General features: G+C 70.8%; 54 protein-coding genes, 1 other RNA gene and 2 pseudogenes (1 of these 57 only partly in view). 17 read left to right on the top strand and 40 right to left on the bottom strand.

All coding sequences use genetic code 11. The features are described from left to right. A pseudogene (locus tag ACZ6O5_RS20120) lies at positions 1–207 on the top strand (type I glutamate--ammonia ligase); the annotation flags it as partial. A 76-nt stretch (positions 208–283) separates the two neighbouring features. Here ACZ6O5_RS20120 and mptB (ACZ6O5_RS20125) read toward each other — a convergent pair. Next, positions 284–1747 (bottom strand): polyprenol phosphomannose-dependent alpha 1,6 mannosyltransferase MptB, encoded by a 1464-nt coding sequence (gene mptB, locus ACZ6O5_RS20125; protein WP_465979094.1) that lies wholly within the window; start codon positions 1745–1747, stop codon positions 284–286. Between the two features lie 11 nt (positions 1748–1758). Continuing rightward, complete coding sequence (gene mptB / locus ACZ6O5_RS20130; protein WP_465979096.1) at positions 1759–3162, bottom strand: polyprenol phosphomannose-dependent alpha 1,6 mannosyltransferase MptB; 1404 nt, start codon at positions 3160–3162, stop codon at positions 1759–1761. A gap of 45 nt (positions 3163–3207) precedes the next feature. Here mptB (ACZ6O5_RS20130) and ACZ6O5_RS20135 point away from each other — a divergent pair, with 45 nt between their 5' ends. After that, positions 3208–4767, top strand: a complete 1560-nt coding sequence (locus tag ACZ6O5_RS20135) for a hypothetical protein (RefSeq protein WP_465979098.1) — start codon at positions 3208–3210, stop codon at positions 4765–4767. 450 nt (positions 4768–5217) lie between these two features. Here ACZ6O5_RS20135 and ACZ6O5_RS20140 read toward each other — a convergent pair whose 3' ends face one another. Further along, positions 5218–8250, bottom strand: a complete 3033-nt coding sequence (locus ACZ6O5_RS20140; protein ID WP_465979100.1) for a bifunctional [glutamine synthetase] adenylyltransferase/[glutamine synthetase]-adenylyl-L-tyrosine phosphorylase — start codon at positions 8248–8250, stop codon at positions 5218–5220. 1 nt (position 8251) lies between these two features. Continuing rightward, on the bottom strand, positions 8252–9019 hold the full coding sequence (locus tag ACZ6O5_RS20145) for a type 1 glutamine amidotransferase (protein WP_465979102.1): 768 nt from the start codon (positions 9017–9019) through the stop codon (positions 8252–8254). A 66-nt stretch (positions 9020–9085) separates the two neighbouring features. Here ACZ6O5_RS20145 and ACZ6O5_RS20150 point away from each other — a divergent pair, with 66 nt between their 5' ends. Next, complete coding sequence (locus ACZ6O5_RS20150) at positions 9086–10015, top strand: S66 peptidase family protein (protein ID WP_465979104.1); 930 nt, start codon at positions 9086–9088, stop codon at positions 10013–10015. Positions 10016–10029: 14 nt separating this feature from the next. Here the strand turns inward: ACZ6O5_RS20150 and ACZ6O5_RS20155 are convergent, their stop codons facing one another. Then, positions 10030–10920: a Vgb family protein gene (locus ACZ6O5_RS20155; protein WP_465979106.1), complete on the bottom strand. Its 891-nt coding sequence runs from the start codon at positions 10918–10920 to the stop codon at positions 10030–10032. A 182-nt stretch (positions 10921–11102) separates the two neighbouring features. Between ACZ6O5_RS20155 and ACZ6O5_RS20160 the strand changes: the two genes are divergently transcribed. After that, the gene (locus ACZ6O5_RS20160; protein ID WP_465979108.1) at positions 11103–11543 is read left to right on the top strand and encodes a hypothetical protein; all 441 of its coding nucleotides are present in this window, start codon (positions 11103–11105) and stop codon (positions 11541–11543) included. Positions 11544–11639: 96 nt separating this feature from the next. Here ACZ6O5_RS20160 and ACZ6O5_RS20165 read toward each other — a convergent pair whose 3' ends face one another. The 6 genes from ACZ6O5_RS20165 to glnA form a co-directional block, all read right to left on the bottom strand. After that, on the bottom strand, positions 11640–14660 hold the full coding sequence (locus tag ACZ6O5_RS20165; RefSeq protein ID WP_465979110.1) for a carbohydrate binding domain-containing protein: 3021 nt from the start codon (positions 14658–14660) through the stop codon (positions 11640–11642). Between the two features lie 226 nt (positions 14661–14886). Further along, complete coding sequence (locus ACZ6O5_RS20170) at positions 14887–15258, bottom strand: VOC family protein (RefSeq protein ID WP_465979112.1); 372 nt, start codon at positions 15256–15258, stop codon at positions 14887–14889. Between the two features lie 94 nt (positions 15259–15352). Then, positions 15353–18700: an NACHT domain-containing protein gene (locus tag ACZ6O5_RS20175; protein ID WP_465979114.1), complete on the bottom strand. Its 3348-nt coding sequence runs from the start codon at positions 18698–18700 to the stop codon at positions 15353–15355. Between the two features lie 68 nt (positions 18701–18768). Continuing rightward, positions 18769–19461 carry a helix-turn-helix transcriptional regulator gene (locus tag ACZ6O5_RS20180; protein WP_465979116.1) on the bottom strand — a complete coding sequence of 231 codons (693 nt, stop codon included), beginning with the start codon at positions 19459–19461 and terminating at the stop codon, positions 18769–18771. Between the two features lie 34 nt (positions 19462–19495). Next, positions 19496–19921 (bottom strand): DUF350 domain-containing protein, encoded by a 426-nt coding sequence (locus ACZ6O5_RS20185; protein WP_107161579.1) that lies wholly within the window; start codon positions 19919–19921, stop codon positions 19496–19498. Between the two features lie 82 nt (positions 19922–20003). Beyond that, positions 20004–21353 carry a type I glutamate--ammonia ligase gene (glnA, locus tag ACZ6O5_RS20190; RefSeq protein ID WP_107161577.1) on the bottom strand — a complete coding sequence of 450 codons (1350 nt, stop codon included), beginning with the start codon at positions 21351–21353 and terminating at the stop codon, positions 20004–20006. Positions 21354–21550: 197 nt separating this feature from the next. Here glnA and ACZ6O5_RS20195 point away from each other — a divergent pair, with 197 nt between their 5' ends. Together ACZ6O5_RS20195 and panB are read left to right on the top strand one after the other, a co-directional pair. Next, complete coding sequence (locus tag ACZ6O5_RS20195) at positions 21551–23311, top strand: NAD+ synthase (RefSeq protein ID WP_465979118.1); 1761 nt, start codon at positions 21551–21553, stop codon at positions 23309–23311. 115 nt (positions 23312–23426) lie between these two features. Beyond that, positions 23427–24272, top strand: coding sequence for a 3-methyl-2-oxobutanoate hydroxymethyltransferase (panB, locus tag ACZ6O5_RS20200; RefSeq protein WP_465979120.1), 846 nt, complete (start codon positions 23427–23429; stop codon positions 24270–24272). Positions 24273–24350: 78 nt separating this feature from the next. On the opposite strand, the gene npdG is transcribed toward panB, so the two are convergent. The 6 genes from npdG to ACZ6O5_RS20230 form a co-directional block, all read right to left on the bottom strand. Then, the gene (gene npdG / locus ACZ6O5_RS20205) at positions 24351–25049 is read right to left on the bottom strand and encodes an NADPH-dependent F420 reductase (protein ID WP_431935050.1); all 699 of its coding nucleotides are present in this window, start codon (positions 25047–25049) and stop codon (positions 24351–24353) included. A 245-nt stretch (positions 25050–25294) separates the two neighbouring features. After that, the gene (locus tag ACZ6O5_RS20210) at positions 25295–26731 is read right to left on the bottom strand and encodes an RNB domain-containing ribonuclease (protein ID WP_425787650.1); all 1437 of its coding nucleotides are present in this window, start codon (positions 26729–26731) and stop codon (positions 25295–25297) included. Between the two features lie 88 nt (positions 26732–26819). Further along, positions 26820–27500: a histone gene (locus tag ACZ6O5_RS20215; protein ID WP_465979122.1), complete on the bottom strand. Its 681-nt coding sequence runs from the start codon at positions 27498–27500 to the stop codon at positions 26820–26822. A gap of 77 nt (positions 27501–27577) precedes the next feature. Next, on the bottom strand, positions 27578–27781 hold the full coding sequence (locus ACZ6O5_RS20220; RefSeq protein WP_107161651.1) for a hypothetical protein: 204 nt from the start codon (positions 27779–27781) through the stop codon (positions 27578–27580). Positions 27782–27916: 135 nt separating this feature from the next. After that, positions 27917–28882 (bottom strand): hypothetical protein, encoded by a 966-nt coding sequence (locus ACZ6O5_RS20225; protein ID WP_465979124.1) that lies wholly within the window; start codon positions 28880–28882, stop codon positions 27917–27919. After that, the gene (locus ACZ6O5_RS20230; protein ID WP_465979126.1) at positions 28879–29211 is read right to left on the bottom strand and encodes a PadR family transcriptional regulator; all 333 of its coding nucleotides are present in this window, start codon (positions 29209–29211) and stop codon (positions 28879–28881) included. The genes ACZ6O5_RS20225 and ACZ6O5_RS20230 overlap by 4 nt, the downstream gene beginning before the upstream one ends. A 282-nt stretch (positions 29212–29493) precedes the next feature. Between ACZ6O5_RS20230 and ACZ6O5_RS20235 the strand changes: the two genes are divergently transcribed. Both ACZ6O5_RS20235 and ACZ6O5_RS20240 read left to right on the top strand, forming a co-directional pair. Further along, positions 29494–29865 (top strand): hypothetical protein, encoded by a 372-nt coding sequence (locus tag ACZ6O5_RS20235; protein WP_107161564.1) that lies wholly within the window; start codon positions 29494–29496, stop codon positions 29863–29865. Between the two features lie 5 nt (positions 29866–29870). Continuing rightward, positions 29871–30347 carry a roadblock/LC7 domain-containing protein gene (locus ACZ6O5_RS20240; protein ID WP_465979128.1) on the top strand — a complete coding sequence of 159 codons (477 nt, stop codon included), beginning with the start codon at positions 29871–29873 and terminating at the stop codon, positions 30345–30347. A gap of 63 nt (positions 30348–30410) precedes the next feature. Here ACZ6O5_RS20240 and ACZ6O5_RS20245 read toward each other — a convergent pair whose 3' ends face one another. Together ACZ6O5_RS20245 and ACZ6O5_RS20250 are read right to left on the bottom strand one after the other, a co-directional pair. After that, positions 30411–31037 (bottom strand): hypothetical protein, encoded by a 627-nt coding sequence (locus ACZ6O5_RS20245; protein ID WP_465979130.1) that lies wholly within the window; start codon positions 31035–31037, stop codon positions 30411–30413. A 142-nt stretch (positions 31038–31179) separates the two neighbouring features. Further along, positions 31180–32136, bottom strand: coding sequence for a threonine/serine dehydratase (locus ACZ6O5_RS20250; protein ID WP_465979132.1), 957 nt, complete (start codon positions 32134–32136; stop codon positions 31180–31182). A gap of 361 nt (positions 32137–32497) precedes the next feature. Between ACZ6O5_RS20250 and ACZ6O5_RS20255 the strand changes: the two genes are divergently transcribed. The 3 genes from ACZ6O5_RS20255 (at position 32498) to ACZ6O5_RS20265 (ending at position 34963) form a co-directional block, all read left to right on the top strand. Further along, a complete protein-coding gene (locus ACZ6O5_RS20255) occupies positions 32498–33766 on the top strand; it encodes a LysR family transcriptional regulator (RefSeq protein WP_465979134.1) in 1269 nt (422 codons plus the stop codon). Positions 33767–33980: 214 nt separating this feature from the next. Next, entirely contained in the window at positions 33981–34538 is a 558-nt protein-coding gene (locus tag ACZ6O5_RS20260; protein WP_465979136.1) for a hypothetical protein, read from the top strand. Positions 34539–34642: 104 nt separating this feature from the next. Next, positions 34643–34963, top strand: coding sequence for a hypothetical protein (locus tag ACZ6O5_RS20265; protein ID WP_465979138.1), 321 nt, complete (start codon positions 34643–34645; stop codon positions 34961–34963). An 84-nt stretch (positions 34964–35047) separates the two neighbouring features. Here ACZ6O5_RS20265 and ACZ6O5_RS20270 read toward each other — a convergent pair whose 3' ends face one another. The 4 genes from ACZ6O5_RS20270 to ACZ6O5_RS20285 all read right to left on the bottom strand — a co-directional run bounded on the left by ACZ6O5_RS20270 (position 35048) and on the right by ACZ6O5_RS20285 (position 38373). Further along, complete coding sequence (locus ACZ6O5_RS20270; RefSeq protein WP_465979140.1) at positions 35048–36463, bottom strand: caspase, EACC1-associated type; 1416 nt, start codon at positions 36461–36463, stop codon at positions 35048–35050. After that, positions 36460–36837: an effector-associated constant component EACC1 gene (locus ACZ6O5_RS20275; RefSeq protein ID WP_465979142.1), complete on the bottom strand. Its 378-nt coding sequence runs from the start codon at positions 36835–36837 to the stop codon at positions 36460–36462. Before ACZ6O5_RS20275 ends, ACZ6O5_RS20270 begins: the two co-directional genes overlap by 4 nt. 317 nt (positions 36838–37154) lie before the next feature. After that, the gene (locus ACZ6O5_RS20280) at positions 37155–37493 is read right to left on the bottom strand and encodes an immunity 51 family protein (RefSeq protein WP_465979144.1); all 339 of its coding nucleotides are present in this window, start codon (positions 37491–37493) and stop codon (positions 37155–37157) included. A gap of 79 nt (positions 37494–37572) precedes the next feature. After that, complete coding sequence (locus ACZ6O5_RS20285) at positions 37573–38373, bottom strand: maleylpyruvate isomerase N-terminal domain-containing protein (protein ID WP_465979146.1); 801 nt, start codon at positions 38371–38373, stop codon at positions 37573–37575. A gap of 40 nt (positions 38374–38413) precedes the next feature. On the opposite strand from ACZ6O5_RS20285, the pseudogene ACZ6O5_RS20290 reads away from it, so the two are divergent. Beyond that, positions 38414–38597, top strand: a pseudogene (locus tag ACZ6O5_RS20290) (GntR family transcriptional regulator); the annotation flags it as partial. A gap of 233 nt (positions 38598–38830) precedes the next feature. Here ACZ6O5_RS20290 and ACZ6O5_RS20295 read toward each other — a convergent pair. Further along, positions 38831–39283 carry a tautomerase family protein gene (locus ACZ6O5_RS20295; RefSeq protein ID WP_465979148.1) on the bottom strand — a complete coding sequence of 151 codons (453 nt, stop codon included), beginning with the start codon at positions 39281–39283 and terminating at the stop codon, positions 38831–38833. Positions 39284–39297: 14 nt separating this feature from the next. Here ACZ6O5_RS20295 and ACZ6O5_RS20300 point away from each other — a divergent pair, with 14 nt between their 5' ends. Then, entirely contained in the window at positions 39298–39687 is a 390-nt protein-coding gene (locus tag ACZ6O5_RS20300) for an HAD hydrolase-like protein (RefSeq protein ID WP_465979150.1), read from the top strand. Positions 39688–39783: 96 nt separating this feature from the next. Here ACZ6O5_RS20300 and ACZ6O5_RS20305 read toward each other — a convergent pair whose 3' ends face one another. The 11 genes from ACZ6O5_RS20305 to ACZ6O5_RS20355 all read right to left on the bottom strand — a co-directional run bounded on the left by ACZ6O5_RS20305 (position 39784) and on the right by ACZ6O5_RS20355 (position 49453). Continuing rightward, positions 39784–39933 (bottom strand): helix-turn-helix transcriptional regulator, encoded by a 150-nt coding sequence (locus ACZ6O5_RS20305; RefSeq protein WP_465979152.1) that lies wholly within the window; start codon positions 39931–39933, stop codon positions 39784–39786. A 448-nt stretch (positions 39934–40381) separates the two neighbouring features. Further along, a complete protein-coding gene (locus ACZ6O5_RS20310) occupies positions 40382–41761 on the bottom strand; it encodes a DUF6414 family protein (RefSeq protein WP_465979154.1) in 1380 nt (459 codons plus the stop codon). Then, complete coding sequence (locus tag ACZ6O5_RS20315) at positions 41742–42971, bottom strand: AAA family ATPase (protein ID WP_465979155.1); 1230 nt, start codon at positions 42969–42971, stop codon at positions 41742–41744. The genes ACZ6O5_RS20310 and ACZ6O5_RS20315 overlap by 20 nt, the downstream gene beginning before the upstream one ends. A gap of 76 nt (positions 42972–43047) precedes the next feature. Then, positions 43048–44250 carry a tyrosine-type recombinase/integrase gene (locus ACZ6O5_RS20320; protein WP_465979157.1) on the bottom strand — a complete coding sequence of 401 codons (1203 nt, stop codon included), beginning with the start codon at positions 44248–44250 and terminating at the stop codon, positions 43048–43050. Beyond that, a complete protein-coding gene (locus tag ACZ6O5_RS20325) occupies positions 44250–44432 on the bottom strand; it encodes a helix-turn-helix transcriptional regulator (protein ID WP_465979159.1) in 183 nt (60 codons plus the stop codon). Before ACZ6O5_RS20325 ends, ACZ6O5_RS20320 begins: the two co-directional genes overlap by 1 nt. Further along, positions 44432–46186, bottom strand: a complete 1755-nt coding sequence (locus ACZ6O5_RS20330; protein WP_465979161.1) for a replication initiator — start codon at positions 46184–46186, stop codon at positions 44432–44434. The genes ACZ6O5_RS20325 and ACZ6O5_RS20330 overlap by 1 nt, the downstream gene beginning before the upstream one ends. After that, positions 46183–46713, bottom strand: coding sequence for a DUF2637 domain-containing protein (locus tag ACZ6O5_RS20335; RefSeq protein ID WP_465979163.1), 531 nt, complete (start codon positions 46711–46713; stop codon positions 46183–46185). Before ACZ6O5_RS20335 ends, ACZ6O5_RS20330 begins: the two co-directional genes overlap by 4 nt. After that, complete coding sequence (locus ACZ6O5_RS20340) at positions 46710–46901, bottom strand: hypothetical protein (protein WP_465979165.1); 192 nt, start codon at positions 46899–46901, stop codon at positions 46710–46712. The genes ACZ6O5_RS20335 and ACZ6O5_RS20340 overlap by 4 nt, the downstream gene beginning before the upstream one ends. A gap of 5 nt (positions 46902–46906) precedes the next feature. Next, positions 46907–47161, bottom strand: a complete 255-nt coding sequence (locus ACZ6O5_RS20345) for a hypothetical protein (protein WP_069088957.1) — start codon at positions 47159–47161, stop codon at positions 46907–46909. Continuing rightward, positions 47158–48696: an FtsK/SpoIIIE domain-containing protein gene (locus ACZ6O5_RS20350; RefSeq protein ID WP_465979568.1), complete on the bottom strand. Its 1539-nt coding sequence runs from the start codon at positions 48694–48696 to the stop codon at positions 47158–47160. The genes ACZ6O5_RS20345 and ACZ6O5_RS20350 overlap by 4 nt, the downstream gene beginning before the upstream one ends. 355 nt (positions 48697–49051) lie before the next feature. Then, entirely contained in the window at positions 49052–49453 is a 402-nt protein-coding gene (locus tag ACZ6O5_RS20355) for a transcriptional regulator (RefSeq protein WP_465979167.1), read from the bottom strand. Positions 49454–49589: 136 nt separating this feature from the next. Between ACZ6O5_RS20355 and ACZ6O5_RS20360 the strand changes: the two genes are divergently transcribed. Then, positions 49590–50432 (top strand): GntR family transcriptional regulator, encoded by an 843-nt coding sequence (locus ACZ6O5_RS20360; RefSeq protein ID WP_174526940.1) that lies wholly within the window; start codon positions 49590–49592, stop codon positions 50430–50432. Beyond that, a complete protein-coding gene (locus ACZ6O5_RS20365) occupies positions 50429–51118 on the top strand; it encodes an HAD family hydrolase (RefSeq protein ID WP_465979169.1) in 690 nt (229 codons plus the stop codon). Before ACZ6O5_RS20360 ends, ACZ6O5_RS20365 begins: the two co-directional genes overlap by 4 nt. 94 nt (positions 51119–51212) lie before the next feature. On the opposite strand, the gene ACZ6O5_RS20370 is transcribed toward ACZ6O5_RS20365, so the two are convergent. Then, positions 51213–51407 (bottom strand): helix-turn-helix transcriptional regulator, encoded by a 195-nt coding sequence (locus ACZ6O5_RS20370; protein ID WP_028189453.1) that lies wholly within the window; start codon positions 51405–51407, stop codon positions 51213–51215. A gap of 570 nt (positions 51408–51977) precedes the next feature. On the opposite strand from ACZ6O5_RS20370, the gene ACZ6O5_RS20375 reads away from it, so the two are divergent. Then, positions 51978–52220, top strand: a complete 243-nt coding sequence (locus ACZ6O5_RS20375) for a hypothetical protein (RefSeq protein WP_465979172.1) — start codon at positions 51978–51980, stop codon at positions 52218–52220. A gap of 209 nt (positions 52221–52429) precedes the next feature. Here the strand turns inward: ACZ6O5_RS20375 and ACZ6O5_RS20380 are convergent, their stop codons facing one another. Continuing rightward, positions 52430–53686, bottom strand: coding sequence for a pentapeptide repeat-containing protein (locus ACZ6O5_RS20380; RefSeq protein ID WP_465979174.1), 1257 nt, complete (start codon positions 53684–53686; stop codon positions 52430–52432). A 540-nt stretch (positions 53687–54226) separates the two neighbouring features. Then, on the bottom strand, positions 54227–54901 hold the full coding sequence (locus tag ACZ6O5_RS20385) for an HAD family hydrolase (protein ID WP_465979176.1): 675 nt from the start codon (positions 54899–54901) through the stop codon (positions 54227–54229). A 368-nt stretch (positions 54902–55269) separates the two neighbouring features. Between ACZ6O5_RS20385 and ACZ6O5_RS20390 the strand changes: the two genes are divergently transcribed. After that, positions 55270–55461: a hypothetical protein gene (locus ACZ6O5_RS20390; protein WP_465979178.1), complete on the top strand. Its 192-nt coding sequence runs from the start codon at positions 55270–55272 to the stop codon at positions 55459–55461. Between the two features lie 393 nt (positions 55462–55854). Here the strand turns inward: ACZ6O5_RS20390 and rnpB are convergent. Together rnpB and ACZ6O5_RS20400 are read right to left on the bottom strand one after the other, a co-directional pair. Beyond that, an RNA gene (rnpB, locus tag ACZ6O5_RS20395) (RNase P RNA component class A) lies at positions 55855–56263 on the bottom strand. A 67-nt stretch (positions 56264–56330) separates the two neighbouring features. Next, positions 56331–56478, bottom strand: partial view of a serine hydrolase domain-containing protein gene (locus tag ACZ6O5_RS20400; RefSeq protein WP_465979180.1) — the 3' portion only. 827 nt of this gene lie beyond the right edge of the window; 148 of the gene's 975 nt are visible here — the last part of the coding sequence; its start codon lies beyond the right edge, outside the window; it ends in the stop codon at positions 56331–56333.

The raw sequence follows: 56478 nt of genomic DNA on the forward strand, positions 1-56478 counted from the left end.
GAGGAGTGGGGCGACGTCAAGCAGGTCCCCGGCTCGCTGTCGGCCGTGCTCGACTCGCTGGAGGCCGACCACGACTACCTGCTCGACGGCGGCGTGTTCACGCCGGACCTGATCTCCACCTGGGTCAACTGGAAGCGGGCCAACGAGGTCGACCCGGTGCGCCTGCGCCCGACCCCGCACGAGTTCGCGATGTACTTCGACTGCTGAACACACTCCCGTCAGCACCAGCCGGGCCGGCTCCGCCTTCCGCGGGGCCGGCCCGGCCGTTCCGCTGCCGGGTGTCTCAGCGCGGCAGGTGCCGGCGGCGCAGGCCGGCCCGGACACCGGCCACCACGACGGCCACCACCAGCGCCGTCATCAGCACCGCGCCGGGTGCCTTGGTGAACCGGGCCAGGTTCGTGCCGTCGGGCAGCGTGAGCACCGAGGCCACCGCGCAGGGCGCCACGAACCAGACGGTCCGGGCCGGCGACACCACCGCCACCGCGAGCAGGGCCAGCGGCCAGACCGCGTACCAGGGGTGGAAGACCGGGGCGAGCAGCACGGTGGCGGCCAATGCCAGCCCGGCCCCGAACAACGCCACCCGCTGCCGATCCGCGCCCGACCGGCGCAGCGCCCTCCACACCCACCACCAGAGCGCCACCAGCAGCACGGCCAGCAGCACCAGCCCGACCACCCGGGTCACCGGCACGGCGTGCGGGTCACGCCCGGCCCACTCGCCGGCGTAGTCGATCACGAAACCGACAGCGGTCGGCGGCGAGGTCCACTGCTGCGAGTCGCCGCTGCGGCCGAGCCCGTCCACCCAGCCCAACCCGAGGCCGGTGGCGAGCGAGAGGACCAGCAGCGTGCCGAGCACCGCCGCGGCCAGCCGGCCACCGTCGCGCAACAGCGCCCGCCAGGTGTGCCGGCCGGACACCGCGGCGAGCGCCGCGAACGGCAGCACCACCACGGCGACCGCCTTCACCGCGACCGCCAGGCCCAACAACACGCCGGCCACCAGCAGTGCGCGCGGCGTGCCCGGCCGGCGGACGAGCGCCAGCAGCCCGAGCAGGAGCAGCCCGAGCGCGAGCGCGTCGTTGTGGGCACCGGCCACCAGGTGCACCCCGACCAGCGGGCAGGCCAGCACCAGCCAGGCCGCGCGGCGGGCCGGCACCCCGGCGGCCCGGGCCAGGCCGGGCAGGGCGGCGGCGACCAGCAGCACCCCGGCCACCGCGACCAGCCGCAGCAGCACGATCGCCCCGACCAGGCCACCGCCGGCGAGCACCGCCAACCCGGCCAACAACACGAAGAACGGCCCGTACGGCGCGGGCGTGTCCCGCCAGATCGGCGACACCGAACCGGTCCACGGGCAGCCGGCCGCCGCCACCCCCACCCGGTACGGGCTGACCCCCTGCGTCCAGGTCCAGCCCTGGCAGGCGTACGAGTAGACGTCGCGGCTGCCCAGCGGCGGCGCGGCCAGCAGCGGCAGCGACCAGAGCCCGGCCGTCAGGTACGCCCACCGCCCCGACGGGGCGCCCCAGCGCAGCGACCACCAGGCGCCGACCAACAACACGGTCCCCACCAGCCAGCAGGCGAGCGTCACCGGCCCGTGCGGGGCCTGCCAGAGACCGGCGAGCGTGGTACGCGGCGGCGCGTCGGGCAGCGCCCCGCCCAGCCAGCCGGCGGCGGTGAGCAGGACCGCGCCGACGAGTCCGGCGTACCGGGCGAGCGCGGCGGCCACCGGCCGCACCGGCGCGTCGGGCTCGCTCACCGGCACACTCCTCACTCCACCGGAACCGGCTGCCGCCCCTTCCGAGCCGACCGTACCAACCACACCACCAGCACTATCACGAACAGCGTCATCAGCGGCGCACCCGGCATCTTGGTGTACCGGGGTAAACCGGTCCCGTCCGCCAGCACCAGGAACGACGACACCACTGTGACGATCGAGAACCAGCGCGTGCGGCGCGCGGTGGCGGCGAGCACGGCCAGCGGCCAGAGCCAGTACCAGGGGTGGAACAGCGGGGCGAGCGCGACGGTGGCGACCAGCGCCAGCGCCGCGTACCAGAACGGCTCGCCCCGGCGCCACGCCCGGAACCAGAGCCACACCAGCAGTGCGACCAGCACCACCATGCCGATCGCCCGGGTCACCGGCAGCGCGTCGACGTGCACGCCGAACGGCGCCAGCAGGTAGCCGACGGTCTGCCCGACCGCGGTCGGCGGCGAGGTCCAGGCCACCACCAGCCCGCCCTGCTCCAGGCCGCTGATGAAGCCGAGCCCGAGACCGGCCACGAGCGTCGCGCCGGCCAGCGCGGCCAGCGCGCCGCCGACCACCCACCCGCCGTCGCGGACCAGCGTCCGGATCCGGTACGGCCCGACGACCGCGGCGAGCGCCGCGAACGGCACCACCACCAGCGCGGTGACCTTGATGCCGGCGGCCAGGCCGAGCAGCAACCCACCGGCGAGCAACGGCCCGGGGCGGCCCGGCCGGCTCGCCACCACGGCCAGCCCGGCGACGAGCAGGCCGACCATCATCGCGTCGTTGTGCGCCCCGGAAGCCAGGTGCACCGGTACCAGCGGGCTGGCCAGCGCCAGCCAGAGCGCCTGCTTCGGCGGCACCCCGCAGCGGCGGGCCAGCGCCGGCAGCGCCCAGGCGGTCAGTGCCACCCCGGCCACGGCGAGCACCCGGAACAGCGCGACGGCCCCCCACAGCGACCCGGTGGCCTTGACCACCGCGCCGGCGATCAGCACGAACAGCGGCCCGTACGGCGCCGGCGTGTCCCGCCAGATGAACGAGATGGTGTCCAGCCACGGGCAGGGCAGCGCCGACACGCCCTGCTCGTACGGGTTGATCCCGGCCGAGAAGCTGGCACCCTGGCAGGCGTACGCGTAGACGTCCCGGCTGCCCAGCGGTGGGGCGACAAGCATCGGCAGCATCCAGAGCGCGACGGTCACCAACGCCCACCTGGCCGAGGGCACCCGGTTCCGCAACGACCACCACGCCCAGGCCAGCAGCGCGGTGCCGGCCAGCCACAGTCCGATGATCAGCGGCCCGTCCGGGCCCTGCCAGATGCTGACCGGGGTGGGGCGCAGCTCGCCGTCGGGCAGGGCGCCGCCGACGTACGCGGCCACGGCGAGCAGCACCGAGCCCGCCAGGCCGGTCCAGCGCGAGAGGTGGTGAGACACCCTCGTAATGCTGCCAGTACGGTGGTTCGCGATCAGGAGGTGGGCATGCGGGGCGGTCGGGTGGTGGCGGTGTCCGCCGCGTCGGCGCTCGTCCTCGCCGTGCTCCTCCTCGTCCTGCCGGCCACCGGCTCGGACCTGTCCGCCCAGGTGGCGCGCGCCGGCTTCTTCGCCGCGCACGGGCCGGCCCTGGTCGACCTGCGCTGGTACGGCGGCGTCCACCCGTGGGGCTACAGCCTCGTCTCGCCGCCGCTGATGGCGCTGCTCGGGGTGCGCCCCACCGGCGCGCTCACGCTGCTCGCCTCGGCCACCGCGTTCGCCGCCCTGCTGGTCCGGCTCCGGGTGCCCCGCCCGCTGCTCGGCAGCCTGGTCGGGGTCGTCACGATCGCCGGCAACCTGGTCTCCGGCCGGGTCACCTACGCGCTCGGCGTCACGTTCGGGCTGGCCGCGCTGCTCGCCCTGACGCTGCCCGCCAAGGTGACCGGTCGGGTCAACCGGGTACGCGCCGCGACGGTCGCCGTCGCCGCGCTGCTCGCCTCCGCGGCCAGCCCGGTGGCCGGGCTGTTCGTCGGGCTCGCCGGCGTCGCGCTGCTGCTCACCCGCCGGTACGCCGACGGCCTGCTGCTCGCCGTGCCGGCCGCCGGGCCGCTCGCGGTGACCGGACTGCTGTTCGGGGAGGGCGGCTGGATGAACATCAGCCGGGCGGACACGCTCCACGCGGTGGTGACCAGCCTGCTGGTCGCGGCGCTGGTGGCGTACCGGCCGGTGCGGGTGGGCGCGCTGCTCTCCGCGGCCGGGGTGCTGGCGGCCGCGCTGCTGCCCACCCCGGTCGGGCTGAACGCCACCCGCCTGGTGGTGATGTTCGCGCTGCCGGTGCTGGCCGCCGCCGCGTCCCTGCCGCGCGGGCTGCCCCGGGCCGCCAGGGCGGTCGGGTTGGCCGCGCTGCTGGCGGTGGTCTGCTGGTGGCAGCCGCCGGTGGTCACCGCCGACCTGCGCAGTGCCGACGACCCGACGGCTGATCCGGCGTACTTCGCGCCGCTGCGGGCGGAGCTGGCCCGGCGCGGGCTCACCGGGCGGGTGGAGGTGCCGCCGACCCGCAACTACTGGGAGGCCGCCCGCCTCGGCGGGGTGCCGCTGGCCCGGGGCTGGCTGCGGCAGGCCGACATCGACCGCAACCCGCTGTTCTTCACCACCGTGCCGGGCGCTGCCGGCACCGGCGTCCCGCTGACCGCCGACAGCTACCGGGCCTGGCTGGCCGACAACGCGGTGCAGTACGTCGCCGTGCCGGACGCGGAACTGTCCTGGGTGGGGCGGCCGGAGGCGGAGCTGGTGGCCGCCGGGCAGCCGTACCTGACCGAGGTCTGGTCGGACCGGCACTGGCGGCTGTACGCGGTCGCCGACCCCACGCCGCTGGTCGGCGCGCCCGGTGGACTGGTCCGGCAGGACGGCGCCTCGGTCACGTTCCGGGCCCCCGTCGCCGGTCCGGTGCCGGTCCGGGTCCGCCACGACCGCTGGCTGTCCGTCACCGGTGGCGCCACCCTCTCCCCCGACGGCGACTGGCTCACCGTCACGGTGCCCCGCCCCGGCACCTACACGCTCACCGGCTGACCGCCCGCAGCCGCAAGCTGCTCGGGGCGGCCCCGCCGCTCAAGTCGACGACCCGCACGGCGGGCCGGTCACCTCTCGCACGCTTTCGAGCTGATAGCAGGAACGACTCACGCGCCGCCCGGCCGCCCGCCGCCGCATCGTCGCCCGGCCGCACCGCCACCCGCCGTCACCTCGGCGCCACCACCGCCCAGGGTCGCACCGCCGCCCTCTCGCACCGCCGCGCCGCCGCCGCGCCTGTGCGCGAGGCGGGCCGTCGCGGGCCCGATTCCAAACCGTCCGAGACGCTCCATGGCACAGCCGGGCCGGGTGGTCCGGTGAGCGTCCCGAACCGACCACGGCACCATCCCGGTGGGCCGAGTCGTTCCTGCTATCAGCTCGAAAGGGGGAACAGCAGGACCAGGAGGCCCGGCCCGCTCGTCATCACGTACGCGGCCCTCCGCTCCCGCCGGGCTAGAGGGGAGCTTCGAGGATGCGCTGGACGACGGTGCGCGAGTGGCGGCCGGTGCGCAGGTACTCGTCGAGGAACTCGCCCGGGTCCTCGTGGCCGAGCAGGCGCACCACGCCGGCCAGCTCCACCCCGTGCCGGGGCAGTTGGTCACCGGCCCGGCCGCGTACCAGCATCAGCGCGTCGCGGACCTGCGCGGCGAGCGTCCAGCCGGCGGCCAGCTCGGCCGCGTCGTCCGGGTCGAGCAGGCCGGCCTCGCGGGCCGCGGCGAGGGCGTCGAGCGTACGGGTGCCGCGCAGCGCGGGCAGCCGGCCGGCGTGCCGGAGCTGGAGCAGTTGCACGGCCCACTCGACGTCGGCGAGCCCGCCCCGGCCCAGCTTGGTGTGGGTGGCCGGGTCGGCGCCGCGGGGCAGCCGCTCGGTCTCCACCCGCGCCTTGATCCGCCGGATCTCCACCACCTGCTCGCGGCTCAGCCCGTCGGCCGGGTAGCGCACCGGCTCGACCATCGCCTCGAACTCGGCGCCCAGGTCGGCGTCGCCGCAGACGAACCGCGCCCGCAGCAGCGCCTGCGCCTCCCACACCTTCGACCAGCGCGCGTAGTACTGCGCGTACGCGGCCAGGCTGCGGACCAGCGGACCCTGCCGGCCCTCCGGCCGCAGGTCGGCGTCGACGCCGAGCGGCGGGTCGGGCGCCGGCGCGGAGAGCAGCCGGCGCAGCTCCTCGGCGATCGCGTGCGCGGCGGCGCTGGCGGCCCCGGCCGCGCTCTCGTCCGCCCCGGGCGGCGGGTCGTAGACGAACAGCACGTCGGCGTCGGAGAGGTAGTTGGACTCGTACCCGCCGAGCCGGCCCATGCCGATCACGGCGAAGCGCAGGCCCGGCGGCCCGGGTTGGGCGACCCGGGCGGCGCGCAGCGCGGCGGCCAGCGTGGCGTCGGTGACGTGGGAGAGCGCGGTACCGACCGCGCTGACGTCCACCACCGTGGGACGGCGTGCCCCGCCGCCCGGCGGGCGTGGGGTGAGCGGGGCGAGCGACCCGGCCCGGCTGAGCACGTCGGCGGCGGCGATCCGGACCAGCTCGCGGCGGCGCAGCGCACGGACCGCCCGGGTGGCCTCGACCGGGTCGTCGTGCCGGGCTGCCGCCGCCACGAAGCCCTCGACGAGCGTCTCCCGGGGACGCGGGGTCAACTCGCTGTCCTCGGCCAGCAGCCGCAGCGCCTCCGGCTCCCGGGCTAGCAGGTCGGCCGCGTACCGGGAGGAGGAGAGCACCCGGGCCAGCCGGCGGGCGACCGGGCCGGAGTCGCGCAGCAGGCGGAGATACCACGGGGTGCTGCCGAGCTTGTCGGACACCTGCCGGTAGTTGAGCAGGCCACGGTCCGGCTCCGGGGCGTCGGCGAACTCGTCGAGCAGCACCGGCAGCAGCGTGCGCTGGATCGCGGCGGTGCGGCTGACGCCGCCGGTGAGCGCCTGGAGGTGCCGCAGCGCACCGGCCGGGTCGGCGAAGCCGAGCACCTCCAGCCGGTGCCGGGCCGCCTCCGGGGTGAGCCGCAGCCCTTCGGCCGGCACCCGGGCCACCGACTCCAGCAGCGGCCGGTAGAGCAGTTTCGCGTGCAGTCGGCGTACCTCGGTGGCGTGGGTGACCCACTCGGCGCGGAACTCCTCGACGGCGCTGCGGCCCGGGGTGGCCGCGTAGCCGAGCGCGGCGGCGAGCCAGCGCAGCGCGGCCGGCTCGGTCGGCACGGTGTGCGTGCGGCGCAGGCCCTGGAGCTGGAGCCGGTGCTCGACGGCGCGCAGGAAGCGGTAGCCGCGCAGCAGCGCCTCGCCGTCGGCGCGGCCGACGTAGCCGCCGGCGACCAGGGCGCGCAGCGCCGGCAGGGTGCCCGGCACGCGCAGCGACTCGTCGCCGCGGCCGTGCACGAGCTGGAGCAGTTGGACGGCGAACTCGATGTCGCGCAGCCCGCCCGGACCGCGCTTGATCTCGCGTTCCAGCTCCTTCGGCGGCACGTTGTCGAGGATCTTGCGGCGCATGGACCGGACGTCGGAGACCGCCTCCGGCCGCTCCGCCGCGGTCCAGACCAGCGGGGCGAGCGCCGCGGTCCACTCCCGGGCCAGCGCCAGGTCACCGGCCGCCGGGCGGGCCTTGAGCAGCGCCTGGAACTCCCAGGTGCGGGCCCAGCGCTTGTAGTAGGCCAGGTGGCTGGCGAGCGTGCGGACCAGCGGACCCCGGTTGCCCTCCGGGCGCAGCGCGGCGTCGACCGGCCACGCGACCAGCCCGCAGATCCCGATCAGCCGGGTGGCGACCTGGGTGGCGGCGATCAGGTCGTCGTCACCGGCGGCGACGAAGATGACGTCGACGTCGGAGACGTAGTTCAGCTCGTCGCCACCGCACTTGCCCATCGCGACCACCGCGAGCCGGGGCGGGGCGGTGCCCTCGGGCAGCTCGTCGACCGCGATGTCGTAGGCGGTGGCCAGTGTGGCGTCGGCCAGGCCGGACAGCGCGGCCATGGTCTGCTCCAGGCCGCGCCCGCCGGTCAGGTCGGCCGCCGCGATCCGCAGCAGCGCCAACCGGTACGCCTGCCGCAGCAGCGGGACCGCGCCGGTGAGCGTGGTCAGCTTGGCGGCGGCGGTCAGGTCGAGCCGGCCGTCGGCGGTCGGGGCGAGCCCGTCCGGCTCGGTGGCCAGCACCGCCCACTGCCCGGGGTTGGCGACCAGGTGGTCGCCGAGCGCCGACGAGGCGCCGAGCACGGCGACCAGCCGGCGGCGCAGGCCGGGGTCGGCGGCGAGCGCGTCGCGGACGGCGACCTCGTCGCCGTGCTGCCGTTCCGCCTCGACGAGCCGGTGGAGCTGGCGCAGCGCCAGGTCCGGGTCGGCGGCCCGGGAGAGCGCGGTGAGCAGCTCGACGGCCTGGTCGTCGGTGGGTTCCTGGGTGTCCGGCCGCCACAGGCCGAGCCCGTCCGGGCCGAGCAGGTCGACGGCGCGTGGACCGGTGTCGCTCTCGGCGAAGCCGTAGCGGGCCAGGCGCCCGCGGGCCGGCCGGGTCACCTCACGCCCCGAGCAGCGGCAGGCTGCGGCGCGGGCTGTCGTCGCCGAGCTCGCCGAGCGCGAGCGCGGCGAACCGGACCGCGAACGGCTGCCAGGCCTCCTCGACGTCGGCCATCGCCCGGTCGCACGCGGCCACCACCAGCTCCGGGTCGTACCCCAGCTCGGCGAGCGTGGCCGAGTCGCGCGACCACTCGGCGATCATCGCGGTGTCGCACTCGATGTGGAACTGCAACCCCCAGGCCCGGTCGCCGAGGCGGAACGCCTGGTGCGGGTAGCGGGTGGACGCGGCGAGCAGCGTCGCGCCGTGCGGCAGCTCGGTGATCTCGTCGGCGTGCCACTGGAGCACGTCGGGCATCAGCGGCACGAAGCGGAACAGCGGGTCGGTCTCGGCGGCGTCGCGCCGGCCGACCACGGTGGGGCCGACCTCCGGCCCGGACGGGCTGCGCTCCACCCGACCGGCGTGCGCGGTGGCGAGCAGTTGCGCGCCCAGGCAGATCGCCAGCGTGGGCAGCCGGTGGCGGACCGCCTTGCGCAGCAGCCCCTCCAGCGCCGGGAACCAGGGCGCGCCCGGGCTGTCGTCGGCCAGCGGATAGGCCTGCTGGTCGCCGCCGAGCACCACCAGGGCGGCGTACCCGTCGAGGTCGGCGGGGAGCGGGTCGCCCGCGTGCGGGCGCAGGACGCGCAACTCCAGACCCCCCTCGGTGAGCCACTCCCCCAGTCGGCGGAGGTCGTCGGTCGGGTCGTTCTCGATCACCAGCGCGGTCGCCACGACGTCGAGGCTAGCCGGTACGCCCGACACCGGACGGTCCGGCTCGGCCGCACTAGGCTCGCGATCGTGCCCACCGACGACTGCCTGCGCCCACCGGTCCTGCGTCCCGGCGACGCGGTGATGCTGGTGTCGCCGTCCGGCCCGACCCGGCCCGAACGCGTGGCCCGCGGCGTCGAGCTGCTCACCGGCTGGGGGCTGCGGCCGGTGCCCGCGCCGAACGCGTACGCCCGGCGGGGTTACCTGGCCGGGGACGACGCGCTGCGGGCCGCGGACCTGAACGCCGCGTTCGCCGACCCGGAGATCCGTGGCGTGCTCTGCACCCGGGGCGGGTACGGCGCGCAGCGGGTGGTGGACCTGGTCGACATGGCGGCGGTACGCCGCGACCCGAAGGTGGTGGCCGGCTTCTCCGACATCACCGCGTTGCAGTTCGCGCTCTGGCGGGGCGCCCGGCTGGCCGGGGTGCACGGTCCGGGCGCCGCCTGGCGGGACGAGCGCACCCCGATCCGCTCGGCGGAGTCGCTGCACGCCGCGCTGATGACCACCGAACCGGTGACGGTGGCGGCGGTCGAGGCGGAGGAGACGTACCCGGTGCGGGTGCCCGGGCGGGCCGAGGGCCGGCTGCTGGGCGGCAACCTGTGCCTGCTCACCGCGTCGATCGGCACGCCGGACATGCCGGACCTGACCGGCGCGATCCTGCTGGTCGAGGAGGTGCAGGAGCCGCCGTACAAGATCGACCGGATGCTGACCCACCTGCGCCGCTGCGGCGCCCTGGCCGGGCTCGCCGGCGTGGCGGTCGGCCAGTTCACCGAGTGCGCGGACGGCTGGGACACCACGGTGGTCGACGTGCTCACCGACCGGCTGGGCGACCTGGGTGTCCCGGTCCTCGGCGGCCTCCCGATCGGCCACGGCCCCGGCCAGCTCACCGTCCCGGTCGGCACCCGCGCCGTCCTGGACACCAGCACCGACACCCTCACGGTCACCCCCGCCGTCCGCTGACCCCCTTCACCTCGTCAGGCCGACGGGGTCAGGTGGGCGACCGCGCCGGTTTCCAGGGCGACCCAGACCGAGCCGTCGGGGGTGACCGTGAGGCCGTGTGGCTCGGAGTTCGGGGTGGGCAGGTCGTGGTGGGTGAACGTGCCGGCGGGCGCGAGGTGGCCGAGGCGGTTCGCGGCCCACTCGGTGAACCAGCAGCCGCCGGCCGGGTCGGCGACGATCGCGTGCGGCCGGGCCGCCCGGTCCGGCAGCGGAAACTCGTCGATCCGCCCGTCCGGCGTGATCCGACCGAGCTGCCCGGCGAGGATCTCGACGAACCAGAGCGCGCCGTCGCCGCCCCGGGTGATGCCGACCGGCCCGGCCGCGTCGGTGGGCAGCGGATGCACCGCCACCGACCCGTCCAGGTCGACGCGGGCGATGGCGTTCGCCTGGTTGAGCGTCAGCCAGAGCGCCTCGTCCGGCCCGACGGCCAGCATTGACGGGAAGCCCTGGGCGACCGGCAGCGGGAACGTGCTGACCTCCCCGTCGGCGGTGACCCGGCCGACCGTGTCGTCGCCCATGCCGGCGTACCAGAGCGCGCCGTCCGGCCCGGTGACCAGGCCGCACGGGGCACAGCCCGAGGGCAGCGCGACCGAGCTGCCCCTGCCGTCGACGGTGAGCCGACCGAGCCGGTGGTCGCCGGAGCGGGTGTACCAGAGCGCGCCGTCCGGGCCGGTGGTGATGATCAGCGGCCGGCTCTCCGGCGGGTCCGTGCGGTAGGTCCGCACCGCGCCGTCCGGGCCGAGCCGGGCGACGCCGCCGGAGCCGGCCAGCGTCAGCCAGAGCGCGCCGTCCGGCCCGACCGTGATCGCGTACGGGCCGGAGCCCGGCCCGGTGAGCGCGACCTCGCGGATGACGGACTGTGTCATGAGGGGTGCCCTTCCGTCGGGATTTTCGCCAAGCGTCGCGGCCGTCCCGGTGGGACGGCAACCGCATTTGTCCGGATCCTCGCCCGATTCCCAGCTCGCTGACAGGGTCGCCACGGGTTGCCCCCAGCTCCGACCGTCACTGTCGGTGACGTCATCGCACCACCACCGAGAAGGAGAACCGCATGATCCGCACGACGAGGAAGCGCCTGCTGGTCGGTCTCGCCGCCGCCGGCGTGCTCACCGTCGGGATCGCCGCCCCGACGGTGGCGCTCGCCGACGACAACAAACCGAGCGCCAGCACGAGCAGCGACCAGGGCGGCGACCGCCAGCAGCGGCACGCCGACCGGCAGGCCGAGTTCGCCGAGGCGCTCGCCAAGGAGCTGGGTGTCCCGGCCGACAAGGTCACCGCGGCGCTGGAGAAGCTGCGCGAGCAGCGGCAGGCGGACCGGCCGGAGCGGCCGACGCCGCCGTCGGCGCAGGACCGCCAGGCCGCCCTGAAGGAGCGGCTCGACCAGGCCGTCGAGGACGGCAAGCTGACCCGGGAGCAGGCCGACGCGGTGCTCAAGGCCGCCGAGGCGGGCGTCTTCCCCGGCCCCGGCGGCATGGCCCACCACCCCCGCTGAGAAAGGCGGGGCCCCCTGTTAACGCATTTCGCATAGCAGGGGGCCCCGCTTAACATTCGACGCCGGGCCGGCAACCACGCCGCACGCCGCCCGACCTCAGCGCAGGTACGGCCCGTCCGCGCCGATCTTGCCGGGCGCCGGGTTGCCGGGCAGGTCGAGCACGTAGACCCGCAGGTTGCCCTTGCCGCTGACCGAGGCGGTCAGCGTGCCGTCGGTGACCGTCCGCACGTCGCCGCTGACCGCGTCCACGTACCTGCCGTTCGGCACGCCCCGGAACGTGGCCGAGCCGGAGACGGTGACCAGCGCGAAGCTGTCCACCGCGCCCTGCGTGAACCGCCGCTTGTACGCCATCGCGCCGCTCACGCCCTCGGTCGAGTACTGCCCCTTCTGCAACGCCGGCACGGCCCGCCGGATCAGGTTGAGCCGCTGCACGTGCTTGACCAGCGGCTGGGCGAGCGTGGTGGCCACCGCCCCGCTGGCCGACCCGACCACCCCGAAGTCGGCGGCGGTGACGCTGCCGGTCAGGTGGTCGCCGTAGTAGGCGCGACCGGTGCTGGCCAGCGGGCAGGTCGCCCCGCAGTCGATCCGGGCGCCCTTCTGGAACTCGATCTCCGAGCCGTAGTAGAGCGTCGGGATGCCGCGGAACGTCCACATCAGGCTCATGTTCTCCGCCCAGGCGTCGGTGCCGCCGGTGTAGCGGGTCGCGGACTTGTTCGGCCCGTAGTCGTGGCTGTCGACGTAGACGACGTTGTAGGTGGCGTCGTTGTAGCTGTCGTCGGAGTCCTTCCCGTTGCCGAACGCGTTGCCGGCGTCGGAGAAGTTCATGTGCATCCGCATGTCGATCACGTTCATGCCGGAGAACTTCGAGTGGTCCGGCGCGTGGTACGCGTTGCCGCGCAGGAACGCGTTGTCGGTGGTGGGCTGCCCGGACGGGCCGAGGAGCTGCTCGTAGTCGTACTGCTCGATCGCGGCCCGCACGTCGTCCGGGCTGTACTCCTTGCGCTCCTGCCAGGTGAAGAACTGCGCGGAGTGGTTGACCGAGCCACGGTTCCACTTGTCGTTGACGAACGCGGCGACCTCGCCGAAGACGTAGAAGTCCTTGCCCTTCTCGCCGAACTTCGACACCGCGTGCTGCTGGATGGCGGGCAGGAAGCGCCGGTTCCAGGTGACCCGGGGGATGTGCACGGCGGTGTCGATCCGGAAGCCGTCCACCCCCATGTCGATGTACCTGTTGTACGCGTTGATCAGGTATTCCTGCACGGCCGCGTTCTCGGTGTTGAAGTCCGCCAGGTCCTCGTGCAGCCAGCAGCTCCGCGCGTCCTCGCCCTCCCAGTTGCCGATCCAGCACTGGTGGTACCTGTCGGCGGGGAACAGCTTGCTGGTCGGGGTGGGCCACTGGCACTGGTAGAGCGGGTAGCCCTCGGCGCTGCGCCCGCCGGTCGGCGTACCCCAGTTCAGGCACTGGTTGCCGGCCGGCGCGGCGGACGACCACACGTCGCCGTTGTACGGCCGGCCCTTGGCCTTGGCGTTCTGCGCCGGGGTGAGCGCCGGGTCGTTGCCGGTCGCCTCGACCATCGGGTCGTACTCGCGGCCGGCCTGCTGCTGGTCGTAGTACCACTTCCACTGGTCGTCGCGGGTGCCGTAGACGGTGGGCGTGAACAGGCCCTTGGCGCCCCACCGGGAGCTGTGGTTGTAGACCACGTCCTGGAAGATCTTGATGCCCTTGGCGTGCGCCGCGTTGATCAGGTCCTGGTAGGACGCCCCGGCGCTCTCCAACCGCGGGTCGACGCGGTAGAAGTCCCAGCCGTGGTAGCCGTGGAAGTCGTAGTCGGAGCGGTTGAGCACCACCGGTGTGATCCAGATGGCCGAGAAGCCGAGCGCCTTGACGTAGTCGAGCTTGTCGACCAGCCCCTTGAAGTCGCCCCGGAACATCGGGTCGTTGTTCGCCGCGTTGCCGGAGGCCACGTGCTGGCTGCCGCCCCGGTTGTTGGCCGGGTCGCCGTCGGCGAACCGGGCGGTCATCACGAAGTAGATGCTGTCCTCGCGCGGGTCGCCGCCGAGCGGGGCGCCGCCGGCCGGCGCGCTGCCGGTGGTCGCGGACGCCGGCGCGCTCGCCGCCGACCGGTTGCCGGCCGCGTCGAGCGCCCGCACCGTCCAGGTGTACGCCATGCCGGGCCGCAGGTCGTACGCCACGTACCGGGTGGTGGTGCTGGTGACCGTGACGGTGCCCGCGCCCCCGGTGCGGGTCAGCTCGTACCCGGTGACGGCCCGGTCGTCGGTGGCCGCCGTCCAGGTCAGGGTGACCGCCAGCCCGTCGGCGACGGCGGTCAGACCGCCCGGCGTGGACGGCGGCGTGGTGTCCGGAGTGACCGGAGCGCAGGGGTCGGCGGCGGAGGCGGTGACCCGGCCGTTGTCGACGACGCTGCGTCCGGTGCCGAGGGTGTAGTCCGCGCCGCCGTTGTTGTCCCAGGTGCCGGCCGTGTTGTTGAACGCGGCGGTCAGCCCGGTGGCGGTGCCGAGGTCCACGATGCGGCGGGCCCAGCCGGCGCAGCGCGTCTCCATGGCGACGCCCGGCGCGGTGGTCCAGGTGCCGCCGGTGGGCCGGTAGTGCAGGTTCGCGGCGGTCCAGCCGCGCGGCGTGAGGTGGTACCAGACCTCGGCGGTGTTCCCGCCGCCGCTGCTGCTGGTCGGCGACGGCGACGGGGTGCCGGACGGTGACGGGGTGGCCGTGGCGCACGGGTCGCCGGCGCCGATCCGCCCGGCGGCGACGGTCACGGTGCCGGCGCCGAGGCGGTAGTTGGCGCCGTTGTTGTTGTCCCAGACGCCACTGCCGTTGGTGAAGACGACCTGGGCGCCGGTGGCCGCACCCAGGTCGACGACCTTGCGACGCCAGCCGGCACAGGCGGTGTCCATCGGCACGCCGGGCACCGGCGTCCAGGCCTGCCCGTCCACGCCGTAGTGGATGTTCACCGCGGCGCCCCAGGCGGTTGGTGGCTGGTAGTAGACGGTGACGGTGTTGGCCGCCGCGGCGGCGGTGAACGGCAGCAGCGCGGCGAGCACGCCGGTGGCGAGCGCGAGCGCTCCCCACCGGCGGCGGGTGGTGGTCCTGCCTCTCATGGCGGCTCTCCTGACACCCCGGCCCAACTCAGCGGACGCAAGGGGATGAAGGCGTTGCAAGAACTTGCGACGCGTGGTGCCAGGAAGTTACCAGCTTCGATCAGATGAAACCAGATGTTCATTAGCGCCGATGCGTGCAACCTCTTGCACCGAGCGCCCGTCTCTTGCGGCAGCGTTGGGTGCAGTTGTGGTCGCCTGGACAACCACAACCGCACCCAGACCGCGCTCAGCCTCCGGTCGGCGGCGTGAAGACGCCGAGCAGGTTGCCGGACGGGTCGCGCAGCCGCGCGTGCACCAGGCCGCTCGGCGCGGTCACCGGTGCCGCCAGCACCGTGCCGCCGGCCGCCTCCGCCCGCCGGCACGCCTCCGCCACATCCGTCACCTGGGCGTAGAAGATCGCGTAGTTGTCGGCGGCGGCGTCGGTGCCCCGAATCGCGCCGCCGATCCCCCGCTCGCCGCCGGCCGCCGTCTGCCGGTACGAGTTACCCGGGCCGCCCTGCTCCTCGAAGCTCCAGCCGAACAGGTCGGCGTAGAACCGCTGCGCCTTGTCCGGCCGGTCGGAGCCGATCTCGAACCAGGTCACCGGCGTGCTGGACATGCTGCCTCCTGTCGTCGCGTCGGCCGGTCGGCCGACGTCGTCAGGAACCAGCGTCAGGGGTGCCCCCGACAGCGTCCTGTCGGAGTTTCGCGGATCAGTTCGCCGCCGCATCGCCGGGCAGCACCAGCCCGGGAGAGGAGGGTGCGGGTGGAGCGGGTGCCAGCACCAGCGGCTGGATCCGGACGACCAGATCGGGACGACGCTTCTTGAGCAGCAGCGTCAGCCGTTCCGCCTCTTCCGGGCTGATGTGGTACTGGTCGGCCCCAAGTTCGGAGAGCCGCACGAGTGCCTCCACCGCCAACTCCTCGGTGCGCGACCCCCAGGCACTCTGATCCGCGTGTACCGCCTTGCGCACCAGCTGACCGACCTCACGGGTCGTGGGATCGTTCTCACCGATCACCGCCAGGCAGCAACGCAGGTAGGCGAACCCGGATTCGTCGCCGCGGTCAGCCACGAAGTTGAGCAACCCGAGCAGCTCGACCGCGACCGGACGAGGGACGGCGCGATCGGTGGCGAGCCGGTCGAGCAGCAGCACCGCGAGGTTCTCCAGGTACCCTTCGGCCACGCCGCGCATTTCGACGAGCAGCGTCGCGAGCACTCGGTAGTCATCGACCCGATCGGCCGGGTCGATCCGACCCGAACCAAGCGACATGGCGATCAACACCTGCGCGACCGACTGCAACGGCCCGGCGGCATCGACGGCGAGCATGCCGAGCGCCGGCGGGCAGAGACTCAACACCGGCTCCAGCGCATGCTGCACCGCATCGCCCGTCACAGCACACTCGAAGTTCGACATCCGGCGCATGATCGCGGGCTGCGGCTCCACCCGCAACCAGCCGTAGCCTGGTGACGGTTCCGGCCCGTACGTCCACGCCAGGTCGATGTCCGGGGGCTGCCATGGCGCGTCGACCAGTCCCAACCGGATCTCCCGTCGCCCGCCGTCCACGATCCGCTCCAAGGCGATCGCGTTCACCAAGCTGCGGTACTCCCCTTCGGCGAGCTGCGAGCGCCAGAGCAGGGCCTGACGGCTCCACGAGCCACGCACGTCGTCCGCTCCGGGAAAGAGCCGCCCGCCGGTCAACTCCCCCGCTACGCTGAGTCCCAGTACGAGGAGATTCGCGCTGTAGACGGCGTGTCGTTCGGGGACCGACAGCACACGCGGCCGATACGAGTTCGGTTCCGGTCGTGACCGCGCATGGTGTACATGCTCAAAGAGGCGCAACACCACGTCCATGATCTGGTCCCTGTCCTCTTCCGCGCAGGACCGCAGGGCCTCGGTGAGGAAGCCGACGATCGGTGCCCGCTCGGTCAGCGTCGCGCACGAGAGCAGCGCGTGCAGCTCGTCGTCAATCGATGCCGTGCGCAGCATGCTCGCCGCCTCCCGCGCCGCCAGGTCGCGCAGCACAAGCGTTATCGTGCGCGCGACCAGGAACTCACCGAAGGTGGCATGCAGGAATTCGTAGGTGTCCGCCCGCCGTTCCCCCCGAGCCACCTGTGCCCGGTGCACGAAGAAGAACCGCCCAAGCACGATCTCGGCGGCCCGTAACGGCTCCCGAAAGCTGCCGTCGGGCCGGAGCTGCGGCGACTCTCCCGCAAGGAAGGGCAGCCCGGCCAGATCCGTCTCCAGTTCGTCCTCGGTGACCCACTGGACCCCCCGATTGAACATAGCGAAGGCCACCACGGCCAACCGACGCAGCTCTCCCTCGGTGGCCCGCGCCAGCTCCCGCTCCGACAGCCCCTTCCGATGCTTCTCCACCTCCCGGCGGGCGAAGCTGCGCAACAACCGCTCGTACAGCTCGCCCCGACCGAGCGTGCCGGCCGAATGTAGGTCGTTGCCGTCTGCGGCGTAGAGGGCCAGCATCAGCAGCAGCAGCGGCTGCTCGGCCAGTTCAGGATGGACCAGCGCGACGGCCGGGTCCAACGGCAGGACGCCCAGCGCCGGAAAGCGATCGGCGTTGGTGGCGTTCCAGATGGCCACCCAACGCGCCACTTGCGCTCGATTGAAGGGTTCCAGCCGCAGAGCCACCGTGTGGGCCGGCGGTTTCGCCCGGTCCGCGACGCTGGTGCGGCTGGTTACCAGGACCGCCACCGGCCGCCCCTGGTCCAGCTCGCGCTGTTGGAATGTGGCCACCTTGAGCAGGTAGTCCGTCTGTGTCACGCCGGTGGCCTGAAGCATCTCGTCAAAGCCGTCGAGCAGCACCACCGGCAGCGCGTCCCCCGCCGAGCGGGCCAATGCGGGCCAAGCGAGCGCTTCTCCGGTGGCGTCCCGGATCGCCTCCTCGATCTGATCTTGAAGGTCCGCTTCAAGCCGCACCTCGCGTAGAACCACCCGCACGACCAGAAAATCGGTGGCCGGCAACTGGGCGGCGAGCGCCCGGGTGAGCACCGACTTGCCGGAGCCGGGTTGCCCCAGCACCAGCAGCGGCGCTCGCATCGCCCGCGGCGACGTGAGGTGCCCGGTGAGAAACTCCGCGAGGTCCTCCCGCACCGGACACTCCGCCCACCACGCCTCGTCGCTGGGCCGTGCATGCTCGCCCAGCGCGGCCACCCGGTACAACGGCGGCACGTACGCCCGGTCGAGCATCGGCACCCGGAGGCCGTCCGGCACCTCGCCGGAGCTGATGATCGGTCTGTCGAGTTCCGCCCGGTACGAGCGAGCCAAAGCACGCCGCCCCTCGCCGGGCGTCCCGCCGACGGCAATGGCCTCCAGCATCTTCCGCAACTCCGCCAGCCCGACCGCGAGGTGCTGCACCTCCCCCCGGGTCGCCTCGTGCTCGTGCAGTCCGGACCAGTAACCGACCTCGGGGAAGTCGGCCGCCAGGGCCGTGAGCAGATCCCCGTGCCGGTCCACCGCAGCCTCCGGCACCCGCTCCAGCGCCTCCCGGAGCGCATGGTTGCGGCCCACGGTCAGCTGATCACCCACGGCCAGACCATCCACGAACGCGCCGACGTGTCCGGCCATGATGCTGTAGTAGTGCCCGAGGGCCTCCCGCAGCTTCGAGTACGGCAACTCGGGCGCCGGCAGCGGCGCGGGGATCTCGAACAGGGTACGAACGACGCTGCGGGCATCGGCCGGGCCCGCACCCGCCAGGGCCAACTGCTCGGGCTTACGCAGCTCAAGTTCCGCGAAGTCGAACGGCAGGTCCGCCTCGTTCAACGCCTCGAAGAACGCGGTCACCGCGATCACCGCGTGCGCCGCTTCCAGCCGCTGCGTCCGCCCGTACCGGGACAGCCCGGAGCGCTTCTCGGACACGCCGCGCACCAACTCGTGGCCGAGCCGCACGAACTCGGCCTTGGCGTCGAAGATGCCGAGCAGCGCGGGCACCGGCACCGACGCGGCCAGCAACACCCCTCCGGTCAGCTTGTCGAACCAGTCGACGACTCTGCTCTTCTCCCCGCCGAGCAGGCGTACCGCGTCGGCATAGCTGAGCGTGTCGGACACGCGCGTTCCTCCCCGGGGACGGCAGACCAGCCAGCGTCCCCCATCCGAACCGGAGACGCTGTCGGGTTTCAGACCAGGGTCAGCGGGCGCAGCCGGTCGACCGGGAGGTCGAGGTCGTCGAGGTGCAGCTCCCGGGTCACCGGCTCGGCCAGCGGGCGTACCGAGCGGATCCGGTCGGTGCGGAAGCAGCGCAGCCCGTCGCGCAGCCGGCACCAGGCCACCAGGTACCAGTGCGTCGCGTTGCCCAGGTAGGCCAGCGGCTCCACGTCGCGCGCCGAATCCGCGCCGCCGCGGTCGGCGTACCGCAGGCGCAGCACCCGCCCGGCGGCGACCGCGTCGGCGACGGCGGCCGGGACCGGCGTGCCCGGCCCGTCGCCGACCAGGTGCACCCGGCCGGCGAGCCGGTGCGCTTCGGCCACCGCGGCGGGCGGCATCACCGCGACCAGTTTGCGCAGCGCGGCGCCGGCCGCCGGGGCGAACGGGGAGCCGCCCAGCCGGTGCAGCGCCACGGCCATCGCCACCGCCTCGGCCGGGGTCAGGTTGACCGGCGGCAGCGTGCGGGTGCGGTCGACCACGTAGCCGCCGGTGCGGCCCGGCTCGGCCCAGATCGGCACCCCGGCGCCCTGGAGCGCGGAGATGTCGCGCTCGACGGTGCGGGCGCTGACCTCGAAGCGGCGGGCCAGCCAGCGCGCGCTGCGCGGGCGCGGCGACACCGCCCGCAGCTCCTCGACCAGGGCGTAGAGACGGTCGGTGCGGTTCACGTCCCGGACGCTATGCCCCGGGTCCGACAATCGGTCAGGCGATGCAGGCGCAGACGATCAGCGCGGCGCCGAAGTGGGTGGCGGCGCTGACCCGGGCCGCCGGGTGCGGCTCGTCGGCAGCGATGACGTCACCGAGGCGGCCCGGCGTGAGCAGGTCCAGCACCAGGAAGGCCAGCGCCATCACCAGCAGGCCGACCAGCCCGAAGATGACCGTGGAGGCCAGCCCCTTGGCGAACGAGCTGTAGCTGGTCAGCACCGCGGTGAAGACGATGCCGGCGATGCCGAGCTGGTTGGCGGCGAGCAGCAGCGCGGCGTTGCCGTTGCGGCGCGTCCAGATCAGCTCGCGCAGCTTGCCCGGGGTGAGCAGGTCGACAAGCAGGAAGCCGGCGGCCATCAACGCCACCCCCACCACCCCGAACACGATGCTCTGCCACGCCCCGTTGAGCAGGTCTTCCAGCACCGAACGCCTCCCCGGCTCCACCCGCCCGGGCGCGGGTGCGCGGGCGGTGCCGCAGACGATAGCGGCACCGCGCAAACTCGATCTAGAGGGAGAGGTAGCGCTGCCGCTCGTAGGGGGTGACCTCGCGGCGGTACTGCTCCCACTCGGCCCGCTTGTTGCGCAGGAAGAAGTCGAAGACGTGCTCGCCGAGCACCTCGGCGACCAGCTCGGAGCCGGCCATCACGTCGATCGCCTCGGACAGGTTCTCCGGCAGCGCCTCGTAGCCCATGGCGCGGCGTTCGGCGCTGCTCAGCGACCAGACGTCGTCCTCGGCGCCCGGGGGCAGCTCGTAGCCCTCCTCGATGCCCTTCAGGCCGGCGCCGAGCATGACCGCGAAGGCCAGGTAGGGGTTGGTCGCGGAGTCCAGCGAGCGGACCTCGACCCGGGCCGAGTTCGGCTTGCCGTACGCCGGCACGCGGACCAGCGCGGACCGGTTCAGGTGACCCCAGCAGACGTACGCCGGGCTCTCGGTGATCCGGTCCGGCAGCGCCTGCGGGAACAGCCGCTTGTACGAGTTGACCCACTGGTTGGTGACCGCGGTGTACTCCCGGGCGTGGGTGAGCAGCCCGGCGATGAACGACTTGGCGACCTTGGACAGCTTCATCGGGTCACCGGCGTCGTGGAACGCGTTGCGCTCGCCCTCGAACAGCGACAGGTGGGTGTGCATGCCGTTGCCCGGCTGGTCGGTGAACGGCTTCGGCATGAAGCTGGCCTGCACGCCGGTGGAGAGCGCCACCTCCTTCACCACGTGCCGGAACGTCATGATGTTGTCGGCGGTGGTGAGCGCGTCGGCGTACCGCAGGTCGATCTCCTGCTGGCCGGGGGCGACCTCGTGGTGGCTGAACTCCACCGAGATGCCGATCCGTTCCAGCGCCAGCACCGCCTGGCGGCGGAAGTCGCGCGCCACGGCGTGCGTGGTGTGCTCGAAGTAGCCGCCGGTGTCCACCGGGATCGGCACCGAGCCGTCCTGCGGGCCGTTCTCCAGCAGGAAGAACTCGATCTCGGGGTGGGTGTAGAAGGTAAAGCCCTTGTCGGCCGCCCGGGACAGCATCCGGCGCAGCACGTGCCGCGGGTCGGCCCAGGAGGGGCTGCCGTCGGGCAGCAGGATGTCGCAGAACATCCGGGCGCTCTCGCCGCTGACCCCGCCCTCGAACGGGAACACCTGGAACGTGGTCGGGTCGGGCATGGCGACCATGTCCGACTCGAAGACCCGGGCGAACCCCTCGATGGCGGAGCCGTCGAAGCCGATGCCCTCCTCGAAGGCCGCCTCCAGCTCCGCCGGGGCCACCGAGACGCTCTTGAGCGTGCCGAGCACGTCGGTGAACCACAGCCGGACGAAACGGATGTCCCGCTCCTCCAGCGTACGGAGGACGAACTCCTGCTGACGGTCCACATCCACCCCTCGTGACACGTACGTTCTCCACCGATCGGGTCGGACCGGCTGACCGCTCAGTCTCCACCGACCCCGTTACGCCGACGTTACGCCCTTCCCCGGCGTGCCGCCCTACCGTGTCCCGGCCCGGGAGACGGTTGCCGGGTCCGGAGCATCCGGCCGGATTCGGGCCGGACGACTGGGGCAAGATGGGGAACATGCCCACCCTGCGTCTCGCCCTGTGCCAGGTCAACCCGACGGTCGGCGACCTCACCGGCAACGCCGACCGGGTCCGCGCGTGGACCCGCAAGGCCGCCGACTCCGGCGCCCAGCTCGCGCTCTTCCCCGAGCTGATGCTGACCGGCTACCCGGTCGAGGACCTGGTTTTCCGCCGGTCCTTCGTCGCCGCGTCCCGGGCCGCGCTGCACCGGCTCGCCGCCGACCTGGCCGACGACGGCCTCGGCGAGCTGCCGGTGCTGGTCGGCTACCTGGACGCGGACGGGCCGCCGCAGGTCAGCGCCGACGCCAAGCCGGGCCGGGGGGCCCGCAACGCGGCGGCGCTGCTGCACCGCGGCGAGGTGGTGGCCACCTACTTCAAGCACCACCTGCCCAACTACGGGGTGTTCGACGAGGACCGCTACTTCGTGCCCGGCGACACGCTGACCGTGGTCCGGGTGGGCGGTGTCGACGTGGCGCTGACCATCTGCGAGGACCTGTGGCAGGCCGGCGGGCCGTTCGCGGTGGCCCGGCAGGCCGGCGTCGGGCTGGTGCTCAGCATCAACGGCTCGCCGTACGAGCTGAACAAGGACGACGCGCGGCTGCCGCTGGTGCGTCGGCGGGCCGCCGAGGCGGGCGCCGCCATCGCGTACGTGAACATGGTCGGCGCCCAGGACGAGCTGGTCTACGACGGCGACTCGCTGATCGTGGCCGCCGACGGCACGCTGCTGGCCCGCGCGCCGCAGTTCGTCGAGCACCTGCTGGTGCACGACGTGGAGCTGCCGGCGGCGCCGGCGGTGAGCGGTGGCGCCACCGACCTGGCCGACGGGATGCGGCTGGTCCGGCACGAGGTGCCGGCGGTCCCGGCCGCGCCGACCGGCCCGGCGGCGACCGGTGGGATCATCGAGCCGGTCGCCGACGAGGCCGAGGTGTGGCAGGCGCTGGTGCTGGGCCTGCGCGACTACGCCGACAAGAACCGGTTCCCCTCGGTGGTGCTCGGGCTCTCCGGTGGCATCGACTCGGCGGTGGCCGCGGCGCTCGCGGTGGACGCGCTCGGCCCGCGCCGGGTGGTCGGCGTCTCGATGCCCAGCCAGCACTCCTCCGAGCACTCCCGCACGGATGCCGAGGAGCTGGCCAAGCGCACCGGCCTGGACTACCGGATCGAGCCGATCCAGCCGATGGTCGACACGTTCCTGGCCAACATGTCGCTGTCCGGCGTGGCGGTGGAGAACCTCCAGGCCCGGGTCCGCGGCGTGATCCTGATGGCGCTGTCGAACCAGGAGGGCCACCTGGTGCTGACCACCGGCAACAAGAGCGAGCTGGCGGTGGGCTACTCGACGCTCTACGGCGACTCGGTGGGCGGCTACAACCCGATCAAGGACGTGTGGAAGACGCTGGTCTGGCGGCTGGCGAAGTGGCGCAACGCGGACGCGGAACGGCGCGGCGAGACGCCGCCGATCCCGGAGAACTCGATCGGCAAGCCGCCGTCGGCCGAGTTGAGCCCCGGCCAGCTCGACAGCGACACGCTGCCCGACTACGACGTGCTCGACCCGATCCTGATCGGGTACGTCGACGGCGACCTGGGCCGGGACGGCCTGGTCGAGTCCGGTCACGACCCGGCGGTGGTCGACAAGGTGCTGCGGATGGTGGATACCGCCGAGTACAAGCGGCGGCAGTCCGCGCCCGGCACCAAGATCTCCATGAAGGCGTTCGGGCGGGACCGGCGGCTGCCGATCACCAACCGCTGGCGCGAGGACGGCTGAGCGCCCCGGCCGGGAGTGAATTCCTCCACTCCGACCTGCCCCCGACCGACCGCGCGGTGCGACGATCGCGGGGAACCCGGGGACCGCGTGCGCGGCCTCGAGGAAGGAGATTGTCATGGTGGAGTCCACCCCGACCGAGGTGACCGCCCTCTACGGCGGGCCGGCCACCCGGCGGATCCGCACCCGCGACCTGATCGCCGCCAAGGAGCGCGGCGAGCGGTGGGCCATGCTCACCTCGTACGACCAGTACACCGCCTCGATCTTCGACCGGGCGGGGATTCCGGTGCTGCTGGTCGGCGACTCGGCCGCGAACAACGTGTTCGGCTACGAGACCACCCTGCCGGTGACCGCCGAGGAGCTGCTGCCGCTGGTCCGCGCCGTGGTGCGCGCCACGACGCACTCACTGGTCGTCGGCGACCTGCCGTTCGGCTCGTACGAGGAGGGGCCGGCGCAGGCGCTGCGCACCGCGGTGCGGTTCATGAAGGAGGGCGGCTGTCACGCGGTGAAGCTGGAGGGCGGCCGGCGCTGCGCGGCGCAGATCGAGGCGATCGTCGGCGCCGGCATCCCGGTGATGGCGCACATCGGGTTCACCCCGCAGAGCGAGCACACGCTCGGCGGGTACCGGGTGCAGGGCCGGGGCGACACGGCCGAGGAGGTGCTCGCGGACGCCCGGGCGGTGGCCGAGGCGGGCGCGTTCGCGGTGGTGCTGGAGATGGTGCCGGGCGAGGTGGCCAAGCGAGTGACCGGTGAGCTGTCCATCCCCACGGTCGGCATCGGGGCCGGCCCGGACACCGACGGTCAGGTGCTGGTCTGGCAGGACATGGCCGGGTTGCGCACCGGCCGCGCGCCGCGGTTCGTCAAGCGCTACGCCGACCTGGCCGGCGCGTTGACCGACGCCACCCGCCGGTTCGCCGACGAGGTACGCGACAGCGAGTTCCCCGCCCCCGAGCACACCTTCTGACGGCGTAAGGAGGGGCCCCTTCTTAACGCCTGGCGTATAGCAGGGGCCCCTTCTTAACCAGCGCACGCGCCGGCGCGCTCAGAGATCCGTCACCCGGATGCCGGCGTGCGCCTTGTAGCGCTTGTTGATCGCGATCAGGTTCGCGGTGAACGCCTCGATCTGGTGGGCGTTGCGCAGGCGGCCGGCGTAGATGCCGCGCATGCCGGGGATCCGGGCGGCCAACGCGGCGACCACGCCGACCAGGTCCCGGTCCTCGGTGCAGATCAGCACGTCGAGGTCGATCCGGTCGACCTCCGGGTCGGCCAGCAACGGCGCGCTGACGTGGTTGAACGCGGCGCAGACCCGGGAGGCGGGCAGCAGCGCGGCGGCCTGCTGCACGGCGCTGCCCTCGGCCACGGTGAGCGCGTACGGGCCCTGCTTGTCGAAGCCGAGCGGGTTGACGCAGTCCACCACGATCTTGCCGGCCAGCGGCTCGGCGAGCGCGGTCAGGGTGGCGGCGTGCCCGTCCCACGGCACCGCGACGATCACCACGTCGCTGCGCCGGGCGACCTCGTCGTTGCCGGCGCCGGTGACCGTGGCGTCGGCCGGCACACCGGGCAGCGCGGCGATCTCGGCCGCGGCCTCGGCGGCCCGCTCGGCCGTGCGGGAACCGATCAGCACGGTCTGCCCGGCCCGCGCGAACCGGTAGGCGAGCCCTCGGCCCTGGTCACCGGTGCCCCCGATGATGCCGACGGTGAGCCCGGAGATGTCGGGCAGCGTGGTCGCGTCGTAAGCCATGCGGCCATCCTCGCAAAGAGCGGCGGCGCACCGCGCGCCGAGACGCTGTGACAATGCCCGCGCGGGGGCGACAACGGTCGGGCGGACGCGCGGGCGACCCCGGTCGGGCGCCAGGGCCGGGGCGGACGCCGAGGCTGCCGGGTCAGGCGCCGGGTCCGGACCCGGGCGGAGGCGACCCGGGTCGGCACGAGGACGGACGCCCGGGCGGAGGCCGGGCCGTACCCCGACTTCCTGGCCGGTCCCGGTCAGGCGCGCTCGAAGGCGACCTTCCGCTCGGCCGGGTCGGCGACGGTCAGCCGGACCCGGACGCGCTCGCCGAGCGGCAGTTCCCCGGTGCAGCGGGCCCGTACCGGCGGCTCGTCCAGCGCGACCGTGCCGCCCGGCGGGCGGCCGGGCCGGCCGTTGCCCGCCGGTCGCGGCTCGTCCACGTCCAGCACCGCCGCCTCGAACGTCTCCCCCACCCGGGGCGCCAGCAGCACCGCCTCGGCCAGCTCGATCGCGCCGCGGGTGGCCGCGCCGGCCGTCCGGTCGGTCGCCGCCATCACCTCGGGCAGCTTCGGCAGCGCGGCACGGACGTGCGCGGGCACCTCCCGGCCGTCGTGCAGGGCCAGGCAGACCTCGGTGGCGTACCGGTCGGCGAGCCGGCGCAGCGGCGCCGTGACGTGCGCGTACGCGGCGGCCACCCCGCCGTGCTCCGGCTGCTCGGGCACCGCGCCGTCGAAGGCGGTGTACGCGGCCCCGCGCATCAGCTCGGCGGCCTGGTCGACGAACGCGGCGGCCCGGGGCTGCGACGCGTCCAGCCCGGCGAGCACCCGACCGACCGACGTGCCGTCCGGCCAGGGCACGCCGAGCGGGCCGGCGGCCAGCCGCAGCCGGTCGACCGCCTCCGACCGGGGGCGGGGCATGGTCCGCAGCAGCCCGATCCGGCCGGCGAGCATGATGTCGGCGGCGGCCATGCCGGTCAGCAGCGAGATCTGGGCGTTGTGCTCCTCCATCGGGCCGGGGCCGCGCAGCACCAGCCGCCACCCGTCGCCGTCGGGCTCGACGTCCTGCTCGGGCAGCGGCAGGTTGATCGCGCCACGGCGCAGCCCGCGCTCGGTGAGCAGCGCGCCGATCTCGGGCAGCAGCGCGATCGGCTCGGGCAGCCGGCCTGCGTCGGCGTCGCGCTGCACGCCGCCGTAGTCGAGTTTGGCGCGGCTGCGGACCCGGGCCCGTTCGAGCGTGACCGCGACGGTGCCGCCGTCGGCGTCGAGGTCGATGGTCCAGAGCACGGCGGCCCGGTCGACGTCGGGCAGCAGGCTGGCCGCGCCCTCGCTCAGCGTGTGCGGGTGCAACGGCACGTTGCCGTCCGGCAGGTAGACGGTCTGGCCGCGACGCCAGGTCTCCGCCTCCAGCTCACCGCCGGGGCGGACGTGGGTGAGGACGTCGGCTATCGCGTACCGGACGCGGTAGCCGCCGCCGGCGCGGCGGGCGAGGTGCATGGCCTGGTCGAGGTCGCGCGAGGTCGCCGGGTCGACGGTGACGAACGGGACGTCGGTCCGGTCGGCGACGGCCGGCAGCGGCGCGGCTGCGGCGTCGTCGGCCTCGCGCTGCGCCGCGGGCGGGAAGCTGTCGGGCAGTCCCAGCTCGCGGCGCAGCGCGCCGAAGTCGATGCGGGGCGCCAGTACGCGTCGGATGACCACGCGGTCAATCCTGACAGCGCCCCGCCCGTTCCGCTCACCGAGCCGGCGGGTCGGCGCGCGGCCCCTCCCCCGCCGGCGGCGACAGCCGTCAGGCGGAGGCCCGGCGGGCCGGCGCCTTCCGGGCCGTGGTCTTGCGCGCGGTGGTGGTCTTGCGGGCCGGTGCCTTCTTGGCCGCCGTGGTCTTCTTCGCGGCGGTGGTGGTCTTGCGCGCGGTGGTGGTCTTGCGCGCGGGCGCCTTCTTGGCCGCCGTCTTCCGGGCCGTCGGCCGGGTGGAGGCGGTGGTCTTCTTCGCCGCCGTCTTCTTCGCGGCCGTGGTCTTGCTGGCGGTGGTCTTCTTGGCCGCCGTGGTGACCTTCCGGGCTCCGGTCGTCTTCTTCGCCGCCGTGGTCTTCTTCGCCGCGGTGGTCTTCTTGGCGGCGGTGGCGGTCTTCCTGGCCGGCGCCTTCTTCGCGGCGGTGGTCTTCTTCGCCGCTGCCGTCGTGGTCTTCTTCGCGGGGGCCTTCTTCGCCGCCGTCTTCTTCGCGGTGGCCTTCCTGGCGGGCGCGCTCTTGGCGGTGGTCCTGGTGGCCGGCGCCTTGCGCGCCGCCGACACGACCTTCTTGGCCGCCGCCCTCTTCGCGACCGCCTTCCTGGCCGGGGTCCGTCCGGCGCCGGCGCCCGAGGCGTTCGGCGACGCCTTGGTGACCGTCGTCGTCCTGCCCGCGGTGGTCCTCTTCGCGGTCGTCCGTTTCGCGGCCGGGCGGGTGGTGGCCTGCTGTGCTACGGCCATCTCGGTTCCCTTTCCTGGGGACGTGCTCTCGCCCTCGCGGAGCACGGATCACCTCGACGCGGTCCGTCCCGCGCCGTCTATCGGCCCTCCCCGGCCCAACGGGCGTCCTCGGCGTCCCACGCGTCGTTTCGCTCCCGCACCTGTTGCAGGGCGTTCTCCGCGTCGGCGGCTGAGGCGTACGGTCCGAGAACGTGCTTCGCGGGGCACACGTCGGCATCGGTCTCGACCCGGTGGTGTCGCGTGCACCAGTAGTAGTGCCCACCACTTCCGTCGTCGCTCATGCGATCACTGTGCACCGGGAACCGCCCGGCCGCCACCGGAACGCCACAAATAGTCGCCGCCTTCTCCACATTAGACCTGATCGGGGCCGTTTCGAGGGGGAACGGCGGAAGACCCCGGCCGGATCCCGCCGGGCGTCAGACGGGTGCCGCGACGGGCTGCGGACCCGGCGCTGCGGCCCGTCGCGGCCGGGCCGCCACGACCGCGTACGCCACCGCGTAGGGCGTGCAGGCCAGGTAGAACATGGGCTCGACCACCACCCGGTCGGTGATGAGGAACCGTTCCCACGCCGTCGGGCGGGGCAGCCCGAACGACGAGTCGGTCCAGCAGGTGAACAGCCACAGCGGCGCGGACACCCGGTCCACCGCGTCCGGCGGCAGGTCGGCGACGGCGGGTGCGGTCGCCGGGATCGCGGCGACCACCGTGAGGGCCACCGCCGCGTCGGCCGCGACCAGCGCGCCCAGGACCCCGACCAGCCACGCCGTCCGCGTCCGTCCCCGCCGGGCCAACGCCCCGGCGGCCCAGACCGCCGGCACCAGCAGCGCCGACCAGAGCAGCACACCGGGCACCATCGCGGCCACGCCGCGCTCGCCCCGGCCGGCGAACAGGCCGAGCACCACCGCCGCCGTCGCGGCGATCGGCAGCACCACGCCGAACGCGGTGGGCAGCGCCCCGACGCGTACGGTCCACCGCGCGCACCGGACGACGGCGACCGCGAGCAGCACACCCAGCAGCGCGGTGCCGCCGGCCCAGAGCGGAAGCTGCGCCGCGGTGGCCCAGCTCAGCCGGAACGCCAGCCACTCGTCGGTCAGGTTCGTCGTGGTCGCGGCGAGCACGAGCGCGGCGAGGCCGGCCGGCGGCGCGAGCAACAACACCCCGCCGGTACGCCACAGGCGCCCGTGCGGCACGGCCCGGTCGACGGGCGACGTGGCCGCCCGGCTGGTCGCCAGGCTGGCGGTGAAGCGGAGCATCGCCCACCGCCGTCCCGACCGGGCCAGCTCGTGCAGCTCGGCGGCCCACTCCCGGCCCAGCTCGGCGCGGGATGCCGCCGGCCAGCGGCGTACCGCCGCGCGCAGCAGGAGCGCGGCCAGCCGCCGGGTCACCACGCCAGGGCGCCGGCCGGCCCGACGCCGCCGGAGCGCGGACGGTGCCCGGGTGCCGGCGCGCGCAGTTCGGCCAGGGCCAGCCGGGCCGCGCGGATCCCGTCGCCGGTGAGGCGGTAGTAGCGGCGGGCGGGCCGGCCGGCCGCGACCGGGTCGACGTCCTCCCAGTCGGCGGCGAGCCAGCCGGCCGCCCGGAGGCGGTGCAGCACCGGGTAGAGCGTGCCGCTGGGCAGGCCGGTGAGGCGCATCAGGTCGAGGCCGTAGCGCGGCTCGTCGGGTGCGGTGAGCAACGCCGAGACCACCTTCACGACGGGAATGGTCAGTCGCACCCCCGTACTGTATCGACTTACTACATAGGGGTGGCGACGCCCGCGCTCGACAGCGCTTAGCAGGTGGGTCCACGATCGACCATCGGCCGCCGAGTCCCATATACGGGACCAGCGGCCGGCCGGGGCGGACCGGACAGGTGGATCACCGGCCGCTCGGGTGCAGGCCGGACCTCCTTGTGGAAGCCTTCGACGAAGCATATTCACGGGAGGCGCCGGCTGTCAGCCCGCACGACACCCCGAGCGGAGACCGGCCCACCCGGCCAACACCCTGGGGAGAACACCGTGGGCAACCTCGACGTCGCGTTGAAGAACGCGATGAGCATCGACGGCGCGATCGGAGCCGCGCTCGTCGACTACACCAGCGGCATGACACTCGGCGTGGCCGGCGGCACCGGTGAGATCGACCTGACGGTTGCCGCCGCCGGCAACACCGACGTGGTCCGCGCCAAGCTGCGCACCATCGAGATGTTGAAGCTCGACGACGAGATCGAGGACATCCTCATCACGCTCGGCAGCCAGTACCACCTCATCCGGCCGCTGAGCAACCGCACCGGCAAGGGCCTGTTCCTGTACCTCATGGTGAGCAAGAGCCGGGCCAACCTGGCGATGGCCCGCCACCAGCTGCGTGCGATCGAGGAGAGCCTGGAACTGTGAGCCGGGTGGACGATCTCCCCCGCCGTACGCCGGCCGCGGCCGGCACGCTGCCACCGGCGCGGAGGCTGCCGCCGTCGCTGGCGGGCAACCCGACGCTGCCGTACCCGGCCATTGGCCAGGAACTGTCCGAACTGCGGCTACAGATCCCCGGTGTGCACGGCTGCGTCCTCGGCGGCGTCGACGGCCTGCTGATCACGCACAACCTGCAGAACGAGGCCAACCCGGACGACCTTGCGGCGCTCGCGGCGACCATGTTCGGGCTGGGCCGGCAGGTCGGCTTCCGGCTGGGCCAGGGCGACTTCCAGCAGTCCACCGTGCGCAACGAGAACGGCTACCTCAGCGTGTACGCGGTCAGCCGGCAGGCGTTGCTCGCCGTGGTCGGCACGGACAGCATCAACGTGGCGCGCCTGCACCTGCACGCCCCGACCACCGCGGCCCGGCTCGCCGACCTGCTCGACGGCGTCATCCCGGCCACGCCCTGACCTGAGCCGGTCGCGGCGTCCGTGAGGGCCGCCGCGACCGGTTCGTGGTCGCGGTCTCCGGCTTCAGGAGCCGACCTGGCTCAGGGGGCCGGCCAGACTCGGGAAGTTGCGGGTGCTCATGGCCTGCACACCCGCGGTGTGGTCCCCGTTGAACGGGGTGGTCGCGCCCGGACATCCGGCCGCCACCGCCTCCTGCGGCGAGTTGAACCAGAGGCCCAGGTGGTACGTGTGGATCGGGCCGAACGCCGGGTTGACGGTCGCGTCGCGGCCGGGATGGGTGTTCGGCGCGGGCCCGGCGCCGGGCGCGAGCGCGAACGTCTCGATGTTGAACCGTCCGATCACCGTCACCCGGGCGACGCCGTACTGGTTGGTCCGCATGTCGCTCTGGTACCACGACACCCCGAACGGCGCGTCGGGCAGTTGCAGGACGAACAGATCGAAGTTGGTTCGTGGCGGCAGACCGGCGGCCCGGATGGTCAGGATCTCGTTGAGCCCCTGCGGATGGACCCGCACCTCGGCACGGGCGTTCGGAAGGCAGCCGGCAGCTTCGGCGCCCTGCGAACGCACCATGGTGAACGCGGAGCCCCGCCAGTCCGCGCTGGCGGGATTCCGCACGACACCCGAAGCGACGAGCGTGCTGGCGGCGGCCACGGCGAGAAACGCCCCGACGGTCCTGATACGGAACCTCATGATGTCCTCCATTCACCGGTTCGATGGATGCCCGGCTATGGAGAGGTTATGACCGTCGATTACCATCAGTGCCGCAAAGACCGAGATCCGGCAATATGAGCGATTTTCGCCGAAGGGCGTGCCGATCTCGCGGCACCGCCGCTCACCCGGCGAACCGCCCGGTCCACGACACCACGTCGGCGACGGTGGCGTTGCCGCCGCAGAGCACCAGGCCCAGCCGGGCGTCCGCGCCCACCCGGTCGCGGACCCGACGGGCCGCCGGCAACAGACAGCCCGCCGCCGGCTCCGCCCAGACCTTGGCGTGCTCCGCCAACTCCACCGTGCCCCGCACCGCCTCCGCGTCGGAGACCACCAGCACGTCGGTGACCAGCGCCGTCACGTGGTCGTAGGTGAGCTGCGAGACGGTCGGCGCGCTGAGCGTGGTGACGATCGACGACAGCGGCACCTCGACCGGCCCGCCCCGCGCCAGCGCCTGTGACATGGCCTGCGCGCCCTCGGTCTCCACGCCCCAGACGCGTACCCCCGGCCGGCGGGCCCGCAGGGCCGCCGCCACCCCGGAGATCAGCGCCCCGCCACCGATGCTGACCAGCACGTCGGTCAGCTCACCGGCGTCGGCGGCGAACTCCAACCCGACCGTGCCCTGACCGGCGACCACCACCGGGTCGTCGAACGGGTGCACCAGCGTACGACCGTCCTCCCGCAACCGGGACATGAGCGCGAACGCGGCGGCCATGTCGTCGGTCAGGCGGACGTCCGCGCCGGCCGCGCGGGAGACCTCGACGGCCCGCGCCGGCGCGGTCCGCGGCATCACCACGGTCGCCGCCACGCCCAGCGCGCCGGCCATCACCGCCACCGCGATGCCGTGGTTGCCGCCGCTGACCGCCACCACGCCGGCGGCCCGCTCGGCGTCGTCCAGCGCGAGCAGCTTCGCCGCCGCGCCCCGGGCCTTGAACGACCCGGTACGTTGCAGCAGCTCCAGTTTGGCGGTGACCGGCACGCCGAGCAGCTCGGACAGGCCGGGGCTGGGCACGGTGGGCGTGTGGACCACGTGACCGGCGATCCGGTCCGCGGCGGCCTCGATGTCCGCGAGCGCGATCATCACCGCAGCGTGCCACAACCCCTCGCGCCAGCACCGGTGAGGGACCGTCGGCCCGACCGAGGCGGCCTCCCCGCGCCGGTCGGTCGCGTCGGCGGGTGGGCGGGTGCTGACCGGCGATGCCGTCACCCCGGCGTACGGAGGATGACGGGGCGATCGCCCGACGGCGAACCGAGCGCCGGTGGCCGACCGCCGACGGCTGACGGCCGTCGGCCGACGGCTGCGGCGCGTCCCGGCGGCCCTGGGCGGCGGGGCTCCGGTCGGTCGCCTAGGCTGCGCGCATGTCGTTGCCGGTGGCCGGTGGTGCCGTGGCGCGGTACCGGGCGGTCGCGCTCGCCGCCCACCCGGCGGAACGGTGAGCACGATGACCGCGCCCGGGTCTGCCCTGCCGTGGGGGATGCTGCACACCATCGGCGTGGTGAGCACGACGCCCAGCATGACCCGGGCCGCCGAGCTGCTGCGGGTCTCGCAGCCGGCGCTGAGCCGACGGGTGAACGCCGCCGAACAACTCGCCGGCACCGACCTGTTCGACCGCACCGGCAGCGGGGTGCAGGTCACCACCGCCGGGCGGGCGCTGGCCGACGCCGCGCGACGCATGGCGGGCCCGCTGCGCGCCGCCACCGCTCCCCCGGTCGCCGGCCCGCCCGAGTGCGCCTTCGCCACCTATGTGACCTCGCTCGGCGAGCTGGTGCGGTGGTTCTCGCAACGGTGGCCGGCGAGTCGGTGGCACGGGGCCGAACTCCGGCCGGAACTCGCGATGGCCGACCTGGCGCAGGGCGCCCTCGACATCTTCCTCGGGGTGCACACGCTGCACCACGCGCCTCTCGCCGCATCGGTACGGCGGCACGTGGCCGTCCGCGATCCGCTGCGGCTGGCGATGAGCACCCGGCATCCGCTCGCCGCGAACCCGGTGCTGACGCTCGCCGAACTCCGGCACGAGCCCTGGCTGACCAGCAACGACCCGGCGGTCGAGCAACTTCTGGTCGAGGCGTGCCGGGGCCACGGCTTCCACCCGCGGATCGCGTACCGGACGGACCGCACCCGCAGCATCCGGGATCTGGTGGCGGGCGGGCACGCGGTGACGCTCTGCGTGCCGGTCGCCCGCACCGACGACGAGGTGGTGGTCCGCCCGGTGACCGGCCTGCCCAGCCTGGACCTGGTGGTGGCCTGGAATCCCGAGCGGCTTCCCGCCGCACTCGCCGACCGGTTCTGCGGCGTCCTCATCGGCTGGTACCTCTCCCGCGCGTGGTCCGTGCCGGCGTTCCGGTCCTGGTTGGACGCGCACCACGCCGAGGTGATCAGCGCCGCGACGATCGGCGTCGAGGAGGCCGGCGACCCCGACCCGGCTCGCGACGTCATCGACTGGAACGACCTCCAGGCCGCCTTCGAGGTGCTGCGCACCGGCTCCGCCCCGCAGGCCGCCTCCCGGCTGGGCTGCTCGCCGAGCACCGTGCAGCGACGCCTTCACCGGCTGGAGCGCCAGGTGGGCGACGCGCTGCTGGAGCGGTCCGCCGAGGGCCGGCCGGAGCCGACCGTACGGGGCTTCCTGCTGCTGCACCACCTCTACCGGGCGCAGGCGGCGCGCGATGCGGAACTGACCGCCGAGACACCGTCGATCTCCAACAACACATAGCCGCAGGCTGAATTGTCTTAGCATTGACGGAACGGCTTTTCCGGAGCAGGAAAACCGGATCGTCGCTTCGCGCGATTCACCTCTGGTTGCTAACGTCCGATCTCGTCGAGCGTCCTTCGTCAATACGACGGAGAGCAATTATCGACGCTCCGACGTGGCCCGCGAACTGGAGGTAAGACGTATGCGGAAACGCGTTCCCCGCCGGATGGGAGCAATGCTGCGGCACGGACTCGCCGCCCTGGCCGTGCTCGGCCTGACCGTCGTCGGCACCGTCGCCGGCAACACCGAACCCGCCCGCGCCGAGTCGACTGTCGTCTGCGCCAACGCCGGGGTGCCGGCCGGCTACGTGGTCACCGGTGTCGGGATCAACCAGTGCGCCGGTTACCACCGACTGGCCATCACCAACGACCTCTACGAGGGCATCCCCGTCTGCAGCCTGTGGGGAATCCCCGGGGGCTGGTACGCCACCGGGGGCGCCGCCAATGACGCCACCTGCGGATACAGCAACCGTTTCCAGATCAGGGCCGGCCTCTACGACGGCATCTCCGTCTGCGCGGCGACCGGCATTCCCGGCGGCTGGATCGCCACCGGCGCCCGGTCCAACGACCCGAGCTGCGCGAACCTCAACCGCTACCAGATCACCTCCAGCCTGTACGACGGCATCTCCATGTGCGCGGCGTCGGACGTCCCCGGCGGCTGGGTGGTCACCCAGGTGCTGGCCAACGACCCGAACTGCGCATACCTCAACCGGTACGTCATCCGGCGACTCTGATCCTGATTCGATGTCCGGCGGAATCCCATTCCGCACAGTCGGTTCTCCGCATCCGAGAAAGGCAGCAGACAATGGACAGAAGACGCTCCAGAACGTGGGCGACGATGACCCGTAACGGCGTGCTGGCCCTGGCCGTCACCGCGGCCGGCGCGGGCGCGTCCCTGGCGATCGGCAGCCCCGCCCAGGCCGCGACGACCTCCATCTGCGCGGTGGGCCCGATCCCCGCCGGATGGGTCGCGACGATGGGCCGCTCCAACGACCCGAGCTGCGGCTACCTGAACCGTTGGCAGATCACGAACGAGATCTACCCCGGCATGAGCATGTGCGCGGCGAGCAACGTGCCGGACGGCTGGTACGTGTCCCAGGTCCTGGCCAACGATCCCAACTGCGCCTACCTGAACAGGTTCACCATCTACCCGTACTGACCGGTGCGACAGGGACGGGCCCGGCCGGACGGCCGGGCCCGTCCCCGGACGGGACGGCGGACGGCTGCCCGCGCCTCCGGCGTCCTACCCGCGGTACGGCAGACGGAGGCTGAAGACCGCGCCCGAGTCCGCCTGGTTGGCGGCCTCGATGTCACCGCCCATCAGTCGCGCGTGTTCCCGGGCGATCGACAGCCCCAGCCCACTGCCGTGGGAGCGGGGACGGCGGCTGTCCGCCTTGAAGAACCGGTTGAAGACGTAGGGCAACGCTTCCTCGGGGACGCCGCCGCCGCTGTCCCGCACCTCGACGAGGAAGTCCGTCGGGCGTGGCAGGACGCCTACCGTCACGGGTGCGGCGCCGTGCCCGAGCGCGTTCCCGACCAGGTTGCCGAGGATGACGTCCAGCCGCCTCGGATCGAGGCGTGCGCGGAGGGTCTGCGGCGCGTCCAGCGTGACGGACGACGTCCACTCGTGGGCATCGAGGCAGGCGGCCGCCCGCTCGACGACATCCACCTCTTCCGCGGCCGGTGCTGCCATGCCCGCGTCGATCCGTGACAGCTCCAGCAGGGTGTCGACCAGGTCGTTCAACCGTCGCGTCTCGGTGACGAGCAGCCGCACCGGCCGCGCGATCCGTGGTTCGAGTCGGTCGATCTCCTCGTCCAGCAGGTCGGCCACGGCGCTGAGTGCGGTCAGCGGCGTACGCATCTCGTGGGACAGATCCGAGGTGAACCGCCGCATGACCGACTCCGGCGAGTGCCGGACCGCGTCCGCACGTGGCCGGTAGGCCGGATTCGGCACGAACGGCGCCGTGCCCAGGGAATTGCGGTCCCGACACTGCGGCTCCGGTCGTTCGGCCGCGCGCAGGGACGAACGCATTCCCTCGTAGATCTCGTTCAGGGTGAGCGACCTGTCGGCCCCCGGGACACCCCGGTGCAGGATGCTGACGAGTTCTCCGGTGAAGGCCGTGTGGAGTTCGCCGGGCGGGGCCAGGGCGAGCGCGTTCTCCGCAGCCGCGGCGAGCAGATAGGTCCCGTCGATCTCGGCGAGGCCGAGCCCCTCGGACATCGCACCGAGGACCCGCCCGCTGTAGCAGCAGTCCAGGACCACGATGCGTCGCGCCGCCCGGCTCGTCTCGAACGGACGTCTGATCCACTGGTAGGGCACCGCCGAGTCGTAGACCTCGTGTGCGTGGCTGTCGTACAGAGCCAGGTACAGCTCACCGGTGCCCGGATCGATCAACCCGTGGCCGGCGTAGTAGAAGACCAGCGTGTCGGTCGCCTCCCGGGCGGCCCGCTTGAGCGCCTGCGAGACCAGGCGGGGCTCACGCGGGTCGGACACGACGGTGCAGTGGGCGGGGGGCAGCGCCCACACTTCCTCGGAGGTGAACTTGTCCCGCAGCGCCGCCACATTCGCGGAGACGGCCGGCAGGTCGGCCAACTGCGCGAAGCGGCTGGCACCCACCAGCACCACTCGGGACCGGCCCGGGTCGGGCAACCCGGTCACGAACGGCCGCGCTCGTCCGGCGCTGCGTCAAGAAGACCGCGGAGCAGCCGCTCGGCCTGGGCCGGTGCCACGTCGGTGATCGTCACACGCCTGCCGTCGGGATGCTCCACGGTCACCGACCGGGTGCCCGCCCCGCGGGTGGCGCGCCACTGCACGATGGACAACGCCAGTGAAGCGGCGCTGAAGCCGGAGCCGACGATGAGTGAGATGACGTCGAGCCCCGGACCCATCCCGCCAACCGGCGGCTGCGCTGCCGTTTCCCATCGCACGTCGGCACATCGCCGCGCCTGCGGATCGGCGAGCAGCCAGGCATGGATCGAGCGAAGCTCCGCCTCCGCCGTCGTGGCCGGCCCGACCGAAAGACTCAACCGCACCCGAGCCCCCCTCGGCATCGATCCTGACGCTGCCGATGCCAATCTACGACCCGGGTGCACGCCCGGTGTGGCCGGAGCATCCCTTCCGGGAGGCCAGCCGACCTGGTCGAGACCGGTTGCCGGGAACCGAATGCGGTGGTCCCGGCCAGGCGTGCACCGGTACGCCGTGGTGCCCAGTACCCGCCAGCTCTGCGATATCTACGAGGTCAGCGAGACGGTGATCCGCTTAGATTCACCGGGGCGACGACGTCCGTCCTTCTGCCTCCGCTCAGGGGCGTTCGGGCCAGGCAGCGGGCTAAGAGCAGCCGACCTGTTTGTCAGTCGTCGAACTCAAACCCGCGCGCTTCGGCGTCAGTGACCAGGCGCCGCATGTCTTCGCCGTTGGTCGCGACCGCGTTCATCAGAGCTTCCAGCTCTTGCAGCGCGCCCCGATCGGTGCCGTAGGCGCAGAACATGCCACCTTCCGGGTCGTAGGCGAACCGGCCTTCGAGCGTCGGGGCCTGGGTGCTGACGAGAACCTCCGCGACGCCTTCCCAGAAGTACCCGTTGGGCTCGTGACCGAGTTCCTCGACCAGGGCGTCAACCGGCGTGGTCCCCGCATCCAGCAGCAGCGAATACTGTCCTGGAGTCGTCTCGATCAGCCTGAGCAAGGTCATCTTCGAAGCCTGGCATCGGTCGGGGACCGGCGCAAGATCCGGAAGACGGCCGCCGGGCACCGCCCCACGTCGTGGGTTGTCACACGGACGGGTCCCAGGCGGCGAGCTGATCGAAGATGCGACGGTCGCCTTCGAACTCCAGCGAATCCAGCGGTATCCGGCCGTAGAAGAACAGGACGAGGTCGCTCGCCGCGCCCCGGGCGGAGGCATCGACTGTCCTGGGATCCTTCCCGGCAGCGGGCGTGAGGCGGACGACCTGCGCCCCGTCGCGGGAGAGCCGAAGGCGCCAGGAGTGACCCTCGGTGGCGTGGTAATCGACGATGGCGGGGTCGTGTGGCCAGGCGACCGTGGTCGCGCAGAGGGTGAACTGGCAGTCGTCGAACCCGTCGAGGGCGACCTCGTCCGGCAGCGGCTGCGGGGCACCCAGGGTGAGCTGCACGTCGTAGGTGTGCACCGCGATCTCGGGAACCTGTCGACGCGCCCAGGCTCCAGACCTCTGCGGTGACGGTGAATCATCCCACCACGTCCAACACCTGCGATCCGGGCCGGCCGTACGCAGTGCGCTCGTCAGTTGCTCGATGGACTCCGTCCACCAGGCCAGTAGTGCCTCGCGTTCCCGAGGCGCACCCGTGCCGTCGTCCCAGGCCGACTTCTCCGGGGGCGCGTCCGCGGGCCCGGCGGCGACGATGGCAGCCGATTTGCGGCGGGCCAGGCCCACGTGTTGCACGAGGTCGAACAACGTCCGCTCGGGATGGGTGGGAACGGGCACGTCGAGACCGGGTGCCGCAGCTACCGCAGCGCGGAAGGCGGCCGACCGTTCGTCGATCAGCCGCAGATGATCAGAGAACGTAAGAGTCCTATGCACGCGGCTTTCTACCACTACGCTCCGAAGACCGGACAACGAATTTCGCCACCGCCGAGGTGAGAAGTTGCCGTCGCAACACGCCCTCGTCGAACGGCTCAGCGTCGCCCGCGAGACCATCAAGGCCGCCTTGCGGAAGCTGCAAAACGAGCGGCTGATCGTGACCCGTCAGGGCAGCGGCACCATTGTCCGCGCCAACACCGAACGCCCGGTGAGGGCTACGGCCGCACATCGAGCGAGCCGTGACGGAAGCCAGCGGAGCCGCTCTGGTCGAATGGTCTGGGCTTCCGCCTGCCGCGCCGGTCCAACCCCGAGACTGGTTTGCCACCGGATCACCGGGTCGCGGCACCAGCTCCACCGCCAAGAGGTGCCCGGCCTTCCCCCCACAGCCGCCGGCTCCGCTCCAGAACCATCGAACTCCGGCCCTCAGGCGGCCCGCAGCGGCATAGCCAGCACGACCAGGGAAGAGATCCCACTAGCTGCCGACACTGATGACCTTCCCGCCGAGCCCGGACCGGGACGTGGGCTGGCCGACCAGTTCGACGAGCACTTCGTCGCGACAATCCTCGCCGAACACGGCAGTAACGGCGTCGGTGAAGGCGGAGACAAGTTGTGCGATGACCCTGGCTGCGTCCTCTCGCGCGAACACTTCCTCCCGCATGCCGAAGGTGACCGAGGGGGCGGCTGCAGCGACCGCCGCTCCGCCGCGGGCCCATCGACCGGTAGGAACGCCGATCAGCCTGACATCCACCGAACTTCTAGCCCACGCGCCATACACGGAGGCGACCGCATTGGTCAGTTCCTCGATGAGGTGGGGTTCTCGCCCGACCAGTTCCTCTTCAAGCGCGTAAAGCGTCACGTGGGGCATCGGCAACTCCTCGGTGTCGGATTGCGGCGGCGGGCCGGTGACCGGATCGTCTGCGAGCAAGCAGGGTAGGGCCCGTGTCCGTACGCCGGAAGCGATTTCCATCCTGTCGCCGAACTGAGCCGGCGCTCAGGCATCTCCAAGGCGTCAGGGCGTCGCGCCTACCTGAGCGCCCGCCGGCTGAGCGGCTACATACACCCGGTCATCGGCCGACCAGAGGCGGCACCGGAGCGCATGAAGCCGGACCCACTCCCCGTGCGGGAAGCCGTCCGGGAGTTGGCGCCGAGCCGGCGGAATGCGTCCTCGTCGGTGACTCGGAGACCGACATCGAGGCGGCACACGCCGCCGGGGTGGCCGCCATCGGGTACGCCAACAAGACCGGCAAGCGCGAGCGGTTCGCCGCCGCAGACGCCCTGATCGACAGCATGGCCGAGCTGGTGTCGGCGTTCGCCGTCGACGAGCTGTAGCACCCACCGCACACGAGCGCCCCGGGGATCATCACCGGGGCGTTTCTCGTTGTCTCGTGCCCGACAGCTCGACACCGCCGCGAGGGACAGAAGAAGCTAGTCCATGTCCCCGCGCTTGGCGGCGATCCACGCCTCAACGTCCTCGGCAAGCCAGACGTTGCCCATCTGGAGCGTGGCAACGGGCTCAGGGAAGTCGCGCCGGTTGGTGATCTGGTAGACGCGCTGCCGGGAGACGCCGCCGAGCATGGTTCGGATCTCGCCCGAACGCCGCGCCAGTCCAACCCCGGGACTGGCTTGCCACCGAATCACCGGGGCGCAGAACCAGCTCCACCGCCAGGACGTGCCCGACCCTCCCCCACAGCCGCCGGCCCCTCGCCGGAACCATCGACGGCAAGCCCCAGAGACGCCCACAGCGGGCACGTCTGGCCCGGTCCGAAAGAGTTCTACTGAGCCAGCGCTCAGGGCGTCTCCAGGGCGTCAGGGCGTCGTGAGGGCGTCAAGCGCCGGCCAATGTTGACCAACACCGACCATCGACGCCCGGACATAGAACCAGCTCAGAGCCTTGATCAGGTCTCTGAGCTGGTGGGCGACGGACGAGTCGACCTGTACGCCGGATTAAGATCATCGCACCCTCGCTGACCAGGGGCGGAGCCTGGCGACAGCGGCTGCAGGCCGTCGCCAGGCCGTGATTGGCTCACCAGTAGACCGCAACGATTTCTGCATCCAAGAGCATCTCGTCGTTCTTCTGCTGAGGTTCTGCAGGACCAGCAAGGTCAGACGATGCCGCCAGCCGACCGTCTGGCAGAAGAAGCGCATCAGTTAGGGCTACAGAGCGAAGTCGAGCCGCATCGACCGGATCAACCTTAATCGAATAAGCGGTTGAGAAATGACGTGCGATGGCTTCGAAGGCAGCGCGCCGAGCATCGTATCCATTGAACTCATGACAATGAGTTTCGGCGATAGCCTCGAAGGCCTTTTCTTGATCCGCATCGATCGCTATGTCATAACGATCTGCGAGAAGTTTCGAATAGGAGACCAAGGCAACTGCGACACTCGCACTGTGATCGCCGTCTCCAGTTCGAGCAACCGACGCTTCACCAAAAACCCTTCCTGCCTGCTCGATTCTTTCTGCCATATCCGGCACGACATCACTCAAAACATCAACGAGCTTAACAGGGACCCAATGGCTAGTTACAGCACCAGTACTCATTCTAGCCAGAATTCGGAAACGCTGTCCCGTGAAGAGAACGCGTCGTACATCCTTCCAGTACAAGCGTTCCTCGGTAACACCTACCACATAAAGTGGAACCGGTACGAAATTTGGGTCGGGAGCAATCTGTTCCGCTAAGCGAACGTGCAGCGCGACCTTCTGTCCATTAACCTCCACCACACAGTAGTCAAGGGCCCGACACCGGAGCGGTATTAGGCCAACCAGCAACTTATTCAGCACCCGATTCACCGCAGCAACATCCTGCAATTGTGGGAACTGACTCTGCGGAAAAAGCTCAGGGTTCTCAGCTATGATGCCCCACAGGGCAGACATGACCGACGTCATCTTAAAGATCGAGTGCGTCGCAAGCTCAATCTCAAGCTCTACCAACTGGCCTCTACTTAGACTCGATGGCCGCATAATCCAGCCATCGAATACGGGATTAGATAGGTCTTGAGATAACTGTTCCCAAGAGCTCACCTTAGGGGGCTTTTCACTCAGCTTGAATGGCGTGACCCCGAGCCTATCCTCCTCGCCTTCATACAGCTCCTTAAAGGCAGCCTGCACGGTTGACTTGCGGATAACTTGAGAAGATTGCGTGTACGTGTCCTCTCTTTTAGACGAGAATTCGCCCTTCGTGGCGTTTACGCCGACCCCGACCTTTCCGGATAACTCCCCTCGGGAGGCAGCGGTCTGTGTGTCTGTGTACTCGGAGGCCAGAGCACCTTGCCGAGACGCGAGCAGACTGTAGACGCTGACCTCATCGAGGTATACGAATTCTCGAAGCGGCGTAGTGAGCAGCCTGGCAGCCTTGATTCGACGCCGACGGCGCAAACTAGCAAGCTTACGTTTGAAGAACTTCATTTACTTCCTTTACCTTGATCGCCTTTTGCCGCTGCCAGGCTTCGACTCGCTCGAATCCGCCGATGTAGTCCTCTTCTACGATCACATCTCGGCGATCAGTAGCCGCGAGGAGTGCCGCCTCCGTCCAAATCGCCGCCAGCGCCGCCCCACTCCATCCATCTGTACGTTCTGCAACGAAAGCATGCGGTAGGGAATCGACGGTTCGCAACCGCTTGGCAGAAACTCTTAGGATCTGCTCGCGATCCTGGCGGCCCGGCAAAGGAAAATTGATCTCCCAATCGAATCTTCCCGGACGCCTCAACGCGATATCAATATCCTGCGGCCTATTGGTCGCCGCAATGATTACCACGTTGCTGACAGCATTGAAGCCATCCATCAACGTTAGCAATTGCGCCACTAGACGATTCGAAGCCTCGTGCGAGTTGTCATCGCGCTGCCCGGCAATGCTATCGATCTCGTCGAAGAATATGATGGCACTTTCTTGCCGTTTTGCGTGAGTGAAAATTTTGCGAAGCAACTCCTCACTTTGCCCATGCCACTTACTTACCACCTCCGGCCCACTTACCCGATAGAAAGTTGCCTGAGATTCTTGAGCGATAATTCGGGCAAGCATGGTTTTCCCAGTTCCAGGTTCACCCGTAAACAGCACTCCCTTAACGCGCCGCGCACCAATTCTGTCAAGGAGATCACGGTGCTTTAGCGGCAGCTCAATAAGCTCACGAGCCCGCTCAATTACGCTGGCCAGACCTCCCAAGTCATCAAACGATTGCAATTCTCCCTGGCCGCGATCGATAAATTCCTCGGCAGCATCATCGCCTACCTCTGGTAGGTCAAGGAGACGTATAGGCTTCTCGTCGAGCACACGCAGAACGCCGTCGGCAGACACCTCGACAGTGTTTCCTACACCATAGGTAACGTCAGACGGCGGAACGATCCGAACATTTCCGCCAAACTCGACGACCGTAAAGTCCGGTTTCTGAACCCGAACGACCGCAACCCACGGCTGCGGCTTCCATAGCTCCGGAGGAGCTTTCTCGATTCGGTTATCGACGATTAGGACAATTTCGCCTGATTCAAAAGCTGCCGGTCCCGACGATTCAACCCAGCCCATACCGCCGTTCAGCGTCTCGATATAGACGAAGCGCTCATCTTCGACGTAACGGACACGCGCAAGCTGCCCCCATCCACTAAAGTCCTCGAATTCTGTCACGGCCCGAGAGTAGTGCTGCATGCAAGGCCTCGTCCTGGTGGCACGCTCACCACCACTGACCTCCACATTTATCTCTTCACACAGGGCCAGTGCGTGCCAACAACTCGTCTATTGCGTTACGGGTACGTTCTTCGCTGGCGGGCATCAGGTGGGTGTAGACCCGGAGCGTGAAGCCGGGGTCGGAGTGCCCAAGGTACGAGGCAAGCGCTTTGATACTCTCGCCCGCATCGAGCAACGCCGAGGCGTAGAAGTGGCGCAGCGCGTGCATCCCGGTCGCCCGGGTCGGGACGATGCCAGCGGCCCTCACCGCCGGACGCCAGTTCTTGCCGTCGAAGGTGGCCCGCTTGATCGCACCCCGGCGGGTGCTAGTAAACAGCAGCGGCACGGTCACCCGCTCGTCGCTGAACGGGTCCTCCCACGGAAGGGTGATCGAGAGCGGGTCGTACTTCTCGGTGTGTTCCTTGAGCGACTGGGCCACCGAGTCGGGCAGCGGTACGCGGCGGTCCCGGTCGTTCTTGGGCAGACCGAAGACCAGCCGGGAGCGGACCACCTTGACCTGCCGGACGATGTGCACCCAGCCCGAGTCGAGGTCGACGTCATCGACGCCCAGGCCGAAGATCTCTCCCTGCCGCATGCCACAGCCGGCGCCCAGATCGACCATCGGGCGGTACCGCTCCGCAAGGCAACCGCGGATTGCCGAAACCTCGTCGGCCCGCCAGGGAACGACTCGCCGTTGCGCCGGCCGAGGAGGCTTGACTGACTTTGCCGAACACGGGTTCTTCGCGATGCGCTCATCGTCGACGGCCGCGCCGAGGATCGTCCGCAGGTGGGCGAAGACGACGGCCCGGGTGGAGGGCGCCAGCTTGCCGACCATCGCGGCGTCCCACTCCCGGACGTGGCCCGGCTTGATCGAGGCCAGTTGCCGAGAGCCGAAGAACGGCACCAGGTGCTTGCGTACCCGAAACTCGGTGGTCTCCCGGGTCGACTCGTCGAAGGAGCGGGTGCGCAACCAGTTCTCGGCGTACTCGGCGAAGGTGATCCGGCCGGCGGACGGGTCGACGTAGGAGCCTCGCAGCTTGTCCGTCTCGGTCGAGACGAGGAAGGCGTCAGCGTCGCGCTTGGCCCGGTCCGGGAAGGACTGGCTACGCTCCCGCCCGTCCGGGCCGATGTACCGCACCCGGTAGCGCATCCCCTTGCCGAACAGAGCCGACTTGACTCGTTCCTTTCGGCCGCCGGGATGCCGGATCACCCTGTACCACCGATCCTCGACGTGCCCCATCAGGCCGCCGCCTGCTCGCGTACCCAGGCCCGGACGGCTTCGGGCTCGTAGCGCAGGTGTCGGCCGATCCGGGCCGCCGGCGGACCGTACTTGACCTTGCGCCAGCGGTACAGAGTCTCCTGCGGCACCCGGAGGTACGCCGACACGTCCCGAACCGTCCACAGCTTGTCGTTGGCCGTCATCACAGCCCCTCCCCCGTCTTGTCGTCCGCTTCCGTCGTTGAGGTGTCGTCGGGGAGCTGGGCCGCGCGGTCCTTGGCGGCGAGCAGTTCCGAGCGCCAGCGGGCGCGTTCGCTGATCGACCGCAGGAGCCGGTGAGCCATGGCCGGCACGTCGGGATCATCCGGGCGGGCGAGTTCCCAGGCGTGGCGGACCGGTTCGACGGTGGCGCCCTGGTCGTCGACGCCATCGAGGCCGACGGTGACGCCGAGCAGCGCTCGCACCCAGGCCCGCACGTCGTGCTTGTGGTCGGAGAGCGTCTTGCCGGACCAGTCGCGGGAGATGAGGACGCGCCGGCCGCCGATGCCGAGGGTGTCGCGCTGGTGGACCTTGCCCTTGCAACGGCCGGGCTTGAGTTTCGCGTGCGCCTTCTTCGGCTGGACGCCGTAGAGCAGCCAGTTCGCGCAGCGGTCCGTGCAGGGGGTGACGCGCAGTTCCCGCCACAGCCGGTCCAGGTGTGCCCGTTGCCGGTCGGTGGTGGCCTTGTGGCAGTCGCCGGTGTGCTTGGTGATGTACTTCGTGACGTACCGGATGGTCCGTTCGGCGTCGGCGGTGCCGGGCATGACGCCCCGCGCGTCGACCTGGGCGCCGAAGCGGGCCACGTGCACCGGTTCCGCGTCGGGGTCGGCGTCGATGGCGTCGAGGGCTTCCGTCCAGGTGGTCAGCGGCTGGCGGGTGTCCGGGTCGACCCACGCGCAGGCGTCCTCGTCCCACACCGGGGGCCGGTCGACGGTGTACCGCTGGTCGTCGACCGCCGGCCACCACACCTGGTGGTAGGTGGCCGCCGCGACGGTGCGCAGGATGTCCCGGGGGATCGTGCCCCGGATGGCGAAGTGCGCGTGTGGGGCGAGTCGGCGTTGCGGCTCGACGCAGCCGGCGTACTGGACGTTCCAGCCCTCACAGCGGCGCAGGTTCTGCCAGAACCGATCGAGCAGCCGAGGGAAGTGCACCGCATCCCAGGCAGCGCGGCGGTAGTCGTACCGGTCGGGGTTGAGCGGTGTGCCGTCGGGGCGGACCGGGCCGTAGGAGTCGAGGGTGAGCGTCAGCCACATCGACGGCCGGTAGGTGGCCCCGTCCGCAGCGGTGTACGTCCTGCCGACCGTGCGCGCCTCGACCTTTCGCCGAGGCAGTTCCGGGGCATCCTGCCGCCGCCGGGTGGAACGCTTGCGGCGCGGGCCGGTGTCGTCGTCGCCCTGGTCCTCATCGCCGGTCGCGTGCGGAGGGGCGACCCGTCCCCGGAGCCCTTCGGCCGCGATCGCCTCTTCCACTTCCCGGATCGCCTCGTCGAGGTCTTCCACCTGGTCCCACTGGCATGCCCGGGACGCCTCGTCACGAGAGAACTCCAGGTGTGCGCGGAAGAGGATCAGGGATTCCTGTTCCTCGGTCGCCGGTTCCGGGGGCGGTAGCGGCTCGTCGTCGCGGTGCCAGCCCTCCCGGATCTGGGCCTGCCGCAGCCGGCGGTTCTTCTTCGCGCACGGCGCGCACTTGTCCTCCCGGGTCGCGCCGCAGGGCAGGTCGATGACCTCGGTCAGGCCGGTGTCGAGGTCCGTGCGACGCATCGCCAGAGGGCGCACGCAGACGCCGTACTCGGCGGCGATCTCCTTGAGCACGTCGACCGAGCGAGGAAGCGCCATGCGGGCCGCCCGCGACCCCGGCCGAGGAGCAACAACCGGGGTCGGGGCGGCCGGCGCGAGGCCGGGCAGCGTTGGAGCGGTCATCGGATGATCCCGACGACGTGCGGCCGGTTGGACTGGACAGCGCGCGGAGGCAGTACCGCCGGAACGGCAGACGGGCGGACCGGTTCGACCTCGGTGGCTTCCGCCGGCTCTTCGTACCGGTAGGCGTCCGGCTGGTCCGGCTCGACAGCCGGCGGGGTGATCGGGGCGTTGGACAGGACGACTTTGACCAGGGCGAGGAAGGCCAGCGACGGTACCGCCGCCACGGTCCAGCCCCACACCGACGGTTCGGCTTCCGCGACCTGGGCGGCGAGGGATAGCAACGCGAACGCCACCAGCAGCGAGCCGACCAGGCCGACCGGTCGACCGGTACGACGGCGGGCGCGTAGTTCCAGGCCGAGGTAGATCGTCATCAGTTCGACCGCTACGGCGTTGGCCCAGCCGATCCAGTTGGGTTGGCCGTGGGCGACGGAGAGGTCGTGGACGTGGGTGAAGGCGGCGGCGCCGGCCATGGCGGCGATGGCGAGCAGGATCACCAGGCGTACGGCGGATTCGGTGCGCTCGGTCATCGCCACTCCTGCATCGGCTTGTCGCGGATGGTCAGGTCGATGCGGATGCGCCGGTCGGCCATGTCGGGGCGGCGGTTGACCATCCGGGCCAGGCCGTGCAGGGCGGCGGCGGTCTGGTCGGCCGGGCCCACCAGGCGGATGCGCAGCGGGCGTCGGAGCCGGTTGACGATGCGGGTGAGGGTGGTCATCGCGGTTACCTCCTGGCCGGTCGGATGTCGGTGCGGATGTAGTCGGGAGGGGCGCCGAGCGTGGCGACGGCTTCGGAGAGGCAGCGCCACAGCGCCCACGCCTCGTCGGGGGTCAGGGACATCCGTCGCCGGCCCGCACCGACCGCGAGATACACCGGGTACGGATCGGGCCGATCCGGGTCGACGCGGACGGACACAGCGGTGACCGGTTCGGGGGTGCGCAGCCGGTAGAACCGGCGACCGTTCGCAGGGGTGGTCACCGCGGCTCACCCCCGCCATCGGAGTCCAGGAGGTTGCGCAGCGCGTCGGGCAGCAGCCGCCCGGACGGCTTACGCGGCAACGGAAGCCGTACCGGTTCGGTGGCGGTTTCCCGGCCGACCTGGGCGAGGATGTCCGAGGCATCAGCCGGCGCCGGGAACCGGCGGGCCATGTCGCGGATGTCGTCGTCGCTGACATACGAGAACCGGACCCGCATCGGGTCGGGTGTGCCGTCGAGGATCACGTACCCGACGCCCTTGGCCCACCGGGGCATCTGGTCCGCGAGCGCGCCCCGGTTGCGGGCACCGTCGCCGAGGACCATGTCGACCTGTGACGCCTCGGTCAGGCCGAGCGCGATGCGGGTCGGGAACAGGTCCCGGAACGGCAGCACCTCCTTACGCGGGTCCTGCAACGCGGCCACCACCAGCACGCCGACGCCGGCCCCCTGCGACAGCAGCAACCCCAACGAGGACGCGATGCGCTTACGCAGCTCGACGTCCTGGAGATACGCGGTCAGTGCCGCCATCTCGTCGACGACGACCACGACCAGGGGGTCAGCCTCGGTCGGCGTGTGCACCCGAACCGTTCCTGCCAGGCGGGTCTGACGCTCCCGCAGCACGGTCACGGCCTCGTCGAGCAGGTCCGCCATGGCCTCGAATGACTTGCAGGCGAACCGGGCGAACATCGGCCGGCCGAGCGCGAACTCCATCCCGCCCTTGGGGTCGACCGCCCACAGCCGCACCAGCCCGGAGGCGACACCGCCGCCGAGGACCCGGACCAGCGACCACAGCACCGAGCCCTTGCCCGACCGGGTGGCGCCGCCCACCAGGACGTGAGTTGCGAGCAGATGCAGCGACCAGGGACGCAGGTCCTCCCGCCGGGCCAGCGGCAGCGCGGTGAAGTCCGGCACCGCCGGCACCGGGAACGGCGGCACCAGCGTGCGCAACGCATCGGTCCGCACCAACGCCACGTAGAGCACCGTTGGCCGGTCCCGGAACCGCACGCGATCCACCAGCCGCAGCAGCCACGCACCCCGACCAGTCCGGGTCGGCGGGTCACCGGGGCGTTCCGCGTAGACGCGGGCGTGCCGCCGGCCGAAGGCGTACGCCAGGTTCGCGCTCACCCGCTGGAACTGCTCCGGCGTCTGCCCCCGGACCATCCGCACCGTCAGCACGTCGAGGGCCTGATCCGAACGGACCCGCAACAGCTCAGGCAGCACGTGCCGACGGTCGAACGTCTCGGCGAGCCCGCACAGCGTCATGGCCTCACGCCACACCCGCCGGTAGACGAACACCCGCCGGAACGCCCCGAGCAGCGGACCCGCCAGCCAGGTCCACCACGACGACTCGTCTCGCCAGCGCCACACCGCCGAGACCGCCGACGCGACAACCAGCGGCACCACCAGGCCGAGCCAGTCGAACTCGACGTAGAGCCAGAGCGCCAGGACCACCGCGCCGGTAGCCACCGGGTGACGCAGGCACCACCACAGCAGCCGCCCGGACCAGCGCAGCACCAGGCCGAGCACCACCGCCCACATCGGCAGCTCGAAGCGCCTCGGACGGAACACGATCAGGTCACCGGCCGAGGTCGTCACCACCTCGCCGCGAGGCCGCCCGATCACTTGGCACCCCGCAGCGACACAAACCGGCCCGACGCATCCCGCACCGGCGGGAACGGAAGCACGAGCTGCCCCACGCAGCCCTCACACCGGCCGTCGGCACCGGTGGCCGGATCGAACCGGGACTGACACACGCCGCACCGAGGCCAGCCACGGCTAGCCGGACGCATACCCTTGGACACGTCACTACCTCTCTCGACAGAGCAGGGGAAGAAGACAGAGGGCGGGGCTGCCGTCCGCCAAGACCTGACAGCCCCGCCCCCACCAGATGCGGCTACGCCGCCGCCTTCTTGTTGCTGGCCACACCGGCCGGGGCACGCATCCCGGTCGCCCGCAGCGAGTACGCCATCCGGCCGTTGTTCGCCACGTACGGCGTCACCGTCATGCCGTCGAACTCCACCGCCTCGAACGGCGCACCCGACGGCGGCACCGGCTGGTAATCGGCGGAAATCTTGACCGTCGTCTCCCGCGACCGCTTGCCAAGCTCCGGGTCCAGGTCCATCACCCGCACCTGCCACACCCGCTGACCGGTCAACTTGTCCTTCGCCGGGCTACGCCGACCCGTCTTCTCGTCAAAGTCCTCGACCTCACCCATCGACTCGGGCACCAACGCGCACCCAGCCGGGAACACGTCCTCACAACGCACGGCGAACCTCGTACCGCCACGCAGAGCCATCGCTCAACCTCCTGATCCCACCTGACCATCCTGACTAGCCAGGTGACGTTGATCAAAGGTAGGCCGGCTTGGCTAGTCATGTCAACGACAGCGTGGGAACTTTCCTAGCCTGGCTAGTCAGCGGTACCTTCCGTCCATGGCTCTTGACCCAGACGACCCGCGCACACCGTCGCAGCAGATTGCGGCCACTCTCCGCGCAGAGATCAAGACCGGGAAGTTCGCGCCCGGCGAGAAGTTGCCGTCGCAACACGACCTCGTCGAGCGATTCAGCGTCGCCCGCGAGACGATCAAGGCCGCCCTACGGAAGCTGCAAGACGAGCGGCTGATCGTGACCCGTCAGGGCAGCGGCACCTTCGTCCGCGCCAACACCGAACGCCCGGTAGGACTACGGCCCCACATCGAGCGAGCGTTCGAGGCCACGAACGTCACGATCGACTTCGCCGGCTTCTCCGGAGAGACGCTGTACAACGCGATCCAAGAGACCTTGGACAAGGTCCGCATCGGCCGCCTCACCCCGGAGTCCATCCGGGTACGCGTGCTGATCTCCGACATGACCGCCCCGATGGCGATCCCCTGTCGCGCCGAGGACCAGGCCGACGACCCCGGCATTCGAGCCCGAGCCCGCCGGATCACCGACCGGTCCATCCACGCCGTCACCGACGCCGTCCAGGAGCTTGCCGACCTCGGGTTGGTCAAGACCGCCACCACCGAGGTACGCGTCCACAACGCGGCGCCCCTGTTCAAGCTGTTCATCATCAACGAGCAGGAAGCTTTCTTCGGCTTCTATCCCGTCGTCGAGCACACCGTCTCCGTGGACGGCAAGCCAATGGCGATCTACGACGCGATGGGCAAGGACGCGATCCTCTTCCCGTTCACGCCCAGCGACGAAGACACCAGCAATGACGCCCTCTACGTCGAGCAGGCCCGCGCCTGGTTCGACAGCCTGTGGGGCACCATCGCCCGCGAGTACGCCTCGTGACCGCCGCAGACCTAGCCAAGGTGATCGACCGCGCCCGAGTAATCCTGCTCGACTTCGACGGCCCCGTGTGCAGCATCTTCGCCCAGCGCCCCGCGCCGACCGTCGCCCACGAACTTCGCCGGCTACTCGTCGACCAGGGCGTGACCCTGCCGCCCGAGATCCTGGCCGAACGTGACCCGCTCGCCGTGCTTCGCTTCACCGCAACGCTTGGGCGCCCGGCAGTCGTCCGCCTGATCGACGAGGCGATGACCCGCGAGGAAGTCACCGCGGCCCGCACTGCCGCGCCTACGCCGTACGGCCGAGAGGTCATCGTTGCCGCCCAGCAGACCGGCCGTCGGGTCGCGGTCGTATCGAACAACTCGGCTGAGTCGGTGTACGCCTACCTGAGCGCCCGCCGGCTCACCGGCTACGTACACCCGGTCATCGGCCGACCGGAGGCAGCACCGGAGCGCATGAAGCCGGACCCGTTTCCCGTTCGGGAAGCCCTTCGCGAGTTGGGCGCCGAGCCGGCAGAATGCGTCCTCGTCGGCGACTCGGAGACCGACATCGAGGCCGCCCACGCCGCCGGGGTCACCGCCATCGGGTACGCCAACAAGCCCGGCAAGCGCGAGCGGTTCGCCGCCGCAGACGCCCTCATCGACAGCATGGCCGAGCTGGTGTCGGCGTTCGCCGTCGACGAGCTGTAGCACCCACGCACACGAGCGCCCCGGGGATCATCACCGGGGCGTTTCTCGTTGTCTCGGTTCGGAGCTGGCGCCCTCCGCGAGGGACGGCTACGAGCTAGTCCAAGTCCCCGCGCTTGGCAGCGATCCACGCCTCAACATCCTCGGCAAGCCAGACGTTGCCCATCTGAAGCGTGGCCACAGGCTCAGGGAAGTCGCGCCGATTGGTGATCTGGTAGACGCGCTGTCGGGAGACGCCGCCGAGCATGGTTCGGATCTCGCCCGAACCCACCAGCCGCAGCTTCTTGCCCATGACACTGACGCTAGGCATCCGTCGACTAGGCACGTATCAACTTGATGGAGACCTAGTTCATGCCCGCTCTAGTCGTTTACTCTTTACGCATGACTAGGTTCAAGTGGTTCCAGCGCCCTGATCATCCGATCGACTACGTAGCCGGCGAGCCGGTCTCATCGACGCGCAACTTCGGGGGACAGCGATGGATTGGCCGCGCTGCCGTCCCCCCGCCGGAGCCACCCCTGATGACTAAGGCCGGCGCCTGGCGCTCGTCGAAGGCTCTCAAGCGCCGCAACCAGAGGTGATTCATGCTGATCCCACAGCAGCAGCCGGAGCCTCCGTTCAGGGTCCTGATGGCCGGCTACGTCGTCGATTTCCACCACCGCTCCGTCTGCTCGAAGTGCGCCGACGACGGATGTCCGCGCTTAGCAGCGGCAGGCGCGACCTTACGCGCCTGGCGAGACAGGAAGAGTAAACGTGAGGGCCAGTGAGGATGCAGCACCCGAGCCACACGACAAGCCCTCAGTTCAGACGGAGCCGCTACTACCCAGGGCCGGGGATATCGTACGTCTAACCCGGGCCGCGAGTGTGCAGTTCGTCAATCCGATCATGTTCCGCGTGATCCGCGTCCTCGACTGGCCTACTTACGACCACTGGATATGGCTGAACGGCTACCAACTCAACCCCATGGGCGATGCCATCGCCCGGCGCAATCTTTACGTGCAGAAGGGAAGGTTCGAGATCACGCGGCTTAGTTCAAGAGGCAACCACATCGTCGGAATCCCGACACCTCGCCCGCACGCGAACCCAACTGATCAAGTTCCCTCCTAGGCAGCTAATATTCCGGGCCGGCCGCCAACCACAGCAACGCCATGGGGGCGCTGCGCCCCGGCGGGCAGTCAACTTGCAGATCAGATGGTCTCGGGCCAGCCAAGCACCGAGTGACTAGGAGCCGACCGGCCTCCGCCGTGGGTCTGGCGCTCATCGAGCCAACCGAAGTGCGCCAGCCACCCCGTATGCATATACGATCCAGCATTACGTTACTTATTCCGCGCATTTTTGAGCCGATGGCTCATGGCCTCCAAACTTTGGCTTACGGCCTCGGGCAGCACAGGCTGATCCCGCCCCGGCCCCTCATCCCACCATCTACGATCGGTTGTCAAAACCACTTCGCCGAAGGTGCCATCCCCTTCGCCCTGGACCACGAAATCTAACGGCAACTCACTTGAATCGCCCGAAGGAGCAACAGCCCCACGGAAGTCCCAAACCTGCGATTTTGCCTCCCTGAACGATGGGGGTTTGTTGAATCTGGCACCAAGAAAGTGCCCCAGAAACGTCTCTGCTTTGTTGAAGAGAGCCTCGTGCGAAAACTCCGCCTCGTCGCACAAGAGCATCGCAAATGTGGCCGCCCAAAAGTTCGATCCCCTACGAAAGCCAGCCCCCCGAAACGTTGCGTCCCCCGAGCAGTAGAAGTCCTCGAAGTGAGCGTCGCCCTCAATCCGGGCGCGGTCCATATTAATCGAGCTAACTGCGCACCCTCTAAAGTTGACCGAGGGAAGCACAGCCCCGCTCAGGTCCACGCTGATATCCGCCCAAAATAGTGAGGATCCAGAAATCGCGCCGGTGCTAGGGGTTAAATGCCTCCGCCGAACACTATACTTAAGGTGCTTAACCAAAATCTTTTGCACAGCTAAACGTACTTGGAATTCCTGATAACGCTTCTGGTCTTCTTCGTCACGTTCCGCCTGACTGCGCCGTTCTCCCATTTCAAACGGCAGCGTGTAGGGCATTCTTAGATACGCACACAAAAGATCCACGATGGTCTGACGGTGTTCAGCGTTATCCTGCCCTAAGCGTTCCAATGCATACAACGCCGCTAAGCGCACCGCAGCTTTCTCTGATCCCAATTGCTCAGCAGCTTTTACGTAAAGATCAGTTACCCGCCGCTCCGTCGCGTCGTGCCTCGCATCGTCAGCCGTTCGGTTCTTATAAGCCTGGTCGTCGTAATCGACCCGTTCCTTAACGTACTGACGGCGCAGGGCTAGAAACAGGGCAATCAAACCACCTGTACCCGCACCAACGGCGAGGATATTGCGAATGACGTCCACCCGCAGTTGTGCCGCGCGAACGGCTAGGTCCGGCGAAGTTATCAGCTTCGCCGGAACCTGGGCCGCGTCCCACATGAAAAGCGCCGTTACTGTGGTGATTGCCAAAGCAGCAATAGTCAGCACAGTGAGTGTCGCTATGTGGATTGGCCTGTAGGTCCGAGGCTTGGCTGGGTTTGTTCTTTCGAACATCCAATCAGATATTGCCTTACGCCAACCAGCTATTGCCTCACGCCGACCTCGCCAAACGGCATGGCGGTCCGGTCGCTTCAACCAGGAGGGGGTTTTCGGCATCCATCCATGATCTCGCGTCAAGGCAACATCAGCTAGCTAGGGTCAGGCATCCGACTCCTTGCCGGTATTCGTCATAGAGGTCCGGCCGTTCACGGGAAATCTCGCCCACCACCCGTGGGTATGGCGCACCCCCCGTCCATCTTCTCGATATCACGCAGATCTAAAGACCGAATGGTTTCAAAAAGCAGTTATGCAGCGTTGGAGGGGTGTCAGCGAGGAAGACGGCCTCATTCCTTCCTCCTGGCTCGCAGGCGAGGCAGACTAGGCATACTCTTTGCTGCTCGTCCCAAGAATTCCTTCGCAAAGCGCCAGCTCACCTGTCTAGTCCCACCACATGCTTGACGAATCCGTCCCAGGACACGCTTGACGTTGAGCCTAGAGTCGGCATCTCAACGTTCGACAGCGAGGAGCTTCACGTGAGTGCCAGCGACAGACCCGTCAGGACGGAACCTGGGCAAGCCTGAGCACGTATTCGAAGCCGCGTTTCTGCGCGGGCGAAGCCACCATTGGCAGGATCAGCGCTGGTATGCCGGCGGAAACCGATCCGCCGTCGCCGGAGGGATGATCACCGACCATCAGGGTCTGGCCCGGTGTGGAATGGAGGGCTTCGAGGGCGGCGCCCCAGATCCGAGGGTCCGGTTTGACGAAGCCGACCTTGTAGGACAGTACGAACGCATCGACATAGCCGTCGAGTCCGTGCCGCGCAAAGCATTTGCGGATGTCCCAGCCGACGTTGCTGACGACGCCGATGCGAACACCGCTATCACGCAATGCGGACAGGGTGGCGACGGTGTCGGCGTACGGCTCGATCGCTTCGGCGTGTGTTTCGTGCAAGACCGATGCCAGCGCCTGGTCCACGCCAGGAATCTGTTTCAGCACGGCGATGATCGCCCGATCCCAGACTCGCGGATCCAGATCTCGGGCGATGTGGGCCGGATCCGTGGCCGTCTCCCGCAACAGTTCCGCGAAGTGGCCAGCAATACGATGCGCCTCGCCGGCAGCCAATGTCCGATCGATCGATGCTGCCGCGTTACCCACCCAGCGCTCCGAGTCCCTGGCGAACAGAGTCCAGGCGAAGTCGAACAGTACCGTCGTCACGGGCTTGGCGGTCATCGCATCACCCTAGATCAACACGACGAGTTCTGTGGGCCGCGACGCAGTAGCCGAAGCCGAGCCAACACGGCGCATGTCAGAACTTTGATGATCGCGAGGAAGCGGCCAGCAACTTCGCTTCGTGATCATGTCAAGCATCTGGTGGGACGCGAGTGTCAAGCATGTGCCGTGACACGACAAAGCGCCAGCTCACCCACTTGCCGAATTGATCTGTCTTAGATCAAGGCACCGCGCTCCGCGCGGTGCGGGGCGGCAAGCCCGGCCGGCGGCAAGCCGCCCCGGCCGCCTACGGCGCCGGGGCGGTGAGCCACCGACAGCCGCCGGGACACCGCCCTCACGCCAGTAGCCGACAGCACTACGGTCGCAGTATGGACGACCCGATCGAGCTGCGTCTCGACCTCGCCACAGCCGAGGACCTTCGCAACGCGCTGTACGACCTGGGTGAGCATCAGGCCGCAGGCAGACCGATCCCCTACATGGACGCCGAGACCAGCAGACGGCTCGGCGCCCTCCTACGAGACCTGGACATCCGGTTGGGCGGCACCGGCAGATTCGCATAGCCGGCTTGCCCAGCGACCGGTACGGAAGCCGGCACATCAGCCGCCGTCGAGGTTGGGGCTTCCGCCTGCCGCGCCAGTCCAACCCCGGGACTGGCTTGCCACCGAGTCACCGGGTCGCGGCACCAGCTCCACCGCCAGGACGTGCCCGACCCCTCCCCCACAGCCGCCGGCTCGACTCCGGAACCATCGAGCGCCGGCCCGGAGACGGCCCACGACGGCACAGCGGTACGACCTGAGACGACGATCAACTGACCCAGCACTCAGGCCGTCTCCAGGCCGTCTCAGGCCGTGGCCAGGCCGTCAAACGCCACCCAACGATGACCAAGGCCAACCAACAGCACCGGACATAGAACCAGCTCAGAGCCTTGATCAGGTCTCTGAGCTGGTGGGCGACGGACGAGTCGACCTGTACGCCGGATTCTGTGCCCGGCACGCCCGTAGGCGCACCGGCGGCGGCCATCCATCTAGGCCTGCCGTCGCCGGCAGGCTCCAGCGGCCTACCCGCAGACATCGGGCGGGCAGCCCTCAAGCGTCTGCGCGAGTCGTCATCTTGCGGTGACGGCCCTTTCTTGGCCTTGCTCCGGGTGGGGTTTACCGAGCCACCCCGGTCACCCGGGGTGCTGGTGGGCTCTTACCCCACCGTTTCACCCTTACCGTCCCTTGCCGGGTCGGCGGTCTGTTTTCTGTGGCACTGTCCCGCGGGTCACCCCGGGTTGCCGTTAGCAACCACCCTGCCCTGTGGAGTCCGGACGTTCCTCGGCGGCGGGCTGTAGCCCGCCGACGCGACCGCCCGGTCGACTCGTCCGTCGCGCCCTCATCCTAACGACGCGCCCGCCGCGCCCATTTCCGCCCCGACGCCTTGCGGCGCGTCACCCGGCCTCGGCGAGGATGACCTGCTCCAGCAGTGCGAGTGGGGTCCGCCACTGCTCGGGGTCGTCGTAGTTGCCGGCGGTGACGGCCACGCCGAGGTCCAGGTCGGGCAGGACGTAGAGGCGCTGACCGCCGTTGCCCATCGCC

Source organism: Micromonospora sp. NPDC049201 (genome assembly GCF_055586805.1).

Bases quoted from the DNA above. Each gene is read 5' to 3' on its own strand.
- ACZ6O5_RS20245 (WP_465979130.1), bottom strand. From the start codon at position 31,037: ATGAGGTTCCGTATCAGGACCGTCGGGGCGTTTCTCGCCGTGGCCGCC.
- ACZ6O5_RS20155 (WP_465979106.1), bottom strand. From the start codon at position 10,920: ATGACACAGTCCGTCATCCGCGAGGTCGCGCTCACCGGGCCGGGCTCC.
- ACZ6O5_RS20170 (WP_465979112.1), bottom strand. From the start codon at position 15,258: ATGTCCAGCACGCCGGTGACCTGGTTCGAGATCGGCTCCGACCGGCCG.
- ACZ6O5_RS20340 (WP_465979165.1), bottom strand. From the start codon at position 46,901: ATGACCACCCTCACCCGCATCGTCAACCGGCTCCGACGCCCGCTGCGC.
- ACZ6O5_RS20320 (WP_465979157.1), bottom strand. From the start codon at position 44,250: ATGGGGCACGTCGAGGATCGGTGGTACAGGGTGATCCGGCATCCCGGC.
- ACZ6O5_RS20385 (WP_465979176.1), bottom strand. From the start codon at position 54,901: ATGACCGCCAAGCCCGTGACGACGGTACTGTTCGACTTCGCCTGGACT.
- ACZ6O5_RS20330 (WP_465979161.1), bottom strand. From the start codon at position 46,186: ATGACCGCTCCAACGCTGCCCGGCCTCGCGCCGGCCGCCCCGACCCCG.
- ACZ6O5_RS20280 (WP_465979144.1), bottom strand. From the start codon at position 37,493: ATGACCTTGCTCAGGCTGATCGAGACGACTCCAGGACAGTATTCGCTG.
- ACZ6O5_RS20250 (WP_465979132.1), bottom strand. From the start codon at position 32,136: ATGATCGCGCTCGCGGACATCGAGGCCGCCGCGGACCGGATCGCCGGT.
- ACZ6O5_RS20310 (WP_465979154.1), bottom strand. From the start codon at position 41,761: ATGAAGTTCTTCAAACGTAAGCTTGCTAGTTTGCGCCGTCGGCGTCGA.
- ACZ6O5_RS20390 (WP_465979178.1), top strand. From the start codon at position 55,270: ATGGACGACCCGATCGAGCTGCGTCTCGACCTCGCCACAGCCGAGGAC.
- ACZ6O5_RS20355 (WP_465979167.1), bottom strand. From the start codon at position 49,453: ATGGCTCTGCGTGGCGGTACGAGGTTCGCCGTGCGTTGTGAGGACGTG.
- ACZ6O5_RS20350 (WP_465979568.1), bottom strand. From the start codon at position 48,696: ATGTGGGCGGTGGTGCTCGGCCTGGTGCTGCGCTGGTCCGGGCGGCTG.
- ACZ6O5_RS20160 (WP_465979108.1), top strand. From the start codon at position 11,103: ATGATCCGCACGACGAGGAAGCGCCTGCTGGTCGGTCTCGCCGCCGCC.
- panB (WP_465979120.1), top strand. From the start codon at position 23,427: ATGGTGGAGTCCACCCCGACCGAGGTGACCGCCCTCTACGGCGGGCCG.
- ACZ6O5_RS20215 (WP_465979122.1), bottom strand. From the start codon at position 27,500: ATGGCCGTAGCACAGCAGGCCACCACCCGCCCGGCCGCGAAACGGACG.
- ACZ6O5_RS20360 (WP_174526940.1), top strand. From the start codon at position 49,590: ATGGCTCTTGACCCAGACGACCCGCGCACACCGTCGCAGCAGATTGCG.
- ACZ6O5_RS20220 (WP_107161651.1), bottom strand. From the start codon at position 27,781: ATGAGCGACGACGGAAGTGGTGGGCACTACTACTGGTGCACGCGACAC.
- ACZ6O5_RS20335 (WP_465979163.1), bottom strand. From the start codon at position 46,713: ATGACCGAGCGCACCGAATCCGCCGTACGCCTGGTGATCCTGCTCGCC.
- ACZ6O5_RS20380 (WP_465979174.1), bottom strand. From the start codon at position 53,686: ATGTTCGAAAGAACAAACCCAGCCAAGCCTCGGACCTACAGGCCAATC.
- ACZ6O5_RS20325 (WP_465979159.1), bottom strand. From the start codon at position 44,432: ATGACGGCCAACGACAAGCTGTGGACGGTTCGGGACGTGTCGGCGTAC.
- ACZ6O5_RS20305 (WP_465979152.1), bottom strand. From the start codon at position 39,933: ATGCTCGGCGGCGTCTCCCGGCAGCGCGTCTACCAGATCACCAACCGG.
- ACZ6O5_RS20135 (WP_465979098.1), top strand. From the start codon at position 3,208: ATGCGGGGCGGTCGGGTGGTGGCGGTGTCCGCCGCGTCGGCGCTCGTC.
- npdG (WP_431935050.1), bottom strand. From the start codon at position 25,049: ATGGCTTACGACGCGACCACGCTGCCCGACATCTCCGGGCTCACCGTC.
- ACZ6O5_RS20260 (WP_465979136.1), top strand. From the start codon at position 33,981: ATGCTGCGGCACGGACTCGCCGCCCTGGCCGTGCTCGGCCTGACCGTC.
- ACZ6O5_RS20265 (WP_465979138.1), top strand. From the start codon at position 34,643: ATGACCCGTAACGGCGTGCTGGCCCTGGCCGTCACCGCGGCCGGCGCG.
- ACZ6O5_RS20165 (WP_465979110.1), bottom strand. From the start codon at position 14,660: ATGAGAGGCAGGACCACCACCCGCCGCCGGTGGGGAGCGCTCGCGCTC.
- ACZ6O5_RS20370 (WP_028189453.1), bottom strand. From the start codon at position 51,407: ATGGGCAAGAAGCTGCGGCTGGTGGGTTCGGGCGAGATCCGAACCATG.
- ACZ6O5_RS20195 (WP_465979118.1), top strand. From the start codon at position 21,551: ATGCCCACCCTGCGTCTCGCCCTGTGCCAGGTCAACCCGACGGTCGGC.
- ACZ6O5_RS20255 (WP_465979134.1), top strand. From the start codon at position 32,498: ATGACCGCGCCCGGGTCTGCCCTGCCGTGGGGGATGCTGCACACCATC.